At 42.7% G+C, this 57,671-nt stretch carries 47 protein-coding genes and 2 pseudogenes; 30 read left to right on the forward strand and 19 right to left on the reverse strand.

Going from position 1 to position 57,671, the window contains the following annotated elements; translation table 11 throughout:
- Positions 1–376 precede the first annotated feature (376 nt).
- The 4 genes from H6G83_RS05460 (at position 377) to H6G83_RS05475 (ending at position 3,646) form a co-directional block, all read left to right on the forward strand.
- The gene (locus tag H6G83_RS05460; protein ID WP_190468179.1) at positions 377–1,387 is read left to right on the forward strand and encodes a 30S ribosomal protein S1; all 1,011 of its coding nucleotides are present in this window, start codon (positions 377–379) and stop codon (positions 1,385–1,387) included.
- Between the two features lie 97 nt (positions 1,388–1,484).
- Positions 1,485–2,231, forward strand: a complete 747-nt coding sequence (locus tag H6G83_RS05465) for an HAD family hydrolase (RefSeq protein WP_190468182.1) — start codon at positions 1,485–1,487, stop codon at positions 2,229–2,231.
- A gap of 166 nt (positions 2,232–2,397) precedes the next feature.
- Positions 2,398–2,979 carry a Uma2 family endonuclease gene (locus H6G83_RS05470; RefSeq protein WP_190468626.1) on the forward strand — a complete coding sequence of 194 codons (582 nt, stop codon included), beginning with the start codon at positions 2,398–2,400 and terminating at the stop codon, positions 2,977–2,979.
- Positions 2,980–3,067: 88 nt separating this feature from the next.
- Positions 3,068–3,646 (forward strand): Uma2 family endonuclease, encoded by a 579-nt coding sequence (locus tag H6G83_RS05475; protein WP_190468184.1) that lies wholly within the window; start codon positions 3,068–3,070, stop codon positions 3,644–3,646.
- Positions 3,647–3,881: 235 nt separating this feature from the next.
- On the opposite strand, the gene H6G83_RS05480 is transcribed toward H6G83_RS05475, so the two are convergent.
- Positions 3,882–5,237: an alkaline phosphatase PhoX gene (locus tag H6G83_RS05480; RefSeq protein ID WP_190468189.1), complete on the reverse strand. Its 1,356-nt coding sequence runs from the start codon at positions 5,235–5,237 to the stop codon at positions 3,882–3,884.
- Between the two features lie 709 nt (positions 5,238–5,946).
- Between H6G83_RS05480 and H6G83_RS05485 the strand changes: the two genes are divergently transcribed.
- The 3 genes from H6G83_RS05485 to H6G83_RS05490 all read left to right on the forward strand — a co-directional run bounded on the left by H6G83_RS05485 (position 5,947) and on the right by H6G83_RS05490 (position 8,482).
- On the forward strand, positions 5,947–6,561 hold the full coding sequence (locus H6G83_RS05485; protein ID WP_190468191.1) for a PEP-CTERM sorting domain-containing protein: 615 nt from the start codon (positions 5,947–5,949) through the stop codon (positions 6,559–6,561).
- A 196-nt stretch (positions 6,562–6,757) separates the two neighbouring features.
- Positions 6,758–6,955 (forward strand): hypothetical protein, encoded by a 198-nt coding sequence (locus H6G83_RS34945; RefSeq protein WP_206758981.1) that lies wholly within the window; start codon positions 6,758–6,760, stop codon positions 6,953–6,955.
- 783 nt (positions 6,956–7,738) lie between these two features.
- On the forward strand, positions 7,739–8,482 hold the full coding sequence (locus H6G83_RS05490) for a response regulator transcription factor (RefSeq protein WP_010994306.1): 744 nt from the start codon (positions 7,739–7,741) through the stop codon (positions 8,480–8,482).
- Positions 8,483–8,942: 460 nt separating this feature from the next.
- On the opposite strand, the gene chlP is transcribed toward H6G83_RS05490, so the two are convergent.
- A complete protein-coding gene (gene chlP, locus H6G83_RS05495) occupies positions 8,943–10,199 on the reverse strand; it encodes a geranylgeranyl reductase (protein ID WP_190468194.1) in 1,257 nt (418 codons plus the stop codon).
- Between the two features lie 364 nt (positions 10,200–10,563).
- Here chlP and H6G83_RS05500 point away from each other — a divergent pair, with 364 nt between their 5' ends.
- Complete coding sequence (locus tag H6G83_RS05500; protein ID WP_190468196.1) at positions 10,564–11,580, forward strand: sulfate/molybdate ABC transporter ATP-binding protein; 1,017 nt, start codon at positions 10,564–10,566, stop codon at positions 11,578–11,580.
- A gap of 334 nt (positions 11,581–11,914) precedes the next feature.
- Positions 11,915–12,205: a helix-turn-helix domain-containing protein gene (locus H6G83_RS05505; protein WP_067767949.1), complete on the forward strand. Its 291-nt coding sequence runs from the start codon at positions 11,915–11,917 to the stop codon at positions 12,203–12,205.
- A gap of 806 nt (positions 12,206–13,011) precedes the next feature.
- Here the strand turns inward: H6G83_RS05505 and H6G83_RS05510 are convergent.
- On the reverse strand, positions 13,012–16,050 hold the full coding sequence (locus H6G83_RS05510; protein ID WP_190468199.1) for a DUF4912 domain-containing protein: 3,039 nt from the start codon (positions 16,048–16,050) through the stop codon (positions 13,012–13,014).
- A gap of 822 nt (positions 16,051–16,872) precedes the next feature.
- Here H6G83_RS05510 and mutL point away from each other — a divergent pair.
- Together mutL and H6G83_RS05525 are read left to right on the forward strand one after the other, a co-directional pair.
- The gene (gene mutL, locus H6G83_RS35155; protein ID WP_242044432.1) at positions 16,873–18,768 is read left to right on the forward strand and encodes a DNA mismatch repair endonuclease MutL; all 1,896 of its coding nucleotides are present in this window, start codon (positions 16,873–16,875) and stop codon (positions 18,766–18,768) included.
- 151 nt (positions 18,769–18,919) lie between these two features.
- Positions 18,920–19,114 (forward strand): annotated as a pseudogene (locus H6G83_RS05525) (zinc ribbon domain-containing protein); the annotation flags it as partial.
- A gap of 257 nt (positions 19,115–19,371) precedes the next feature.
- Here H6G83_RS05525 and H6G83_RS05530 read toward each other — a convergent pair.
- A complete protein-coding gene (locus H6G83_RS05530; protein ID WP_190468202.1) occupies positions 19,372–19,557 on the reverse strand; it encodes a hypothetical protein in 186 nt (61 codons plus the stop codon).
- A gap of 593 nt (positions 19,558–20,150) precedes the next feature.
- Positions 20,151–21,188, reverse strand: a complete 1,038-nt coding sequence (locus H6G83_RS05535) for an NADP(H)-dependent aldo-keto reductase (RefSeq protein WP_190468205.1) — start codon at positions 21,186–21,188, stop codon at positions 20,151–20,153.
- Between the two features lie 420 nt (positions 21,189–21,608).
- On the opposite strand from H6G83_RS05535, the gene H6G83_RS05540 reads away from it, so the two are divergent.
- The 5 genes and pseudogenes from H6G83_RS05540 to H6G83_RS05560 form a co-directional block, all read left to right on the forward strand.
- A complete protein-coding gene (locus H6G83_RS05540) occupies positions 21,609–21,827 on the forward strand; it encodes an RRXRR domain-containing protein (protein ID WP_190468209.1) in 219 nt (72 codons plus the stop codon).
- Positions 21,814–22,575, forward strand: coding sequence for a class II aldolase/adducin family protein (locus H6G83_RS05545; RefSeq protein WP_190468212.1), 762 nt, complete (start codon positions 21,814–21,816; stop codon positions 22,573–22,575). Before H6G83_RS05540 ends, H6G83_RS05545 begins: the two co-directional genes overlap by 14 nt.
- Positions 22,576–22,820: 245 nt before the next feature.
- Positions 22,821–23,939, forward strand: a complete 1,119-nt coding sequence (locus tag H6G83_RS05550) for a sulfonate ABC transporter substrate-binding protein (protein ID WP_190468215.1) — start codon at positions 22,821–22,823, stop codon at positions 23,937–23,939.
- A gap of 216 nt (positions 23,940–24,155) precedes the next feature.
- The gene (locus H6G83_RS05555; protein WP_190468219.1) at positions 24,156–24,314 is read left to right on the forward strand and encodes a hypothetical protein; all 159 of its coding nucleotides are present in this window, start codon (positions 24,156–24,158) and stop codon (positions 24,312–24,314) included.
- Positions 24,247–24,558: pseudogene (locus H6G83_RS05560) on the forward strand (hypothetical protein); the annotation flags it as partial. The gene H6G83_RS05555 and the pseudogene H6G83_RS05560, both read left to right, overlap by 68 nt.
- A gap of 168 nt (positions 24,559–24,726) precedes the next feature.
- On the opposite strand, the gene H6G83_RS05565 reads toward H6G83_RS05560, so the two are convergent.
- From H6G83_RS05565 to H6G83_RS05575, 3 genes are all read right to left on the reverse strand, one after another.
- Positions 24,727–25,086: a KGG domain-containing protein gene (locus H6G83_RS05565; RefSeq protein ID WP_190468222.1), complete on the reverse strand. Its 360-nt coding sequence runs from the start codon at positions 25,084–25,086 to the stop codon at positions 24,727–24,729.
- Between the two features lie 374 nt (positions 25,087–25,460).
- Positions 25,461–27,557 (reverse strand): TonB-dependent receptor plug domain-containing protein, encoded by a 2,097-nt coding sequence (locus H6G83_RS05570; protein ID WP_190468225.1) that lies wholly within the window; start codon positions 27,555–27,557, stop codon positions 25,461–25,463.
- Between the two features lie 274 nt (positions 27,558–27,831).
- A complete protein-coding gene (locus H6G83_RS05575) occupies positions 27,832–28,488 on the reverse strand; it encodes a glutathione S-transferase family protein (protein ID WP_190468227.1) in 657 nt (218 codons plus the stop codon).
- A gap of 181 nt (positions 28,489–28,669) precedes the next feature.
- On the opposite strand from H6G83_RS05575, the gene H6G83_RS05580 reads away from it, so the two are divergent.
- Positions 28,670–29,020 (forward strand): hypothetical protein, encoded by a 351-nt coding sequence (locus tag H6G83_RS05580; protein WP_190468230.1) that lies wholly within the window; start codon positions 28,670–28,672, stop codon positions 29,018–29,020.
- Between the two features lie 668 nt (positions 29,021–29,688).
- On the opposite strand, the gene H6G83_RS05585 is transcribed toward H6G83_RS05580, so the two are convergent.
- Positions 29,689–29,925, reverse strand: coding sequence for a DUF4327 family protein (locus tag H6G83_RS05585; RefSeq protein WP_067771501.1), 237 nt, complete (start codon positions 29,923–29,925; stop codon positions 29,689–29,691).
- Between the two features lie 781 nt (positions 29,926–30,706).
- On the opposite strand from H6G83_RS05585, the gene H6G83_RS05590 reads away from it, so the two are divergent.
- Complete coding sequence (locus H6G83_RS05590; RefSeq protein WP_190468233.1) at positions 30,707–30,910, forward strand: hypothetical protein; 204 nt, start codon at positions 30,707–30,709, stop codon at positions 30,908–30,910.
- 189 nt (positions 30,911–31,099) lie between these two features.
- Here the strand turns inward: H6G83_RS05590 and rbfA are convergent, their stop codons facing one another.
- Positions 31,100–31,504, reverse strand: a complete 405-nt coding sequence (gene rbfA, locus H6G83_RS05595; RefSeq protein ID WP_190468236.1) for a 30S ribosome-binding factor RbfA — start codon at positions 31,502–31,504, stop codon at positions 31,100–31,102.
- 89 nt (positions 31,505–31,593) lie between these two features.
- Entirely contained in the window at positions 31,594–31,800 is a 207-nt protein-coding gene (locus H6G83_RS05600; protein WP_067771504.1) for a DUF751 family protein, read from the reverse strand.
- A gap of 160 nt (positions 31,801–31,960) precedes the next feature.
- On the opposite strand from H6G83_RS05600, the gene H6G83_RS05605 reads away from it, so the two are divergent.
- A complete protein-coding gene (locus H6G83_RS05605) occupies positions 31,961–32,794 on the forward strand; it encodes a DNA adenine methylase (protein WP_190468239.1) in 834 nt (277 codons plus the stop codon).
- On the opposite strand, the gene H6G83_RS05610 is transcribed toward H6G83_RS05605, so the two are convergent.
- On the reverse strand, positions 32,781–33,260 hold the full coding sequence (locus H6G83_RS05610; RefSeq protein WP_190468242.1) for a PD-(D/E)XK nuclease superfamily protein: 480 nt from the start codon (positions 33,258–33,260) through the stop codon (positions 32,781–32,783). The two genes, H6G83_RS05605 and H6G83_RS05610, sit on opposite strands and share 14 nt — an antisense overlap.
- A 524-nt stretch (positions 33,261–33,784) precedes the next feature.
- Between H6G83_RS05610 and ilvB the strand changes: the two genes are divergently transcribed.
- The gene (ilvB, locus tag H6G83_RS05615; protein ID WP_190468245.1) at positions 33,785–35,683 is read left to right on the forward strand and encodes a biosynthetic-type acetolactate synthase large subunit; all 1,899 of its coding nucleotides are present in this window, start codon (positions 33,785–33,787) and stop codon (positions 35,681–35,683) included.
- A 48-nt stretch (positions 35,684–35,731) separates the two neighbouring features.
- Here ilvB and galT read toward each other — a convergent pair whose 3' ends face one another.
- Together galT and H6G83_RS05625 are read right to left on the reverse strand one after the other, a co-directional pair.
- Positions 35,732–36,832 (reverse strand): galactose-1-phosphate uridylyltransferase, encoded by a 1,101-nt coding sequence (gene galT / locus H6G83_RS05620; RefSeq protein ID WP_190468248.1) that lies wholly within the window; start codon positions 36,830–36,832, stop codon positions 35,732–35,734.
- Positions 36,811–38,670, reverse strand: a complete 1,860-nt coding sequence (locus H6G83_RS05625) for a glycoside hydrolase family 2 protein (protein WP_190468250.1) — start codon at positions 38,668–38,670, stop codon at positions 36,811–36,813. Before H6G83_RS05625 ends, galT begins: the two co-directional genes overlap by 22 nt.
- A 664-nt stretch (positions 38,671–39,334) precedes the next feature.
- Between H6G83_RS05625 and crcB (H6G83_RS05630) the strand changes: the two genes are divergently transcribed.
- Together crcB (H6G83_RS05630) and crcB (H6G83_RS05635) are read left to right on the forward strand one after the other, a co-directional pair.
- On the forward strand, positions 39,335–39,730 hold the full coding sequence (gene crcB / locus H6G83_RS05630; protein WP_190468253.1) for a fluoride efflux transporter CrcB: 396 nt from the start codon (positions 39,335–39,337) through the stop codon (positions 39,728–39,730).
- Positions 39,731–39,865: 135 nt separating this feature from the next.
- Positions 39,866–40,267, forward strand: coding sequence for a fluoride efflux transporter CrcB (crcB, locus tag H6G83_RS05635; protein WP_190468256.1), 402 nt, complete (start codon positions 39,866–39,868; stop codon positions 40,265–40,267).
- Between the two features lie 22 nt (positions 40,268–40,289).
- On the opposite strand, the gene H6G83_RS05640 is transcribed toward crcB (H6G83_RS05635), so the two are convergent.
- On the reverse strand, positions 40,290–40,694 hold the full coding sequence (locus H6G83_RS05640; RefSeq protein ID WP_190468259.1) for a response regulator: 405 nt from the start codon (positions 40,692–40,694) through the stop codon (positions 40,290–40,292).
- Positions 40,695–40,960: 266 nt separating this feature from the next.
- Here H6G83_RS05640 and H6G83_RS05645 point away from each other — a divergent pair, with 266 nt between their 5' ends.
- From H6G83_RS05645 to ligA, 3 genes are all read left to right on the forward strand, one after another.
- Positions 40,961–41,131 (forward strand): hypothetical protein, encoded by a 171-nt coding sequence (locus H6G83_RS05645; RefSeq protein ID WP_190468261.1) that lies wholly within the window; start codon positions 40,961–40,963, stop codon positions 41,129–41,131.
- 748 nt (positions 41,132–41,879) lie between these two features.
- The gene (locus H6G83_RS05650; RefSeq protein WP_190468264.1) at positions 41,880–42,017 is read left to right on the forward strand and encodes a hypothetical protein; all 138 of its coding nucleotides are present in this window, start codon (positions 41,880–41,882) and stop codon (positions 42,015–42,017) included.
- Entirely contained in the window at positions 41,992–44,028 is a 2,037-nt protein-coding gene (ligA, locus tag H6G83_RS05655; protein WP_190468267.1) for an NAD-dependent DNA ligase LigA, read from the forward strand. Before H6G83_RS05650 ends, ligA begins: the two co-directional genes overlap by 26 nt.
- A gap of 461 nt (positions 44,029–44,489) precedes the next feature.
- Here the strand turns inward: ligA and H6G83_RS05660 are convergent, their stop codons facing one another.
- Entirely contained in the window at positions 44,490–46,418 is a 1,929-nt protein-coding gene (locus H6G83_RS05660; protein WP_190468270.1) for an alpha-amylase family glycosyl hydrolase, read from the reverse strand.
- A gap of 360 nt (positions 46,419–46,778) precedes the next feature.
- Between H6G83_RS05660 and treZ the strand changes: the two genes are divergently transcribed.
- The 3 genes from treZ (at position 46,779) to H6G83_RS05675 (ending at position 53,078) form a co-directional block, all read left to right on the forward strand.
- Complete coding sequence (gene treZ, locus H6G83_RS05665) at positions 46,779–48,596, forward strand: malto-oligosyltrehalose trehalohydrolase (protein ID WP_190468273.1); 1,818 nt, start codon at positions 46,779–46,781, stop codon at positions 48,594–48,596.
- 110 nt (positions 48,597–48,706) lie between these two features.
- The gene (gene treY / locus H6G83_RS05670; RefSeq protein ID WP_190468276.1) at positions 48,707–51,463 is read left to right on the forward strand and encodes a malto-oligosyltrehalose synthase; all 2,757 of its coding nucleotides are present in this window, start codon (positions 48,707–48,709) and stop codon (positions 51,461–51,463) included.
- Positions 51,464–51,578: 115 nt separating this feature from the next.
- Positions 51,579–53,078, forward strand: coding sequence for a trehalase family glycosidase (locus H6G83_RS05675; RefSeq protein WP_190468281.1), 1,500 nt, complete (start codon positions 51,579–51,581; stop codon positions 53,076–53,078).
- A 157-nt stretch (positions 53,079–53,235) separates the two neighbouring features.
- Here H6G83_RS05675 and H6G83_RS05680 read toward each other — a convergent pair whose 3' ends face one another.
- The 3 genes from H6G83_RS05680 to H6G83_RS05690 form a co-directional block, all read right to left on the reverse strand.
- Complete coding sequence (locus H6G83_RS05680; protein ID WP_190468283.1) at positions 53,236–54,141, reverse strand: amino acid ABC transporter substrate-binding protein; 906 nt, start codon at positions 54,139–54,141, stop codon at positions 53,236–53,238.
- A 150-nt stretch (positions 54,142–54,291) separates the two neighbouring features.
- Positions 54,292–54,909, reverse strand: a complete 618-nt coding sequence (locus tag H6G83_RS05685; protein ID WP_190468286.1) for an NUDIX hydrolase — start codon at positions 54,907–54,909, stop codon at positions 54,292–54,294.
- A gap of 89 nt (positions 54,910–54,998) precedes the next feature.
- Positions 54,999–56,201 carry a phosphoglycerate kinase gene (locus H6G83_RS05690; RefSeq protein WP_190468289.1) on the reverse strand — a complete coding sequence of 401 codons (1,203 nt, stop codon included), beginning with the start codon at positions 56,199–56,201 and terminating at the stop codon, positions 54,999–55,001.
- 87 nt (positions 56,202–56,288) lie between these two features.
- On the opposite strand from H6G83_RS05690, the gene H6G83_RS05695 reads away from it, so the two are divergent.
- A complete protein-coding gene (locus tag H6G83_RS05695) occupies positions 56,289–56,696 on the forward strand; it encodes a universal stress protein (RefSeq protein WP_190468291.1) in 408 nt (135 codons plus the stop codon).
- Positions 56,697–56,885: 189 nt separating this feature from the next.
- Positions 56,886–57,500 (forward strand): class I SAM-dependent methyltransferase, encoded by a 615-nt coding sequence (locus H6G83_RS05700; RefSeq protein ID WP_190468294.1) that lies wholly within the window; start codon positions 56,886–56,888, stop codon positions 57,498–57,500.
- Positions 57,501–57,671 lie beyond the last annotated feature (171 nt).

Raw genomic sequence — 57,671 nt, forward strand, 5'->3', positions numbered from 1 at the left:
CGTCACAGCTAAACCACGGAGCGTTTAGCCAAGTACGCTAGGGGACGTTTGACTGTCCCGCAAGGTTCACTCCTTGGAAGATAACTGTTCTGAGCAACGTCTTTAGACTTGCTTGGAACAACAGTTTGAATCACTGTGACTTTAGTCCGGTGAGAGTCAAATAGGGTCACGCTCCCTACCAGAAAAATTTGCTGACAAACTTTTCACAGGTAGATGTGATATAATTATCTATCTGGAAGTTAATATGTGTGAATACTAGCTTTTCTGCGCTAGGATAAGACAAAGATATAAGTGTACACTACCCACTCAGGCAGTTGCATACACATGGCTAATATGGCATAACCACTACGGAGACTAGAACCAGGAACAAATCAGCATGGTCAATCAGAACTTAACCGCTACTGAAATTGGATTTACTCACGAAGATTTCGCTGCCCTACTTGACAAGTACGACTATCACTTTAGCCCTGGCGACATCGTACCAGGTACAGTTTTTAGTATAGAACCGCGCGGCGCTCTGATTGACATAGGTGCGAAAACAGCAGCATATATACCTATACAAGAAATGTCTATCAACCGGGTTGATGCCCCGGAAGAAGTTTTACAATCAAACGAAACAAGAGAATTTTTCATCCTCACCGATGAGAACGAAGATGGACAGTTAACACTTTCCATCCGCCGGATCGAATATATGCGTGCTTGGGAGCGTGTACGCCAACTGCAAGCAGAAGATGCTACCGTGCGTTCTGGTGTGTTTGCTACCAACCGTGGCGGTGCTTTGGTAAGAATTGAAGGACTCCGAGGCTTTATTCCCGGTTCCCACATCAGCACCCGCAAACCCAAAGAAGAATTAGTAGGCGAAGAACTACCTTTAAAATTCTTAGAAGTAGACGAAGAACGTAACCGCCTAGTATTGTCTCATCGTCGCGCATTGGTTGAGCGCAAGATGAACCGCCTAGAAGTGGGCGAAGTAGTTATCGGTACAGTTCGCGGTATCAAGCCATACGGTGCATTCATCGATATCGGTGGTGTTAGTGGCTTGCTGCACATCTCAGAAATTTCTCACGAACATATTGACACACCCCATAGCGTGTTCAACGTCAATGATGAAGTGAAAGTGATGATCATTGACTTGGATGCGGAAAGAGGCAGAATTTCCTTGTCCACCAAGCAATTAGAACCAGAACCCGGTGACATGATTAAAAACCGTGATTTGGTTTACGATAAAGCTGAGGAAATGGCAGCTAAATACAGAGAACAATTGTTGGCTAAACAACAAGGTATTACTCTACCAGTTGAAGATGCAGAAGATGTAATTGAGGAAGAAATTCCTTCTGCTACTGAAGATGTTGTGGAAGAAGAAATTCCCGCAGCTATTGAAGAGTAAGACAGTTGTAGTTTAACTCATCCAAAATATCAAATTCTTATATAGAAGAGGGACTTTCCCTCTTTTTTTATTTTCAATTTATCTGAGGTGTAATACTGTGGCAACTATTAAGTGTAGAGACGTTACATTTACTAACATTCAAGCAATTTTATTTGACAAAAATGGTACTCTAGAAGACTCAGAAATTTACTTGCGATCGCTCGGACAAAAAGTAGCCAGAATCATCGACGCTCAATTTCCTGGTACTGGTGAACCCCTGTTAATGGCTTATGGCATCAACGGCGATATCCTCGACCCAGCAGGTATAATGGCGGTAGCCAGTCGTCGTGAAACAGAGATAGCTACAGCCGCCTACATCGCCGAAACTGGAAAGGGATGGTTCGACTCACTTAGAACAGCAAGTCAAGCTTTGGATGATGCAGAAAAGTATCTTGACGTAACTCCAGCACCTTTATTTACAGGCGCATTAGAAGTTTTACAGTCACTATCAGCAGTCGGACTTAAACTTGGTATCGTTTCCGCAGCTTCAACCCAAGAAGTGAAAAACTTTGTCACCCATCACCAATTAAGTAATTACATCCAAGCGCAAATAGGCGTAGATGACGGGCCAGGTAAACCAGACCCTATATTATTTTTACAAGCCTGCGAAATATTAGGAGTAGAACCAGGTGCTACGTTAATGGTAGGTGATGCTGTTGGTGATATGCAAATGGCTCGTAACGCCAAAGCAGCAGGTTGTATTGGTATTAGTTGGATAAACAAACCCAATAACGTTTTAGGTGCGGATGTCGTGATTAATAAATTAGATGAAATTCAAATTTTAGAGGTTGGTAATTATATATAGATTTTTTTATCCTAGTGAGGTACAGACAAGAATAATTGAACGCAGATGAACGCAGATGAACGCAGATAAATTTGTCCCTCAGCAAAGTAGGAAACGTTATATATTTGCTAATCTCTATTCTCTGTTCCCCAATACCCAATTAAAGATTCATCATGGAGAATATCAGATGCTACAAGTAAAACATCGATTTCAAACTTTTGAAGAATACCTATCTTATGATGATGGTACAGATAAACTCTATGAGTTATTTAATGGAGAGTTAATTGAAATTTTTCCAGAACCAGGAACTAATGTTCAAATTGCAAATTATCTTTTACTCATTTTTGCATTAACTGTAGGAACTAATCGAGTGCGAGGTCATGGTTTAGAATTGGAAGTGAGGGGAGAACCGAGAAACCGTTATCCTGACTTAACAATTATTCGAGAAGAACATATTCAGCAGTTAGCAAAGCGTAATACTATACGCCTATCTATGCAACCACCTCTACTGGTAATGGAAGTAGTTAGTCCTGGGGAATTGCAGAGAGATAGAGATTTTATCGCCAAGCGATCGCAGTATCAAGATTGTGGTATTCCTGAATATTGGATTATTGACCCTGAAACTAAAACTATCTTAGTCTTAGAACTTATCGATAAGACATATACTGAAGTAGGAAACTTTTCCGGTGAGGATTTAGTCGTATCTCCACAATTTAGCCAACTTAATCTCAAAGTATCACAAATATTTACATCAGAAAATCAAGCTTAAAAGTCATTAGTCATTAGTCATTAGTCAACAGTCCATAGTCAAAAAAATTTCCTCTGTTTTCCTAGTCCTTAATCCCCAGTTGCTAACTATGCAAAACACAGAAACAACATTACAACTTCGTCTGTGGACAGTTGAAGAATATCACCGGATGGCTGAGGCTGGTATTTTTGGCGCAGATGAACGGGTAGAACTTTTAGAAGGAAAAATTATTTGGATGATTGCTAAAGGAACAGCGCATAGATCAGCAGTGTCTCGGACAGATAGATTACTACAAAATAGTTTAAAAAATGTAGCCCTAATATGTGTTCAAGACCCGGTAAAGTTAAACGAACGGTCTGAACCAGAACCAGATATTTCTGTTGTGAAAGTTGACCCTTTAGACTACGCAGACCACCATCCTACACCATCAGAAGTTTACCTAATTATTGAGGTGGCTGATAGCAGTTTGAAGTTAGATTGTGAGACTAAAGCTCAAGCTTATTCACAAGCAGGGATTAAAGATTACTGGGTATTAGATGTAGTTAATCGTCAATTACACGTTTTTCGAGAACCAACTCCAGAAGGTTATAAAGTCAAAGTAGTTTTAGCAGAAGATGAAACTATTACACCTTTAGAGTTTCCTGATTTGCAGATTGTGGTTTTAGAAATGTTACCACCTGTGATTTAAGATGAATGCGATCGCCTACCCTTACCATAAGTTAAAGCGATCGCTATAGCAATAGCCAAGACAGTTAGGACATCAGAAAATGAGAAAACTTATACAGTAAAAGCTTTTTAACTCTGTCACCCTCCGGGTTCGCCAGTTCCCAGGGCGCGGGAAACCCGCCTACAGGACTGGACTCACCTATCACCTGTCACCTGTCCCCTGCTATTTTTCCTAAAAAACTCCCCTAAGACGCAAATCAGCCTCTCTTACTTGTCCAAGGCCCCCAAATTGCCAGAGTAATACCCGGACTTTGAATATTCACAAACAAAGTTCTACCATCTGGGGAAAAACAAGCTCCACAAAATTCGCTATCATTCAAGGCGTTACGGGCAAAATTGTAGAGTTTCCCTTGGGGTGTTACACCTCTTAAAAAATTCTCACCACCTCCATCTTCACAGAGAATGAGGTCGCCATAAGGTGAAACAACTATATTATCCGGCATATCTAGTTCTTCCCTAGATGTAGACTCGACAAACAATTCAACGGTTTCATCAGCCGGAATGTAGCGCCAAACTTGACCACCACCACGACCCCTATCACTACCACCACTCAAATCAGGGCCTCCACTGGTAGCAACAAAGTAAAACTCACTCTTCCCATTCTTCTCGGTGTACCAAATACCCTCACCACGCACAAATCTAGCTGCGCCTTTATTACGACCTTCTACTCGCACAGTATCTTCGGCTGGGTTGGGTTCCTCAATTGTTACCCAATCTACAGAAAACTTCTCGCCTACATTAAATTTTAACGAGTTACTTCTAGCATTGGAAGTATCAACCCCAGGTCTAGAAATTATCCTTAAAGCTTGGAGAACACCACCTTGTTGTAACTTCCCTGGAACTTTGGGAATAAAACGATAGAAAAGGCTATTGGATGTATCTTCAGTTTGATAGACAATTCCAGTTTTAGGATCTACCGCCACAGCTTCGTGATTAAACCTACCCATAGCAACCAGAGGTACTGGTTCTACAGGAGAAGTAGCACTGGCTGAAACTTCAAAGTTAAACCCATGTCGCTTTAGCAGTCCATTTTCTCCATTTGGTACACTGACATTTTCTTCACAACTAATCCATGAACCCCAAGGAGTCGGCCCACCTGCACAGTTGCGAATGGTTCCACTTAAAGAAACGAAGTGTTTGATCAGCTGACGATTAGCACCAACAACTAAAGTTGTCGTACCACCATTAGCAATGGGATCATAGGGTTTTGGGCCTTGTGTTTTTGAACCAGTCGAACCAGTACCAAGTTCGTGATTACGTACTAAAATTACTGTATTTCTAGGGCCAGGGAAAGCCGCCATCCCATCATGAGCGCCAGGTACTGAACTACCATCGTTCATGAGTTCGCCAGTGCGAGAGAAAGTTACATACCCAAATCCAGCAGGTAAATCTAACAAGCCGTTGGGATCTTTGACAAGTGGCCCGTAACCTCCACCAAATACAGGTTGACCATTAGCTTTCCTTGCAATTAGACCTTCTAAAGGAGAAGCAAGTACCGTACCAGCAGCGCTTGCACCTGCTAATGTAAAAAATTTCCGTCTAGATAATTTCATGACTATTTTTTGGTTCTTTAAAATGCCCTGGTAAAGGCTAATAATCTTTGTTTAAGATTTGGTAATCCTTGATTTAAAAAATACTTTTTTTACAAAAAACATAAATATATTTTTCCTCAAAATTTCAAGAACAATATACAGCACATTTCATCTGAGTGAGGTACACAAGGGCGGGCAAGATGCCCACCCCACAAGAATTTTATAATTTATATCTGTACCTCATTTAGCTGCAACTTGCTGTATATTCATCAAGCTATTTACATCCTGATTTCAGTTAAATAATTCTATTATATAGATAAGCAAGTTAATAAACGCTTCCATACTTGCCATTATATAAATGCCAAATTTTCCACTGTCGCTGATACTAAAAAATATCTGATTAGGTAACGATATTTGGTTAAAAGAAGTTTAAAGAAAATTTAATTAAAAGAAATTATAATACTTGACTTAACAACCTATATATTTTCTATTTAATGAGCAAAATAAATTTCAATCTATAAAAACTAATTTGCATCCAATGATAAAATTCCTCTAAGATATTTCGTTAGCTATAAATGTTTAGCAAAATATGGTGTAAAGATAATTCCTCAGTACTAGTGAATGTATTTATCAGCAAATAAGCCTCATAGTACAGTCAGTTCTTACTTTTAATGTGCTGAGTCACATAGCGATCGCTCCAACAACATCATAATTTACTTCTATTACAAAAATGAAAAGCATTTGTAACCAAATCCAAACCACAGTAACCATTGCAGCCGTTGCTTCAATGGCTACTATAATTAATCTTCCCAGTGCTAACGCTGCTTCCTACCGACTCGATTGGACAGGAAATCAAGGTTATTCGGCTCAAGGTAGTTTCAGCTATGACAATGCTTTACAAGGAAGTATTGTGACAAAGGATCAATTGGATCGTTTTTCTATTTCCTTCTTTGACCCTCAAGGAAAGTTACTACAAAGCTTCAAATACAATTCTCGCAATGTGAGCAGTATTGCTAATTTTAACTTCGATACAGTTACAGCCTCTGTATTACAAACTGGCAACTTTGACACATCGAACGGCTTTGATTTAGGGAGCAACTTTAACACAGATGTAGTTGGATTTTTCTTTTATACCTATCAGAATCCTGATGTAGGATTATCTACAGCTACTATCTTTTTGAAAGATGACCTCTCACCGGAAGTATGCAACACATTTCCCAACTGTAGATTAGATAATGGTGGTCAGTTGACAGCAACTCTAATTCCTGAACCTGGAACACTTTTAGGGCTGTTGATGGTTGGGTCTTTCAGCAGACTACTTAAGAAAAAGCCAGCATCTATCTAAACAGCAAAACTGAAGAGTCTTGTGCAAGCAAAAATAAAATTAACAGGACTTACGCAACTGACACTTGGGGTAGGGTGCGTCAGATGTAGAAAATCCTTGAATGTGTACGACATTATTGGGACTGACGCACCCTACTGGCTTGTCTAGACTAAAACGTGGCAATAGGTTTGGAAAAATTGAACGCAGGTAAACGCAGATGAGTAGGGGCGCACAGCTGTGCGCCCCTACAGATAATGGATGTGTTGCATATCTTGCACCTTCTCAATCAGCAGGTGCTGATGCAATGCCCACCCTACGAAATAATAAGCTTTTGGGACTATTATTTTCGAGTGGAAGAGAGTGGTGCAAGATGTCAACCCGATTTCTGTGGTGGTGTTTTCAGGCTTTAGCCTAACCCCCCTTACTGTGCCTCTGGTAACAGTTGTCAAAAACTGCTTGCTGCATAATAAGCTTCTACAGGTGGGAAAACAAGGCGCTTAACTTGTCATGGCTTCTGGGTTGAGCGTACCTGGATAGTTGTTCCATATTTGCTATGCTAGCTCTTAGATTTTTGGCGATGCTTTGCCAGCATACCAATTCTCCAAAAGATGCCAACAGGCACAAATCACCAAACTCCTGCTGCATCATGTGTTTTTGAATTGTGTAGCCTTACCCTAGCGGCAGGCGATCGCAAATTAGCATAACTGAGCGATCGCATTGCATCTAAAATTGGGTAAATTACTTTCCCATTGCCAATGTCAATATATTTCCGCCCAAGTATTTTTTAGCTTTAGTTATCTCTGTCGCAGCTCGCTTGCATCACCATAAGTACAAACAATCGTACCTATGAGTATTTTTCACCAAAATAAATCCATAGGCCGTTAACGCATCTTGACCGCTCATCAATACTTTCGTCATCCAAAGGCTCTGAATGAATAGTTTTGTTCTACCGATAACATTTTTATTGAAAAATTGTGTAAAAAGTTGTAACAGCATGATTTTTGCCACAGTAAGCCAGATTACAGACAGGGCAACATAATCATGCTGAACGTTTCATATATTTTCATCTTGTTTTATCAATTCTCGTAGTTTTAAGGTTTATGTTAGATTTAAAATCTTTCTTATAATCAAGACAGAAATCTTTGTATCTACCAAAGGTTCTTATTTATCCTTAATAAGTAGTAATAATTTTTTAAGAATGCCAAGGATTCTTGTAATAGACGATGACCCAGCGATTTCAGAACTCGTTGCTGTCAACCTAGAGATGGCTGGCTACGATGTCAGCCAAGCTGAAGACGGTATCAAAGGACAAGCCCTAGCTCTCCAGCTACAACCAGACTTGATCATGCTTGACCTAATGCTGCCCAGAGTAGATGGATTTACCGTTTGCCAACGCCTACGTCGGGATGAGCGCACAGCTGAGATTCCCGTTTTGATGTTGACGGCTTTGAGCCAAACTCAAGATAAGGTAGAAGGCTTCAACGCGGGTGCAGATGACTATCTTACCAAACCGTTTGAAGTAGAGGAAATGCTAGCGCGGGTACGCGCTTTGTTGCGACGCACCGACCGCATTCCCCAAGCAGCCAAACACAGTGAGATTTTGAACTACGGCCCTCTCACCTTAGTTCCTGAAAGGTTTGAGGCTATATGGTTCGGTCAAACCGTGAAGCTAACTCACCTAGAATTTGAATTGCTGCACTGTTTGCTACAGCGTCACGGACAGACAGTTTCCCCTAGCGAAATTCTGCGAGAAGTTTGGGGTTACGACCCAGATGATGACATAGAAACCATTCGAGTACATATCCGTCACTTAAGAACTAAGCTAGAACCAGACCCCCGTCATCCGCGCTATATCAAAACGGTATATGGTGCAGGATATTGCTTGGAGTTACCCAGTGTTCCACAATCAGGTGAGGGAGCTACCACATCAGTTGTTGAATGAAATCTTGCTGGCTAAAGTATTTACTCTCAGTTCTTGATTTCATTAATCCGTAAGCTCAGGTGTCACACTGAGGGAAATGCAGTTGGCAAGGTAGAGTAGTCTCAGGGGAGATATGCTCTTCGATCAGCCGCTTTCTATGCGTCTACAGTCCCCTAAGCTACGTATCCTACAGCATGACACTTGTATCCCTACGAATCAACACCAAAATTAATTAGTGGTTGAGGGCAAAAGTTTTGATAGTTTGTAGTAAGCACTTTATTGCCGTGATTTTCAGGACTAAAGTCCTTACTACAAACAGATTTTCCCCTCATCATTAACCCTAAATAATAGAATGGCACTCCCTTTTAAGATTTTGGGAGTGCCATTAACATATTCAGTAAACAGTTATCAGTGAACAGTTAACACAACCTGATAACTGATAACTGATAACTGATAACTGATTGAGTCCCCAGCCCCTGATTTAAGGCGCTAAAGCATTACCACGGATGAGACTACCAATTGTCTTGGCGGTAATTTTCAACTGGGTGATGGGGTTAGCGGGGACAACTGTTTTATACAAATAGCTGTCGAAGGTGAGCTTTTGTACATCCAAGTCAGCGCACATCTCTACAAATGCTTCGCGGGTAGCGTCGGAACGATAGAAGACTGTTTGGAGGATGTCTAGCACTTTGTAGGTGAGTCCGTATTTTTTATCCCAGCGTTTGAGATAAAGCTTGAGTTCGTTTTCTGTAGGAATGCGGCTACCATTTTGGGAAACTTCGACAATGGTTTCTGCACACATCCGCCCAGATTTAGCAGCAAAGTAAATCCCTTCGCCGGAAGACTTGGTAACGTAGCCAGCTGCATCACCAACTAGGGCAATACGACCGACAACACGGCGGGGACGGGGATGTTCAGGAATGGGGTGTGCTTCTACTTTGATAATTTTACCGCCTGCGAGTTTTTCGCTAGCACGGGCGCGGATACCAGCTTGTAGCTGTTTGATGCTGGCTTTGTTGACGTGCATTGTGCCAGTACCGACGGCTACGTGGTCATATTTGGGGAATACCCAGGCATAAAAGTCTGTGGAAACGTCATTGCCTACGTACATTTCGGCAAGTTCGTTGTAATATGCCATTTTGTCTTGGGGTAAACGGATACGCTCTTGGAAGGCGATCGCATAATTATAATCCCCAGCATCCATCTCTTTGGCAATGCGGGAATTAGCCCCATCCGCCCCAATAATCAAATCTACTTTTAAAGTTTTGGTGACACCTTGCACACTGCCTTCACTATGGTCAACATAATGAATGGTGTATGGGTCTTTGTTGTTTCCAGGTATATCAACTTTATGAACGGTGGCATTAATTAAATTTGCCCCTAATTTTGCCGCCCGGTTCCGTAAGAAGCCATCTAACACTTCCCGACGGCACATTCCTATATATTCTTCTTCTTTTATTAAATTGATATCAACTTCGCGGTTGGAAGGTGAAATCATTTTCATCTTCCGCACTTGGCGATCGATAATCTCTGGTGGTAGGTCAAACTCACCCACCATACATAAGGGAATTGCCCCCCCACAGGGCTTGGCATTATCAAGCTTGCGCTCAAACAGATAGGTCTCAATCCCAGCTTTGGCTAGAGTTTCAGCAGCAGAGGAACCAGCTGGGCCTGACCCAACAACAGCAACCCGTAGTGTCAAAGGTCTTCTCCCAATCTTCACATTTACCGAAAGCATCCTACCACGGTCTTTTGGCTGATTTGGCTCTCTACCTCCCGGTTTTGTCAGAAATGCAATATTCCTTAATATTTCGATACAAATTTGTCATTAGTCATTTAGTCATTAGTTATTAGTCCATAGTCAATAGTCTATGGTAATTGGTAATTGGTAATTGGTAATTGGTCATTAGTCCAGAGTTTTTTCCTCTTCTTTCCCCAGTCCCCAATCCCCGATTCCCCAATCCCCAATCCCTACCCTCAGATAGTTGCGGTAATAAAATATTTTGGTGAGTGATACTTCCAAATAAGTTTATGTATGATATAAATAAAACACGGTAATCCTAGCAGTACGCCGTAGATAGATTTGCAGAGGTATAGCGGCAGTGGGCATAGTAGTTGAGAACGTATCCAAGCAGTTTGGCAGCTTTCAAGCTGTTGATCAGGTCAATTTAGAAATCCAAAGTGGTAAACTGGTAGCCCTGTTGGGGCCTTCTGGCTCTGGAAAGTCTACCTTGTTACGCTTAATTGCTGGTCTAGAAACGCCAGATAGTGGCAGAATCATACTGACAGGCAAGGATGCTACCAACCAAAGTGTTCAGGAACGGAATATTGGGTTTGTGTTTCAGCACTATGCCCTATTTAAGCATTTAACAGTCCGGCAAAACATTGCTTTTGGGTTAGAGATTCGCAAGGCTCCGGCTAATAGAATTAAAGGGCGAGTTGAGCAGTTATTAGAATTGGTGCAATTGAGTGGGTTAGGCGATCGCTATCCTTCACAACTTTCCGGTGGTCAAAGACAGAGGGTTGCTTTAGCCAGGGCGCTAGCAGTAGAACCAACTGTACTGCTTCTAGATGAACCTTTTGGCGCTTTAGATGCCAAAGTCCGTAAAGACTTGAGGGCATGGTTACGCCGCCTCCATGATGAAGTTCATGTTACCACAGTTTTCGTGACTCACGACCAAGAAGAAGCAATGGAAGTATCTGATGAAGTCGTGGTGATGAATCAAGGGCGTGTAGAACAGGTAGGTACACCCGCACAAATTTATGACAACCCAGCTACCTCTTTTGTGATGAGCTTTATTGGCCCAGTCAATGTTTTACCGAGCAGTTCGAGAATATTCCAAAGCAGCCAGTTAGAAATAGAACATCCAAATGTATTTTTACGTCCCCAAGATGTGCTAATAGAGAAATTTGCTAACGGTGCAACTGCACCTGCTACGGTGAGCAGATTGATACATTTGGGTTGGGAAATCAAAGTAGAATTAACTTTAGACGATGGACAAGTCGTCAATGCCCATTTAACTCGCGATCGCTACGACGAGCTACAGTTAGAACCACAACAAAAGGTATATGTCAAACCCAAGGATGCAAAATCCTTTCCTCTGTACTATTCCATTTAACTGAAATTTGGCAGAAATTTATACCTACTATTAATAGTAATATCTGATGAAAGGGTGAGGTAAAATACTTTACCTTTTTTTTACACATGAAAGGATAATTATAAAATCCTCACATCTAGAGGCTTCTTCGCCTGTTCCCTTTTATCTATCACCTGCTCCCTGCCATAGAGCAAAGTTAACTTAATCGCGAAAAATTACCTCGTTTGTTAGAGTGTCAAGCGATCGCTTATAGCTTATAAAGAAAATAGTTAATAAATTTTTGATTTTAATGATTGATATTTAATGTCAATCAAATTAGAAAAAGACTTAATTTTTTTGCAAGGGAGCATGAGATATGGATATGCAAGTCCTGAGAGAGCGTGCGGGTCTCAGCCGTGCAGAAGTTGCCTTCAGGCTTGCCATAAGTGAAACTAGCGTCCGCAATTGGGAAGCAGGACGTACTGAGCCAACAATGACACCAAAAAAATATTTAGATGCTATACGTTTGTTTAAATGTACACCTGAAGAACTAGCCGCCGCCAGCGAAAAGTCCATTAATCAGCGTCATAAACGTAAGCCTGGAAGACCCAGACGTTTTCCCGAAAATCAGGTAGTTCAAGTCACTGATACTCCAGTTTGTAGTTAAATCAGTTATCAGTTATCAGTTATCAGTTATCAGGGTGATGGTGGGGGATGAAGAAGTCGTCACCAACGCCTTGTTCCAATTGCTGTGGTGTTTCTTCAACGTATTTATGTTCACTGAGCTACTCACGCCAGTAGGAAACAAAAGACTTCTTGCATAAATCTTTTTTTGTCTCACGCATTCGCGTAGCGTCTCGTAGAGAAGGCGCAAAAACGCAAAGAAAAGAACGCTAAGAACGACTTTTGCAAGAGGTCTAAAGAATAAGGGTGCGTTCGTCTGCTACGTAACACACCCTACTGGCGTGGCAAGCCTAAACTTGTGCATTAGCGAAAAATCTATCATCTTGTTCATCTGCGTTCATCTGCGTTCATCTGCGTTCAAATTTATCCAAACCTATTGCCACATTTTAGCCTTGCCAGTCCACTACTGGCGTGGCAAGGCTAAAATAGTGCAATAAGTTTCCTCTCTAACCTCTGTGTCTCTGTGCCTCTGTGGTTAATTAATGCAACATTTTAGTCGTGTCAGTCCACTACTAGCGTGGCAAGGCTAAAGTAGTGCATTAGGTAAAGTCTTGAGCATCAGCATTTATCGGCGTTTATCGGCGTTTATCGGCGGTTAATTTTTTCTCAATCTATCGCCACATTTTAGCCTTGCCACGCCACTACTAGCTATCTCTGTGTCTCCCTCCGGGTTCACCAGTCGCCTACGGAGGGAGACCCTCCTACAGCGCTGGTTCACTGTGGCTCTGTGGTTAATTAATGCAACATTCTCAAGCGTGAGAATCAACCTCTAAGTAGGGAATTAATTTTCTAGCTTTCCGAAGTTTCTTGAGAGAACTTCTTATGGATGGTTTTTCTTTGTTCTCCACTAGCCGCCGTGATGAGATAATCTAGTAATTCTCCTGAGAAGGGAACACGCAAGTGAAATGTGCCATCAGGCTTGAGAGCGATCGCTTTACCTGCGATAGTTACGGTAGCATCAGGATTTGTAGCTCCGTGGATAATTAACTCAGTATCAGCGATCAACCAGAAATCCTCCTGGGGGTCATTGACAACACGAACGGTATCGGAACGGGCTATAGTTACCCAATCCCCTGATGTGGTAACATAACCTAATTCTGTGACATAATCACGATCGCTATGAGGAATTGACAAGTAGCGATCGCGGGTAATTTCATCAATTTCGTACTGCTGTACTAACTGGGGATGTTGGTAACTTAGGTCAAAATTAGTGGCATCATACAGTCTCAGTGCTAGTTGAGTAATTCCATGCTCTGGGAGTGATTGCTGATGATCTGGGGAAATATGCCAACTTACATAAGCCCACTTGGAAGAGCGAGGGCTGAAGACAACGCTACTAGCTGCATCTAGTCCAGGCAAATAAGCCAACATGGGATCTATATACGGACGACTGAAGACACGGACGGTAGCTGAACTGACAATACTCTCCCAGTTATCCCCTGTAAAATAGCCCAGGTCTATGATATAATCGCGCTCGCTTTCTGGAATTGGGACATAGCGATCGCTTGTTCCTGGCGCACATTCATACTGCTGTACCTGCTGGGGTTCCTCATAACTCAAATCAATGTCGGTGACATCATACAGTCTTAGTGTTAATTCTGAGATCCCTTGATGGTGCAACTTTTGCTGATCGTCAGGCGAAACGTACCAAGAAACATAAGCCCACTCAGGATTTCGGGGTCTGAGGACTATGCTACTTGGTTCTTCCTCATCTTCTAACTCAGCCGTTATTGCTGATGCTGTGGGTAGATTTGCTTGGGGAGGGTTAGCCGTGGCTAACACCTGTGATGTTGCAGGTTCCTCAATGTCATCGTTACCAACCCAAACTGGCGTTCCTACTCCTGCTAAGACTGCGCCATTTGCTAAATTTCCTAAACTAGATGGAGTGAGATATTCTGTATCCTCCAATATTTCACTCTCATGGATTTCGGCTGCATCGGCTACTAAATTAAGTGCATCTTCAGGAATATCAGCAAATGTTGGCAATGAGGCGGTTACTTGTGGCTTTTGCCATTTTTCATCTGCGGTAGTTAGTTGTGTAGTTTCATCAGGCGCTTCCTGCACAGTCGTCTGTTGTGTGATATTCGCATCTGCTGCATCAGCGAAAATGTTGTCGAAATCTGGCAAATCAGGCAGAGAATCTACTATATCGCTATCTTCGTTAGCTACGGGTGCTAATTCTGTTTCTTGGGTATTTAAATCTGCTGGCGTTTGGCTGAATTCTGCCACCAATTGCTGATGATTTTCTGCAACAGATGCAGTTTCCTGAATTTGGCGGGCGACATCTGCTGTTTGGTCTTCTAACTGAGTGGAAGCTTTAGGTAGTTCCATCATTTGCGGATAGGAAGTATTGACAACAGCAGCTGGTGCTTCCATATCCCAAGGTGATTGTTCTAGCTCAGGCGGAATTGTGACTTGATAACTACCTGAATTAGTTTCCAACTCTTGAGCAGTTACAGCCTTGCTATTGGGTTGCAGTACATTTGGGTTGTTTTCCAACTCTTGAGCCGCAACAGCCTTGTTATTTGTGGGTTGCAGTACAGTGGAGTTAGTATTTTGGATTGTGGTAGGGTTAGTATTATTACGTATTTCTACTGGCGGAGATGCTTCATTACTAGCAGTTTCCCCCTCGCTGGGAGCAGGGTCTGGACTGCTGTTTGATGCTGTATTTGTGGATGGACGTTTGATAAACCACAACAATAAGCCAGCGATCGCACCCACAGGTAACAGTAACCACCATAACAAGGAGCGATCCAATTGACGTGCTTCTTGTGGCGCTACCTGTGTCGGCTGTGTCAGGGTATTACCTGTAGTTGTCGCATCGGGAAATACAGTTGTGGCTGGTGTAGTTGCTGTGATGGGGGAAGAATTGAACTGTGCGGTTCCCGGTGCGGGATTAGTGGCTGTAAGCAATGCTGGGGTTTCACCTTTGGCGATCGCTAGAGCTTCCGCTACTCTTGCTGTTTCTATCGCCTTTTGTCCAGGTGATGCTAAGGCAAAACCCAGAAATGCGGCTACAGATGGCTTAGGATTTTTTTTGTAAACATATACTAGCGGTTGGGCAAAGGGTTGCGGGTCTTCTGGCGTAGTCTCGCTTACCTCAATCACCCGCACGCCAGGCAATTTGGATATCTGATTGGCTCTAGCATAGCTAATCCCGTCCTTCCCTAATTGTTTGACAATTTCGGCGGTATTGTCCTCACTTACCTGAGTAGCATTAGAGCCTGTGGCAAATGTAGCAGCTTTAAACACCTTATAGCTACTTAGTGTTTGGCGAGTATCGCTACTTTCCGGTCGGTCTATGAAACGAATCTTCCCGGCTGGCGCTCCTAGTTCCGACCAATTGGTAATGCGTCCCCGGAAAATTCTGGCAAATTCCCTCTCGGTTAAGCTACGTTTGAAAGGGTTTTCTTCGCCCACAATGATGGCAATGTTTTCGCGGTGCAACCTCACCTGTTCCAAACCCTGGGCTTTTTCTTCTGGAGTCAGTCCACGAGCCAGAGCTGCTATATCAATACTACCATCTAACACAGCTTTGAGTGCATTTTCAGTACCGTTAGCGGCGAAATCCACTCTAGTACCAGCAAACTGCTGCTCAAAACTCTGTTTCAAGCTTTGATTCACAGCTACCAAGCTACTTGAGCCATCAATTCGCAATGTAGTGCCATTTTCCACAGTTTGCGGTAACTCAAAAGCGGGTTTTTCACTCGCCGACTGTGCCAACATTGGTGCTGACAATAACAGATTTGTTGCGATCGGGGTGGTCGTTAAGGTCAGGAATAATGCCAGATTTGCTATGCCACTGTCTTTTTTTTCTTTTTGCCACATATGCTGATATTCAGGTGGGGAACGGAAAACCGATAAGTTGTAAATTTATCTTGTTATATAGGACAATCCGCGCTAATTATACATCTGGTGTCAATATTTATTAAATCAGTTATCAGTTATCAGTTATCAGTTATCAGTCCTGACAGCCTATGGTCGGGGATAAATCAGCGCCGCCCTAAGTCTTCCACCAATTGCTTCAGTTATCAGTTATCAGTTATCAGTCCTGACAGTCTATGGTCGGGGATAAATCAGCGCCGCCCTACTTCTTCCACCAATTGCTTCAGTTATCAGTTATCAGTTATCAGTCCTGACAGTCTATGGTCGGGGATAAATCAGCGCCGCCCTAAGTCTTCCACCAATTGCTTCAGTTATCAGTTATCAGTCCTGACAGCCTATGGTCGGGGATAAATCAGCGCCGCCCTAAGTCTTCCACCAATTGCTGTGGTGTTTCACTAACTTATTTAAGTACGGGCGGGTTTAGCGGACATATCTGTTTTCCCCATGATTTTCTCAATCAACTCGCCCCTACTTACTGTTGACTGTTAAAACTGATATTTTAATTTGAGATTATCTCAGGACTTACTCATGAAAACTAAAAATCAAGGGTGTAGGGGTATAGGGGTCTAGGGGTGTAAGAGTAGATGAAACAACATCTTATCGTTAGTTTTAGAGTCTTTACTCACTGCTATATTAAAAACCTACACTTGTGAGATAGGGGTGTAAATCTTTAAAACCTTTACACCCTTACACCCAGCCTCAACAAACAATTTTGCTGCGTAAGCCCTGATCTGTTCCCACTCCCCAATTCCCAGTTTCTGACTTATGGCATCTACTATTCAATCTCTACCTCAAGAAGTCGTATATCTCATCACCGCAGGCGAGGTCATCGACTCCTTTGCATCTGTGGTACGGGAATTAGTAGAAAATTCCTTAGATGCAGGAGCGACAAGGATTGTAGTTTACTTATGGCCGCAGCAGTGGCGCATCCGTGTAGCAGATAATGGTTGCGGTATGAATTTAGAGGATTTGCAACAAGCCGCCTCAGCTCATAGCACCAGTAAAATTCGCTCTAGTGCAGACTTATGGAAAATTAACAGTCTGGGATTTCGTGGGGAAGCGTTACATAGTTTAACAACTTTAGCCGATTTAGAAATTATCAGTCGCGCCCCCGAAAGTGTGGGCTGGCGCGTGGTTTATGGTGAAGATGGGAAAGCTATGCAAGTAGAAGCAACTGCGATCGCACCTGGTACAGTAGTCACAGTCTCGAATTTATTTGCCAATTGTGCAGCCCGTCGTCATGGCTTACCCGCCACAACACAGCAAATGAAAGCTGTACAAGCCACAATTCAACAAATCGCCCTATGTCATCCCCAAACCACCTGGCAAGTTTGGCAAAATGACCGCATTTGGTTCACCATCTCCCCCGCCTCCACTGTAGGGCAATTAATACCCCAATTCCTCACCCAAACACGCCCAGGCGACCTACAAGAAGTCAAATTAGAAATACCCAACCCAGTCAATAGTCCACAGTCAATAGTCAATAGTCCACAGTCAATAGTCAATAGTCCACAGTCAATAGTCAATAGTCCACAGTCAATAGTCAATAGTCCACAGTCAATAGTCAATAGTCCACAGTCAATAGTCAATAGTCCACAGTCAACAGTCAATAGTCCACAGTCAATAGTCAATAGTCCACAGTCAACAGTCAATAGTCCACAGTCAATAGTCAATAGTCCACAGTCAATAGTCAATAGTCCACAGTCATCACTCTCCCTAGTCGTAGGACTACCCGACCGTTGCCACCGCCATCGTCCAGACTGGGTGCGGGTAGCAATTAACGGTAGAATGGTCAAGTCGCCGGAAATAGAACAGACGATTTTAGCAGCGTTTCACAGAACATTACCACGCGATCGCTATCCTGTGTGTTTTCTGCATCTGACCATTTCCCCCGACCAAATCAACTGGAACCGCAACCCAGCAAAAACAGAAATTTATCTCAACGATTTAGGTTATTGGCAAGAACAAATTACTCAAGCCATTAACCAAGCATTGCGTATCAGTTCCCCCAACATGAAAGAATCTTTGCATACAACCAGAGTTAGTCAATTACTCAAAGCTGCTGAAGAGAAAGGTAATTATAACTTCAATCCGCAATCAAATACAGCAGATAACAATCAACACTATTTAAAAGCCGTCGCCCAAGTTAGTAACACTTATATAGTTGCTGAACATCCAGGGGGAATGTGGTTAGTAGAACAGCACATTGCCCATGAGCGAGTATTATACGAACAATTATCAGATAATTGGCAACTCATAGCCGTTGAACCGCCAATTATTCTCTATCAATTGTCCCCAGCGCAAGTTTGCCAATTACAACGCATAGGTTTAGATATCGAACCTTTTGGGGAACAACTTTGGGCAGTTCGTAGCCTCCCAGCCATGTTACAGCAACGTGAAGACTGTGCCGAAGCCATTTTAGAACTCAGTTGGGGGGGAGATTTACAAACAGCCCAAGTTGCTGTTGCCTGTCGTAGCGCCATTCGCAACGGTACACCCATGAGTTTACCCCAAATGCAAAAGTTGCTCGATGATTGGCAACGCACTCGTAACCCGCGTACTTGCCCACATGGTCGTCCGATTTATTTATCCTTGGATGAGTCTGCTTTGTCCCGCTTTTTCCGCCGTCACTGGGTAATAGGCAAGAGTCACGGTATTTGATGAGGACGCAGGAGGCAGAAGGCACTTAGAGGCCATTTATAAAGTATAGCAGGGGATAGGTGATAGGGGACAGGTGACAGGTTCAAAACCTGCTTACTATAAAGATTTTGTGATTTTTCAATGTCCTAACCTATGTGGCTACTGCTATAAAAGTCAAAATTGTTCTAACTGTGGCAAAAAAGTGCAGAAGGCTCTATCAACTAGAACCCATATTTGTCCTCATTGTGGATTTACTGAAGATAGAGATATTAATGCCGCGATTAACATCTTGCAGAAAGGGCTAAGTACCATTAGGCAAACGGGAGCTTATAAGCTTCTGACTTTTCACGTCATGTGGAAAAGATAACGACAGACCTAACCCCCCAGCCCCCTTCCCTTGTAGGGAAGGGGGAGCAATTAAAGCCTCTCTCCTTGTAGGAGAGGGGTTTTCCAGATCCCGTGAAAAGTCAGATAAGCTTGGGGAGTTTGATCCTCTAGCTTTGTTGGAGAAAGGAAAGCGGGGTTACGATTGAACTGTGAACCAAGAATCCTCGCACCCTCTACGGCGATGGAGTGTCAATCCAGCATAATCACGCTATTTCCGTTGTTACCGCCATCTCGGCTCTATGCCATCAGTTGCCGATCAAGGTCATCAATCACTCGATAAATAAACTGCTTCTTCACCTCACCAAAGTTAAAGTGTTCCCGGTTGCCGATGGTTCTATCTGCCCATTGCCGCGCGCTACTCCTATTGTTTCCAAGTTCTTGAGCGATCGCAGTCCAATCACAAAGGGTTAGCAAATCTAGCATATTGCTCAATATAGAACTCTTTGGGATGTGCGATCGCCTTCACTGAATCCAGTTCTTTGAATGCGTGCTTCCATTGGCGCAGGCGAGTAAATTCCGCAGGAATGCCAAAACCACGATACTGTTTCAGCGCCGGCCAGTGTTCAAACCAAGGATAGAAAGTAAAATCAACTAAATTGTTAGTGTTAGGGGTGTAGGGATGTAGAGAAATAACACTCTTAAAATTTCTAACACTAACGAAATTGAGTTGAAAGTGAGGAGTAAAAATTGGATAAAACCACTGAGTTCGTAGTAAGGACTTTAGTCTGAGGAAAAGGACTAAAGTCCTTACTACAAACTTGATTTATCGTAATTCCGAGGGTTAAAGACCCCTACGTCTGTACGTAGCAAATTTTCAGTTGGGGATTTAAACCCCAACTGTTCGCGTAGCGTGCCGTAGGCAAAATGTCTTTAATGCGCGAATGCGTGAATGCGCGAATTTTGAATTGTTAATTAGTCCGTTCTACTTAGGTAATTGGTGAAAATTCCTATTCAGTTATTAGTTACCTCTTACCAATTACCTAGTTTGCTAAATGACTACTCGAAACTCATCACTACTAAGGTGCAGGATTGGGGAATTGTAAATTTACTGCATCTATTTCTTTTAAAATTTCTTTACTGAGAACTAAATTTACACTATCTATGTTCTCTTTGAGTTGTTCTAAGGTTGTCGCACCGATAATTGTGCTGGTGACAAACCAACGACTCCGCACAAAGGCGATCGCTAGTTGTGCAGGGCTGATATTATGGCGTTTAGCAATGTCTACATAGGCCGCAACCGCCTCACTTACCTTTGGTTTAAGGTAGCGTTGACCAAAGTTTTGAAATAGACTAACTCTAGCCTTCTCTGGTTTGCCATACAAATATTTACCAGTCAAGAAACCAAAACCCAAAGGACTATAAGCCAGTAAACCAATATTTTCGTAATAAACTGCTTCTGCTAAAGCACCGTCAAATACTCGATTGAGTAAGTTGTAAGCGTTCTGAATGGAAATAACTTTGGGTAAACCTAACTGTTTGGCAGTATTACTAAACTGAGTTACTCCCCAAGGTGTCTCATTGCTTAAACCAATGTAGCGAATTTTACCCGCTTTAATGATATCGGCAAAGGCTTCTAGTTGTTCCACTATGGGTACTGATGGTTTAACCTGGGTGGGATCAAATACTGTCGCGCCGAAACGGGGAACGTAGCGATCGGGCCAATGTATTTGATATAGGTCGATGTAATCAGTTTGCAATCTTCTGAGGCTGTCGTCTACAGCTTGTTTAATATTAGCATGGTCAATGGCTTTTGCTCCACCACGTACCCATTCAAAGCCTCTACCAGGGCCAGCAATTTTTGTGGCAATAATTAATTTATCTCGTTGTTGATGCTTGAGCCATTCACCAATATATGCTTCTGTTTTGCCATAGGTTTCCGCACTGGTAGGCACAGGATACATTTCCGCCGCATCAATAAAATTAATTCCTTGAGCGACAGCATAATCTAGCTGTTGATGAGCTTCTTCAATAGTATTTTGCTTACCATAAGTCATGGTTCCCAAGCAAATATCTGAAACCTTTAAATCACTCTCACCAAGTTGGTTATATATCATAATCTCCGGTTGGTTATTCAGTTTAATATAATGAAATTTTGACTTGAATTGGCTAATTTGTGAAGTAAGAATTCAAGAAAATTAAGCTTATTTACAGCAAATAAGATAATATATTGCTCAAGATAATTACTTTCCCTTTGAGCGAAGTCATTAAAATTAGTATTCATCCAAACATTAAGCTACAAAGTATTTATTACAAGAGGATTTTATGACTAGCAATAAGCCAAGTTATATGTACAACAAACTCCTTATAACCATATAATACTCTAACTCTATCGAATAACCGTATTTAGCTGTTGTTCATTATTGCATAAATCAAAGGGACTGGGAACTGAGGGTTAGGAAATTTAGATTAGCTAATTTTATTGACCAATACCCAATCCCCAGTACCCAATCTCCAATACCCACTCCCCTCATCCCATGCCTAAAGTATTAATTCTTGATGCCGATCGCCAGCCTTTATACCCAATTCGCATTAGTCACGCTAGGATTTTGTTGTCACAGGGTAAAGCGGCGGTATTTCAACGTTATCCATTTACAATCATTCTCAAAGAAACTTTTTCGCAGCCGAGTCTAGAAAAGCTGGGAATCAAAACCACATATATAAAAGAGGAAAATAAAGAAAATGTCCGTATTTAGTAGACCCCAACCCCCCATATTTAACAGCATCGAAGAAGAACGCCTGCACCGCCAACAACGTCTAGCAGCAGCCTTCCGCCTGTTTGGAAGGTTTGGTTTTAGCGAAGGAATTGCAGGTCATATTACAGCTCGCGATCCCGAATTTACAGACCATTTTTGGGTAAACCCTTTAGGAAAATATTTTGGACATATCCGAGTTTCTGACTTGGTATTAGTAAATCGAGAGGGTGATGTAGTTAAAGGCGAGGCATCGATAAATCAAGCCGCTTTTGCTATCCACTCGCAAATTCATGAAGCTAGACCTGATATAGTCGCGGCTGCTCACGCTCATTCAATTTATGGTAAAGCTTGGTCTAGCTTGGGTCGTCTGCTTGACCCCCTGACACAAGATGCTTGCGCTTTTTATGAAGACCATGCCTTGTTTGATGATTATACAGGTGTGGTATTAGATACTTCTGAAGGTAAGCGACTGGCAGAAACTTTAGGTAATAACAAAGCAATTATTTTGCGTAATCATGGCATTCTCACCGTGGGACAAACAGTAGATGAAGCCGCTTTTTGGTACATTACCCTAGAACGCACTTGCCAAGCTCAACTATTAGCTGAAGCGGCTGGTAAACCAAAACCTATTAGCCACGAAACCGCTAGATTAACTCATGGTCAAGTAGGCACATCTAAAGCCGGTTGGTTTAGTTTTCAGCCGCTTTACGATAGGATTGTGCGCGAAGAGCCGGATTTGTTTGATTAGGGGTTGGGGATTGGGGAGATGAGGGAGTAACCCACCCCTAACCCCCCCTCTCACAGATGTAGGTTTTTAATATAGCAGTGAGTAAGGACTGTAAAACTAACGAGAAAATCATTGTTTTATCCACAAGCCAGTTCGCTCAAGTTACTCAGCACTCCCCACTCAGCACTCTTAAAAGTTGCTGTAAATATATACTCCTGTAAACCTATTGGTTTATAGTATTTATAGAGTTGAGAGAAATCATTCTGATGCTTGACCTCATGATTCGCCGCTTGATGGCGAAGTGGAGATCATTAATAAATTTTGGTTTTCCCTGGAAAAACCTTTTACCTCTTCGCCTAGATTCTCCCCTACCAATCACTGGGGCTTTTGTTACTGGTATTTGTTTAAGCTTGTTATTTGCTGCTTGCTCATCGACACCGACGGCTAATTCACCTAGTCCTAGTGCAACAGACGTTAGTAATTCTGCGCCTACCGCCGCTAAAGTATTACGCTTTGGCTATCAGAAATCTCATGTTTTATTGAAAACAAAAGGTGTATTAGAAAAGCGGTTGTCACCAGAGGGTGTATCTGTTCAATGGATTGAATTTCCGGCTGGGCCGCAATTACTAGAAGCGATGAATGTGGGGAGCATTGATGTGGGACACGTAGGCGAATCACCACCAATCTTTGCTCAAGCCGCAGGTGCATCATTAACATATATTGCTGGGATTGCGGCTAGTCCTGCGGGTTCGGCAATTCTTGTACCACAAAATTCTCCGATAAAACAACTGTCAGACCTCAAGGGAAAAAAAGTTGCTTTTCAAAAAGGCTCTAGCGCTCATTTATTATTAGTCCAAGCTCTACAAAAAGCGGGATTACAATATACTGATATTGAACCTAAATATTTGCCGCCTGCTGATGCTCGTGCTGCATTTGTTAAGGGTAGCATTGATGCTTGGGTAATTTGGGATCCCTTCTATGCAGCAGCACAAGAAGCAACAAAAGCCCGTGTCCTAGTTGATGGTACAGGAATTAACAAACAGGGGGGTTATTATTTAGCTAGTCGTAAGTTTGTGACTGAAAACCCTCAAATCATCAAAGCTACATTAGAAGAAATTCAAAAGTTAGAGTCATGGTCTAAAAACCACCGAGAGGAAGTAGCACAAACTCTATCACCTGTGTTAGGAATTGATATTGAAACGATGAGGAAGGCAACTAATAGGCGGACTTTTGGCATTGTACCAATTGATGATAATCTGATAAATTTACAGCAATCAGTTGCAGACACATATTATCAGTTAAAGCTGATTCCTAAGCAGGTAAATGTTAGAGAAGCGATGCTCACAAAAGAACAATACGCTGCTTTTGCTCCATCAGTGAATTAACTAGAACTTACGCAAGTGTCATAATCAAACTAATTGTAGGGTGCGTCAGCCCCAATAATTTCGTACAAATTCAAGGATTTTCCACATCTGACGCACCCTACCCCATGTGCCAGTTGCGTGAGTCCTGACTCTGTGTCTCCGTGTCTCTGTGGTTAATAAATCTCCCCACAAAGACACAAGAAAATCTAAAAGTTATTTTTCTATCTGGAACAATTTATGAGCAACCCAACAGAATTATTGAAATCCCGCTATGGTGAGATTCCTTTTAATCCTGAAATTGTCTGGAATGAGTCTCTGACTACATTATCCCGAAGTAAGCGCAGCCGTGAAGCCGAGATTACCCCAGGCGGCGGTGTTGCATCGGGAAACTTATAAATTGGCGGAACAAGAAGATGCGTTGACGCGAAGCGGCTTGTCGTCAGACATCGCTCACTACAACGACATCATCAAAGAGTTCTATACTGAGCAAAAGATGAATATCCCTGGCGATTGGTCGGAACATTCTTCTAAGCGCGTAGCTACGGTAGAATCATTGAATGGACGCGTAGACGCAAAGCGGCTTGTCGCCAGACATCGCTTGCGTGAAGTATTGCATAGCCTTGGTTTCCAGTTGCGTTAGAGGTGATGCTTCCAGTAGATGGCGCTTTGAATGCTGGAACGTTTTAAGTCAGTATTAACACTTAACAATATACTGAGGGTGGTAATCGGTAATTGGTAATCGCTAATGGTAAAAACCAATTACCTATGACCTATTACCACCCAGATCAACCATTAGATTCCACAAGAACTATTTTTTCTTGCTGGTATTCTTATGGCTTTGCTTTCCGGCTTGGGAATGTTGTTCTTTTGTCCCGCCTTGAGTGTGTTCTTCTTCACCGCTATTTTCTATTTCTTCGGTGTCTTCGTTCTCTTGTTTTTTGCGTCCACCACCATGAGAATGTTTACCACCCTCACGACCGATTTCAGCCATATGTTCTCTATCTTGGCTAACGGTTTCGCCACCTTTGCGTCCGGCTTCACGCGCTTCTTCTGAGGTAAACTCGTGAGCAGTACCCTTGGCGTGTGCGGCTTGTCCACCTTTGCTGGCGATTTCGCGTTGCTTATCTTCATCCATAGAAGCGAAGCCACGTTTACTTGTATCTGACATAATCTTGCTCCTTATTTCTAAGCAGATTTGTTGACTTTATCAGCCAGTAAAAATCTTGTTTTTATTCGTTCTCAATTTAGCTAAGGAATTTAGTTAGGTTCATGACCCATTGGTGGGAAAGATTTTCACTGAGCCTGAACTTTTGACGTATATAGCAGGGGACAGGTGACAGGTGACAGGTAACAGTCTTTATATCTGTCGCATTCTTTTTTCAAATTGGTATTAGGTAAGAAACAGCCCTGGTTTGGAGAGGGGTTTTCCAGATATAGCAGTAGCCACAGAGGTGAGGACATTGATAAATCGTAAAATCTTTATCTACAGGAGCTTTTAAACCTGTCACCTATCACCTGCTATACCGTTAAAACTCAGGTTCCCTATATACTCGAACTTAAACCCAAACGGAAAGTAAACCCAGGACTATAAATTCGATTAACTCGCTCATATTGTTCACCTAGTAAGTTTTCTAAGTAAACTGTCAACCCTAAAGTCTGAGTTAAGGGAATACGACCGCTTAAATCTAGATTCACATAAGATGAGACGAAATCTGTGGTTGTTTCACCAGGGCGGGTGAAAAAAGCTCTCCGCGCACCGCTATTGTAGGTAACATATAGGTTTGCCTGCCATCCTGAGTTTTGATAACCTATACCTGTTTGCAATACAGAATAAGGAATCATCCCCAACTGTAAACCTCTTTCTGCACCTGTTTTAATTTTGGCATCTGTATAAGTGTAGTTGAGAAAAGTTGACCAATTATTAGCAAAATTTAATCGCAAGGCTGCTTCTAAACCATTGGTATCTACTAAACCAATATTTGCCCATCTTCCGCCTACAACTCCTAGACGATTACTCAAACTACTACCAAAATAAGTAAACTGTCCTGCTAAATTCTCTGCTAACTTAATATCTATCCCCGCAGTCCAAGAGGAACCGGTTTCTGGTTTTAAATTGGGGTTTGGTTCCCAACCATGAACTGTATCATAAAAATATAATTGATCTAACCCAGGATTACGTTGTCCGCCCGCCCAACTACCACGCACAGCAACTAATGGGCTAACAGCGTAACGTAAACCCACACTGGGGTTAAGATAATTGCCAAACTGAGTATCAAAACTTTGTCTCAGTCCTAAATCTAGGCGGAAACTATTAGTAATATCCCATGAATTGACGGCAAATAAAGCTGTATTTAATACATCTCTATTTTCAGCTTCGTTAAAAGCGCTTCTATTAGGACTAGAGCTTAAGGCATTACCGTTTAAGTTAGTATTTTTTAAATCCCATCCCCAACGTAAATTGTTGTTGGCAGCAATTTTCCAATCATGGTCAATTCTAGCTGTGAATTGTTGTGTATCTAAATCACCTGTACGATAAAATTCTCTACCATTAAAAACTGTGGGGCCATAGGTACTGAAATAATTCCGGTTATAGCCTAATGTAGTTGTCAGGTTAGAGGTATTGCCATTACCAAGGCGCGTTTTCCAAGATAAACCAAAATTTAAACCATCATGGTCTAGGCGGTCTCTTTGTAGAGGAAAACCAAAATAAACTAAGCCTCTACGACTGCTAAGTGCGGTGATATCTAAATTTAGTGAGTTTCTTGGATTTAAATCTATGCCAATATTGCCAAAGTAAGTGCTAGTTGCTGTATCTGCATTTGATAAGAAACCTTGAGAATCCCGGTTTGCTGCACCTACAGGCACACGATAACGGTTATCTATAAAGAATCTTTCAAAGCTAAAGTTATATTTGGCTGCACCAAGTGAACCGCTAAAACTAAACTGTTGATTATTTAAATTTAAGGAGCCAAATTCTAAACTACTGGATAATTTAGGTTTACCGAAACCTTCTTTAGTGATGATATTAACTACTCCACCAAAGGCTGAGGAACCATACAAAGCAGAGGTGACACCGCTAGATAATTCAACTCGTTCAATGGATTCTACAGGGATGCTATTGAGGTCAGTTGTACCATGATATGTGTTGACATTGTTGTTAATTGGTCTACCATTGATGAGGAATACAGATTGATTGATTGAGGCTCCCCGATAATAAGTACCTGTGTGAATATCTGCACCATGACCAACATCATTGACGGCAAAACCGGGCATTCTTTTTAAGACATCTGCGACGCTGCTAGCACCTTGTTTTTTAATTTCTTCTTGATCTATAACGTAGGTAGGTGTAGATTCTGGGATTGTCTCTGGTTCGGCGATCGCCTCTATAGTAATATCTACATCATCATCAGTATTTTCTTCCTTTGCTGGCTGTACGTTTGGCTGATTTTCTGGAGTTGACCCGCTTGGCGTAGCTTGAGTTAATAATTCAGCACTAGTTATGGGTAACTGAATTTCACTTAAATACGGAATATTTGTATTATCACTTTGTTGAGTAATTTCCGTATCACTACCCAAGGCAGGCAATGCTAAAAATAAACTCGGAAACGCAGCAGACAGCCAAAATAAGCTCTTTTTCACTTGCTTGCTCACACACACAGTAGTAACAATTACTAAGTGTTACTGTTACTATATTTGTGCTAATTGCGTCAAAAGACAGGCTGTCATACTTCCCGGCGATCGCAATTAAGAGAAAGGGGAAAGGAATAAGTCTTTACCCCCTCTTGGTCAATTCTATGGACTGTAGACTATAGCAGTAGCCACATAGGTTAGGACATTGATGAATCACAAAATCTTTATAGTAAGCAGGTTTTGAACCTATCACCTGTCCCCTGTCCCCTGCTATAATGACTAATTAAAGTCTTCGTTCCAAAATTGCTTTGATGTTGGGGATAGCAGCTGCAATAGCGGTGAAGTCTGGAGTCGTTTTTTGCCAGCTTTCTCGTTCCTCTAGTCGTTCCGCCCAAGCCAACAAACGTGGATAATCATCCAAAGAGAATCCAAACAGAGTTAAAGAGGGAATTAATGTACCTGCAACTACTTCGGCTAGTGTAAAGTTTTCGCCAGCAAAATAAGTCTGCGCTCCTAAAAGGGTTTCATAAAACCGTAAAATTTTTGTTACAGTTTCCTGGGCTGATTCTAGCTTTTTGGGATCAGTGTCTAGTTCCACTAATGGTCTAGTTAAGATCACAGTAGCAGGCTGAAGCTCGGTTACTGTGATCATTTCTACCATACGAACGGTAGCGATCGCCGCCGCTTCGCTAGGAATTAGGGATGGATGAGGATACTTTGCTTCCAGATAATCTAAAATCGCCAACGATTCCACCACAGGTAAGCCATCATCTACTATCGCAGGTACGCGCTGGAGGGGATTAATAGCAGTGAATTGGTCTTGAAATTGATCCCCATCAAGATTCAATAACAATGGTTCAAATGGAATTTGTTTTTCTAGTAGGGCTACCCAAACTCGACGGGCGTTAATAGAGATGGGATTGTAGTAAAACTCTAGCATCGCAACCTTAAGTTACAAACTACGCTCTTCACTATAAGGCTCATAGTTAAAATTTTTGCTACTTTATCTCATATCATTTGTAACGCTTATAATAAGCATTTTTCATGAAATAAAGAGGTACATTACTCTAGGCTCTAGTCCCCAATCTCTAACCTCTCTCCTTGGTAATCGGTAAAAGCTTATGTCCAATACTCTTCTCACACTGAACCTAGTTGAAGGTTCCGTCTCTTTCAGTTTTTCCCCCCAAGCGGCGCGGGAATTAAAGGCGGAGATTGACCAACTAATGGAACGCCTCAAGGCTGTTAGTACTAAACCAGCTTCAGGTGCTAAGGTAACTCCCCAACCACCCTTAGAATATCGTTACACGGGCGAGGTTTTCTTGGAAATTTTCTGTAATCCCAATATCTGGCCTAGCCCTTTTGCAGCCAAGGTATTACTTACCGTTCGTGATGTCAGCATTCGCTTAACTACAGAAGCTGAACTTACAAGAGTGATTGAAGATATTAATCAGTATTTAGACCAGGTTGGTTGACACTCGCCGCAATAACTGATATGTTTCGCCTTCTCAATAAGCTGACGTGAGTTCGATGAACCTCTCCCTCCCAACCTCCCCTAAAAGGCGTTCGCGTAGCGTCTCCGTCAGGAGAGGGAGGAGAAACGAAAACCTCACCCTCTTACTCCCCTCTCCTCGAAGGAGAGGGGTTGGGGGTGAGGTCAAAACAACGCTTGTCGAACTCACGTTAAGCTGGTGGCTCCCTGCACTCCCCACCCTACGAAATAACTGTTAGGACTTACGCATAAAAACGAAAAATCAAGGGTTTGGGCAAGGGTGTAGGGGTATAGGGGTGTAAATCTTTAAAACCCTTACACCCTTACACCCTTACCCCCCTACACCCTGTCTCAACAGATAACCTTGGTGCGTAAGTCCTGACTGTGTAGATGCGGTTAGAAACCGCCCATTTTCTCAAAAAAACTACCGGAGCAGTTTCACATGGAAAACCGCCCCGGTGAGAGAATCTGGATAAATTAATCAAGTTAATAGAGGTAATCTACACAAAAGCTTTTTTTAGGCACTCGTTAAATTGCAGAACTTGTAGAAAATGGAAAATAGGGGACTTTGGATCGGGATGGAATTGGTCAAATCTAGTTATGGAGGCGTAAACTCCCAATCCAAAATCACAATTATTGAGGAATTTTGAATTAGTCGTTGTCCCATTGTTCTCGACCGATGAGGTCGCCAATGCGATCGCGTAATAAGAAGTCACATTTCTCTAACTCACACTCTACACAAACCCACTCTCTCGCAGGAATGTATTGGCAGAGTGTATAGATAGGCTGTTGTCTGCTAACCATTCCTTTTTCTACTAATCGGCGTGCTTCGTCCTGAATTACGTCCAAAGAGTAGTAATTGATAGAGGACACCGTATTCACACTCATGATTTTTACTCGCAAATTTACACTTAACGTTCTGTTCGCTCTCAATTATGGCAACAAATATGACCGGGATTGGTCTAGGGCGGATTTTTTTGTATTTTACTATACGGAACTATTTTCATTTTGACGCTAGACACCCTCAAAATATTTAAAGAAATATTAAGAATGTCAAAATTTCCTGACATTAGTTCCCAAAGCTGCACACAACAAGATACCGAGGTTGCTAAATTAATTGCTGCAATTGATGATTCATCGGGGTCAACAAGATCAAGAATGTCGGCTAAATCTACCTTGAGAGTAGATTCTTTAAAAGAAAAAAGTTCATTAAGTTAGATGACATAGACCGGAAATTATGGATATGAAAGCATTTCTATAACCCTTAAATTCAGCAAACCCAACAGTCATAATGCAAAGTCGCGGTATAAACTGTTGCCAGAATAAGGCTAAATTACACTAGGAAGACAGGAAATGTGCCATAAGTTAATAATTTCTTAAAGCGACCTGTAATTTATTAGCGATGGATATTATCAGGACTAGCTGATTCTTTGAGAGAGATATCTGTCAAAGCTTTAAATCACATCCCTCTAGGGTAACAGTAGCTAGATAGAGACATATCCCGCTTACGGCGTAACTCAAAAGCTGCAATTGTTACAATCACTACTCAAGTCATAATTCCATAACATATATTTACGTTAAGTAAAATTAAGGAATTATAAACTTACGTTTAACATGAAAATTTGTCTCTCAGTGAACCTTTCCAGACCAGAAATAGCAAGGTGGTCAAATGGTAACATCACTGACAACACAAGTCTTAGGGGTTCTCACCCCTGATTTTACAGTTATCAGTTATCAGTTATCAGTTATCAGTTATCAGTTATCAGTTATCAGTTATCAGTTATCAGTTATCAGTTATCAGTTATCAAGTCTCAACAGACAACCTTGGGGTGTAAGTCCTGAAAGTGCTGAATTGCATATTCAATACCCATAAATTTAAACAGACGCGATTGAGTCATACCATTTCACGAAAAGTATGATACAGATGTAAACTTGGAAAGTCTTGCTGCATCTAAGTTTTTTAATGGCGAATTGTAAATGGGTGTCACGTCTGTTAAATTTTGGCTGATTATTCAGCGCTGGCTAAAAATACTAATCTGTTGAATTACCCTAGCCTGTATGATCACTCGTCATCTTCTAACGATTCATCTGCTGCTGGTATATTGTCAAGCGATCGCTCATTTTCTAATCTGTTTAACAGCGATAATACTTTTGTGCCTCGTTCGATGGAACGGTCTTCGATGAAGATAACTTCTGGAGTGCGACGTAGCCTAACTCTTGCACCTAGTTCGCTGCGGACAAAACCTGTAGCGGATTTTAAGCCAGCCATTGTTTCGGCTTTGGCTTCTTCTGTACCATAGATGCTGACGTAGATTTTGGCGTGTTGTAAATCTCCAGAAACATCTACATCTGTAACGCTGACCATACCTGTACCCACACGATCATCTTTGATACCGTTAATTAGCATTTGGCTAACTTCCCGTTTAATTAATTCAGCAACACGGGAGACGCGGCGATTTGTAGCCATAAAAACTTCCCTCCTCACAGAGGTTGGACAACAACATCAATTTCAGTCAAAAAGGACAACACCAACACTTAGCATCAGGATGTCCTAGCCTAGATTGTACCTAAGCCTAGCATGGCGCGTAAGGTAAAGGTAATGAAAGCCAGCCCGCCTACAAGTAAACCGAGAACGGCAATTAAGGTAACTGGACGTTTCAATAATGGGAATAGGGGGGCAAAAGTGTTGAGGAAAATACCCAATACAATAGAAATTAAATAGCGGGGGTAGCGAAAAACGTTATCCCAAAATCCGTCAAACATTTTAATTGAGGCTGCCTTGTTATATACTTAATGTTCGTTTTGATTTACTTTATCAACATAATTGTAATCCAACTTGGCAGAAAAATCCGCAATTAATATAAAATTTGCTTCGTTAGTTAGATTTGCTATATTTAGTAGCCTGTAGCTTAGTCTGAGTGTGATGGTGAGCCAAATCCCCAAACAAACTTGCCCACGTCCATTTTTAAAGTGGGCTGGGGGTAAAACCAGGTTAATTCCACAATATGAGCCATATTTACCTAAGAATTACCAAACTTACTATGAGCCGTTCTTAGGTGGTGGTGCTTTATTCTTTTATCTGCGACCCAAGAAGGCTGTTTTAACTGATATTAATTTTGATCTGATTACGACTTATTGCTGTGTGCGCGATCGCGTTGAGGAATTGATTGCACTCTTACAGGAGCATAAGAGTAAACACAATCGAGATTATTATTATACTGTACGCGGCAAAACCGTTGATGATGAATTAGAACAGGCGGCAAGATTTATTTATCTTAATAAAACTTGTTATAACGGTCTTTATCGAGTCAATTCTCAAGGGAAGTTTAACGTTCCTTTAGGGAAATATATTAATCCTAATATTTGTCAAGAAGACTTACTTAGAGCCGCTTCAGCCGTACTTTCCACTGCCAAAATTCAGCAGGCAGATTTTACCGAAGTGCTGAATTATGCTACCAGCAGTGACGATTTTGTTTTTTTCGATCCGCCTTATTATCCTATTAGTAGCACTAGCTATTTTACAGGTTATAGTCAAAATTCTTTCGGGGAAAAAGACCAAGAACGTTTAAGAAATACTTGTGCAGAATTGGCTAGCAATGGTGTTAAAGTTGCGGTGTGTAATTCTGACAGTGAATTTATTAAAAAAATATATCAAGAAATAGGTTTTAATATTTATTCCATCGAAGCTGCACGTTCAATCAACTCTAATACAAAAAAAAGAGGGGCAATTCAAGAATTACTCATTACATCTTACTAAAAGTTTTATTAGCCCAAGCGATAAACCTGTCGAGGGTATGCACTGCCAGGAGATTATGATTAAAATTAACTTGTCGTCTTAACCAATTAATTGCCCCTTCTCTCATCCCTTCACCGCCGATGACAACAATAGTTGGTGCTGGATAATATTCTTGGATATTCAAGTTCAAATAAGGAAACTTTTCATCAACCGAACCACCACTTTCTTGCCATTTACATTCAATGATTAATTCTGGGGTATTTGTTGGTAATCCCACAACATAAAAATCAACTTTTAGCGATGTTTGATAAACTCCATTCCCGATATAAACTTGTTTAGCGTAGCGTTTTTTTAATAAACTGGCGTTAAGTAAATATTCTCTTGTGACATGATTTCCGATTTGAAAATATTCATAAGCAGTTAGTATGGCTTCTACATTAGTTTCCAGAATCCTACCTGACTGATTTGCTTTTGCACCCGGAGTCATGTTTCTCTCCAATCATTCTGCACCAACCCTAGTTATATCAATTTTCAATTGAGATTTGATCAGGCTATTTTTTAGTACAATTGCACTAAATAAGTCTGGAAATGTTGACAAAAAAATCTGGGTTAAGGGACTAAATGCAAAATGTCGGGTGCGTCAGTAGGAAAACCCCTAGCTACACCAAAAAAATATTTAACTGACGCACCCTACAAACTAGGAATGTTGACAAAAAAATCTGGGTTAAAAGTAATATCCAATTTGAATAAACACCTATAATTAAGGTATGTGGTTGGCGATCGCCATTCAATCACAAGGCTCAGACCGTTCCAAAGAATGCCTGATACATAAACATGGGTGTGGACGCACAGCAGCCAGTCCCTACGGGTAAAAGCCTCAATACCAGATAACTAGCCCCCAGTCGCCAACCTCAAGAAAGAAATCTCAATAATAAATGAACTTTTCTATTAATATTGAATTACTGACTACAGAAATTCAGCATTAACTTAGCTATCATCTGAGGTTTGACCGTGACTGTGAGCCTGCCTTCCCCGACTAGTCTCTCACAAACAGAGATACAGACTCAATCTCCCAGTTCAGCACCACCAGTTGTGGAACCCAAGCGGGTGACTGGTGGCTTTGCGCTACTTGATAGCCTGCTACGCCACGGCGTTGAGTATATTTTTGGTTATCCCGGCGGAGCAATTCTGCCCATTTATGATGATCTGTATAAGGTGGAAGCAACTGGCAGTATTAAGCACATCCTAGTGCGGCACGAACAAGGGGCGGCTCATGCTGCCGATGGTTATGCGCGTGCTACTGGGAAAGTAGGAGTATGCTTTGGTACTTCTGGGCCTGGGGCTACTAATTTGGTGACAGGTATCGCTACAGCCTTTATGGATTCGATTCCTATGGTAATTGTCACTGGACAAGTACCCCGGAAAGTGATCGGTACAGATGCGTTTCAAGAAACCGATATCTACGGCATCACCCTACCCATAGTCAAGCACTCTTACATAGTACGTGACCCCCAAGACATGGCGCGAATTGTGGCAGAGGCGTTTCACATCGCCAGCACAGGTCGTCCTGGCCCGGTTTTGATTGATGTACCAAAAGATGTGGCTTTTGAAGAATTTGACTATGTACCAGTAGAACCTGGTTCAGTGAAGTTACGCGGCTATCGTCCCACGGTGAAGGGCAACCCCAGACAAATCAATGCCGCCATTGAGTTAATTCGCGAAAGCCGTCGTCCTTTATTATATGTAGGTGGTGGGGCGATCGCATCTGGCGCTCATGCAGAAATTAAGGAACTGGCTGAGTTATTCAACATTCCTGTAACTACAACCTTAATGGGTATCGGTGCTTTTGACGAACACCATCCCCTATCCTTGGGAATGTTGGGAATGCACGGTACAGCCTACGCTAACTTTGCTGTCAGTGATTGTGATTTGTTGATTTGCGTGGGTGCAAGATTTGATGACCGCGTAACAGGCAAATTAGATGAGTTCGCCTCTCACGCGAAAGTAATTCACATCGACATCGACCCCGCCGAAGTTGGCAAAAACCGCGTTCCTGAAGTACCTATCGTTGGTGATGTGCGGAAAGTCTTAATTGACTTGTTGCGTCGCTGTAAGCAAACCGGGACAAAAGCTACACCCAACCAAAACCAAGAATGGCTCAACTTAATTAACCGTTGGCGAGAAGACTATCCCCTAGTCGTTCCCCAACATCCAGACAGCATTCCTCCCCAAGAAGTAATTGTCGAAGTTGGTCGCCAAGCACCCCACGCTTTCTACACTACCGATGTCGGTCAACATCAAATGTGGGCGGCACAATTCCTCAAGAATGGCCCCCGCCGTTGGATTTCTAGCGCCGGTTTGGGGACAATGGGTTTTGGTCTACCTGCGGCGATTGGTGCTAAAGTGGCATTTCCCGATGAGCAAGTAATTTGTATTAGCGGTGATGCTAGTTTCCAAATGTGCTTGCAAGAATTGGGTACAGCAGCACAATATGGTATTAATGTCAAGACCGTAATTTTAAATAACGGTTGGCAAGGAATGGTGCGTCAATGGCAACAAGCCTTCCACGGGGAAAGGTACTCTTGTTCCAATATGGAAGTAGGGATGCCAGATATTGAGTTATTGGCAAAAGCTTACGGTATTAAGGGGATTGTAGTGACTGAGCGGGAACAGTTACAAGATGCGATCGCCGAAATGCTAGCCAGCGACTGTCCGGTAATCATGGATGTTCGTGTTACCAAAGATGAAAACTGCTATCCTATGGTAGCTCCTGGTAAGAGTAATGCTCAGATGGTTGGTTTGCCGAAGCCAGCACCAAAGGCTAGCACTGAACCAGTGTATTGCAGTCATTGTGGTACATCAAATGCACCCAATCACAATTTCTGTTCTGAGTGTGGGACTAAGCTGTAATTAATTAAGGGATGCTTGTAAGAGCAAGCATCCCAAACAGGTACAATTTTACACAGAAACTGGTGTTTGCAGATTGACGCTCACTGCTTGCAACTCTTTCGCCTTCTCCTCCGGTAAAGCATCATTAGCAAACATCCCGGCTGCGAGTTCAGTTCCCGCCAAATACTTCAGCCTGTCGCTGGTGCGATATGGGGGGTAAAACTGGGCGTGTAGATGTGCTTCTGGATGGGGTAAACCATCTGTGGGTGCTTGGAACCAAGCCATGAGGTAAGGGAAGGGACGGTTCCACAAGCCGTCATATTTGAGGGTGACGGTTTTTAAGGCTTTAGCTAGTCCTTGGCGTTGTTCGGGGGTAAGTTCGGCAAAACTACTCACTGGTTGAATAGGTGCAAGCCAGACTTCGTAAGGATATCGCGCACAGACGGGGACGAAGGCGATCGCCACTTCATCTCGATATATAATCCGTTTGTTATCAGCTATTTCTTCTTGAATTAAATCTTCTAACAGCCCGTGCCGATGTGCTTGATAATACTGTCGCTGCATCTCCAACATCCGCGCCGGCACAGGGGGAACAAAGGGGTAGGCGTAAATCTGCCCGTGGGGATGGTGCAATGTTACACCAACCTCAACACCTTTATTTTCAAAGGGGAGGACGTATTGGATCTGCGGATTTGCCCCGATTTCGCGGGTGCGATCGCCCCACACTTCTATCAGCAAATCCAGGTGTGACAATTCCAAGGAACTGAGGGAAGCACGGGCATCTTGGGTAAAAACTACTACCTCACAAGCTCCATTGGCTGGTAAGGTTTCCACAATCGTCTGCGGTGGATTATTTGCCGTGGTAATTAGGGAGGGGAAGCGGTTATCAAACACCGCCACATCATACTTACCTTGGGGTAGTTCCGTGGGAAACTCAGGGTTGGTGGTAGGCGCGAGGGGATTATATTCTGGGGGCGGCATGAATGTCCGCCCTTGACGGTGGCTGGCGTAAGCTACCCATTCCCCCCGCAAGGGATGCCAGCGCAAGTGAGGGTTAGCTTGCACCGGCTCGTTGCTAGGGCTGGGGGCTTGTAGCTGATCACAGATGGGATAGCGACTATATAAAGTCAACTTGCGTCCATCGGGCTTTAACAGCTTGTGGGAGTACATAATCCTTTTCCTGAGAGGGTGGCTGCGCGGATGGCTTCTATGGGGAATTTGGGAGTGCGATCGCCGTACAATAAACCGTTAGCCTCTTGGAATGTATCTGTGAATTGGGTGTAACAGAAGCCGCTAAACATCTCGATATTATTGACCGTTTCCAGCAGCGTAGAGTATTTGATTTCCAACTCAGAAATATTTGAGCAGCTTTCATAACCCCAAGCCTTATCTGCATCGGGAGTATCCGATGGGACATAGGCTATACCACCAAACTCGGTCAACATGATGGGTTGTCCTTGATGGGGATAGTTATCCAAGGTGAGGATACGTCCCCCTGGACGGCTGCGCTCAAATAAATCTGACATCTGAATATCTGGTCTGTAGCGATGGGCTAATCGCTCAGGCTTCTTGTCATAATCGTGGATAGCGAGGATATCTGTATCTGTACTTTCCCAACCATCGTTACCAATGACTGGACGAGTCGGATCAAGAGTCTTGGTGAGGTGATACATCGCCAATACGTAGTTACGATGAGCAGCAGTTTCCACTAAGTTTGGTACACCCCAAGATTCGTTAAACGGAACCCAAGCCACAATACAAGGATGGCTCACATCTCGTTTGATAATTTCCGTCCATTCACGGGTCATACGTTCCACAGCTTTTGGTGTAAAGCGGTAGGCACTGGGCATCTCTTCCCATACTAACAAGCCCAACACATCTGCCCAATATAAAAAGCGGGGGTCTTCAATTTTTTGGTGTTTACGGACTCCGTTGAAACCCATAGCTTTAACGAGTTCTACATCACGCCGTAAAGCTTCATCATTGGGTGCGGTCATCAATGAATCTGGCCAGTAGCCTTGGTCAAGAACTAGACGCAGATAGTAGGGGCGACCGTTGAGCATGAAGCGATCGCGCTGAATTGTCACCGTCCGCAACGCTGTATAAGATTGCACCTCATCTATGAGTTGGTCTTGATACCATAGCTGAATTTCCGCATCAATCAACGTCGGTCTTTCTGGACTCCACAGCAAATCATTCCGACAGTCATCAATTCCAGGGTCGCCTAAAGCTATCCGACGGCTAATTTCCCCATTGAATACTTCATAACTATCGCTAGCTATCACCAGACCATCAACGCTGAGTTTGACTTTAACTTGGACACCAGAACTAGGTACATCACCAGCCAAACCAATATCAAAGCCAATTTCCCAGCGTTCACAGTCGGGTATCCAACGCAAATGGCCGAGATAAGTGTTACTGACACGTTCTAACCAAACAGTCTGCCAAATCCCAGTTGTGCGAGGATACCAAATACTATGGGGTTTCAACTGCCAATCTTGCTTCCCGCGAGGTTTGGCTAGGTCGTGGGGGTCATCATGCGCCCACACTGTCACCTTTGTTGTCCCACTGTCATTTAAGGCATGGGTAATATCAAGACTGAACGAGGTGTGTCCGCCTTCATGTTCACCTATATATTGGTCGTTGACCCACACACGCGCGTGATAGTCCACAGCGCCAAAATGTAGTATTAATCTACCATCTCCTGCTGGGGTGGCAAATTCCCGCTCATACCAGCAATTAGGATGAAAACCTTCATCACCAATACCACTTTTGGTAGATTCGGGAGCAAAGGGAACTTCTATATGATGAGACCAATTGCTAAGATCGGTAGGCCGAGAAAATTTCCCTTTGTCATCAAATGCAAATTTCCACTGTCCATCCAAGCTCTGCCAGTGAGAACGCTTTAACAGGGGTCTTGGATGCACTATTGTTTTTCCACCCCAAAAATTACTATCAGTTTTAGCAGGCAATTCAAATTCACGATTTTTCAAATCTAACAATCTCATCAGAAGTTCTCCTAAATACATATAAGGCAATCAACCCTTGCTATATGTTAGATACAGCCCCAATCTTGGGGTTGTCGGATATAGCATGAGTTTTTGTCCGATTATTATATTGCTCAGTTATAGCTAGTAGTTTTAATTTTTTCAGCAAGTACTATTACCTTCAGCACCGATTTGTTGAAGGTGGAAATAGTTTATATACTCCTAGCTCGTGACATTATGGCACATACATTACCAATAATTGCCAGGCAATCTCAAAAAAAACCATTAAATTTAGGTAACTAATAAATAACACAAACTAGCTATGAAATAAACAGGTTGTCAGACATTTTTTTCTGATTTTTATGTCAATTAATTTACAAAATTAACTGTTAAATAATAAACATTGCCAAATTCTAGCAAAATCGCCAATAAATACCAGCTTTACCGCTTAGACAAGGTTTATAAAGTAAATCACGTCTGATGTGAATTAGGAAAAACTTTTATATCCAAAAAATAGCCTATGCTTGGAGCCTATGAGACTCGGTAGGGGCGGGTTAATCAAATATCATCAACAACGGACGTTTCGATGCTTCAAAATACAAATATGGTGGGCAGTGCAGCGCCTTACAAATTTTGAATTTTGAACTGGTATGATGCGGATGTGATGAGCTGAGGAGTCTGTGAATTGGTGCAAGATGCTGCTTTGTTACCTGTAATTGCGATCGCTATCGGTGCAGTTCCTGGGGCGTTGAGTCGCTATTATTTGACTGAATTATGTAAAACAGCTATGGGAACAAACTTTCCTTATGGCACTTTGATCATCAATTTCACAGGCTGTTTACTCATGGGCTTTTTCTTCACCTTATTTCAGGGAATTAAAGGATTTCCACCGGAAATAGATTTGCTCGTCAGAACTGGCTTTTTGGGTTCTTATACAACCTTTTCTACTTATGGATACGATACCTTGACTCTGTGGCGGAATGATAAGCGGGTAGCCACGATTTTTTATTGGGCTGGTAGTGCAACTTTAGCAGTGGTTGGTACTATATTAGGTTGTTATTTAGCAGAGCTAATTGTTTGATTGTAGGGGACAGGTGACAGGGGACAGGTGAGTCCAGTCCTGTAGGCGGGTTTCCCGCGCCCTGGGAACTGGCGAACCCGGAGGGTGACAGGAGGGGAAATTGCTGGCTGTGACTTAATGATTAGGGAAACTATCATGCAAAATATTTTTATTCGCACTGTTATGGCGATCGCTTTGGGTGCGATTCCCGGTGCTTTAGGGCGTTATTATATCACAGAATTTACCAAAACGATGATTGGGAAAGAGTTTTCCTACTATGGAACGTTTTTTATTAATGTCACTGGCTGTTTTATTATTGCTTTGTTCTACACCTTAAACGAGCAAAAGTTCAGGAGTCTTTCCCCGGAAATTCGGTTAGCGATCGCCACTGGTTTCTGTGGTGCATATACAACTTTTTCTACTTACGCATTGGAGACTTTTACTCAAATAGATCAGGGGCATATTACAGGCGGTTTAATTTATTGGTTAGCTAGTATGATATTTGGGATGTTGGCTGTGCAGTTGGGGGTGACTTTGGGTAAGTTTGGCGGACAATAGAAACAATTTAGCCAAGCCTCTACTACCAATTACAACCAGCAACCAAATTAGCGACAATTTCCACTAGTTCTTCTGGATCAACTGGTTTAGATACGTGAGTCTGAAAACCCGATTCTAGCGCGTGAAGGCAACTTTCGCGATCGCCGAAGGCTGTTAAGGCGATCGCTAAAACTCTTCCGCCATGATCTGGTGTGAGCGCCCGGACTTTACGAATCAAGGTGTAGCCATCTTCCCCAGGCATACCTATATCACTAATTAAAACATCGGGTTGCAATTGAGGCAATACTTTTAAGGCTGCTGCTGCTGATGAAACGGGTACAACAGTAGCTCCATCTGCTTCCAACACTGTAGTAAAATATATGCGGCAATCTTCATCATCCTCAACTAAGAGAATACTTAAGCCAGCAAGTGCGAGAGGAGACTGCATAACAAATAGTCTTTCATTTGTGTTTGAGGAATATCCATGTAGAATATGCAATTTTGCTTTAACTGTGATGACGCTCTTACTCTCAAGGAGTGGCATAACATCTAAAAATTAATTCAAAATCTTTCCCTGTTTAAAAGAGTTAAAAGTTATAAACTTACAACTAATCTACTTACTTTTAATATACCTTTTTTAGTAGACCAGTAGCTAGATGTAATTTCTGAGAGTTGGAGCGAACTTAGTAATAATGAGTTTCAACTAGAAGAATTATGAAAACTGAAAATCCTCCTACTCAAAATACTGAATCCACCACTCAACATAAAAGTAAAGACGAGCTAAATCAAGAAACTGCTGTAGAATTTAGTCTAGGTATTGCCTTGGGAGTTATTACAATTATCCTGGCTGCGGCAACTGCTTACTTTGGACTTATCCGTTTTTAACAGTTATCAGTTAGTAGGGGCGGGTTGATTGAGAAACAGGACTTACGCAAGTGTCACAATTGGTGGTTGGTGCGTGACGCTACAACTCTCATTACTACGTTCAAATATTATCGCTCCTCACACACCCTACAGAAAAAATATGCCAGTTGCGTAAGTCCTAAGAAATTCAAAAAATTTAGGTTTTTTAACCTGCGGAGGTGGTCACTGAAGCTCAATAAGTGCAGGTTTTGTCTGTGTAGATGCTGTTTCTAACCGCCCATTTCACGTTAAATTAATTCATCTGCGTTCATCTGCGTTTATCTGCGTTCAATTTTTGCAAATCTATTGCCACATTTTAACGTGAGTTCGACAAGCATTGTTTTGACCTCACCCCCAACCCCTCTCCTACGAGGAGAGGGGAGTAAGACGGTGATTTTTTTGTTTCTCCTCCCTCTCCTGACGGAGACGCTACGCGAACGCCTTTTAGGAGAGGGAGGTTGGGAGGGAGAGGTTCATCGAACTCACGTCATTTTAGCCTAGACAAGCAACTGCGTATTTTTCAACAATTAAGTATGAATCCTATATATTACTTGGAATTTTGAGATTAAACTAAGTAACCTAGAAATGTAGATGTTTCTAATTTACAGGACTTACGCACCAAGATTGTTGGTTCAGACAGGGTGTAGGGGAACTATTCGCTTGGGCGGTGAGTGCAGTCACAGGTGCGGCTCTCCCACAGTTGATTTTTCGTTTTCATGCGTAAGTTGTAATGGAAAAACTGCACCCAGTGACTATTAGTCTAGGGTTGGCGATCAAAAGCTGGCTATTAGCAGCTATTATCGTCTGGCAATTCTATACACTAGGTATTTGGCAAAAGTCTCATGGTACAAATTCAGCCGGAAATTAAACGTGCAGAGGAACTGCGTCAGTTGTTGCAACAAGCTAGCTATGCTTATTATGTCTTGGATGCTCCGATGATGGAGGATGCAGTCTATGACCAATTGTATCGGGAACTGCAACAACTGGAAACTGAGTACCCAGAATTAATTACGCCTGATAGTCCAACGCAGCGTGTGGGGGAAAGGCCAGCTACACAGTTTCATTCTGTGCGCCACAACATCCCCCTGTATAGCTTGGAGAATGCGTTTAATGTGGAGGAGTTGCAAAATTGGGATCAGCGTTGGCGGCGACAAGTTGCTAAGACTGAGGCTGAGTATGTGGCGGAACTGAAAATTGATGGTTCAGCGATCGCACTCACTTATCAAGATGGTATTTTAGTTAGGGGTGCGACTAGGGGCGATGGGGTGATGGGTGAAGATATCACTCAAAATGTGCGGACAATTCGTTCTATTCCCTTACGCTTGAATTTTGATGGTATCGAAACCATCGAGAAGGTGGAAGTTAGGGGTGAGGCTTTCTTACCTCTGGATGTATTTAAACAAATTAACGAAGAAAGACAAAAGGCTGGGGAACAGTTATTTGCTAATCCCCGGAATGCGGCGGCTGGTACACTGAGGCAGTTAGACTCGCGCATTGTCGCCAAGCGGCGGTTAGACTTTTTCGCCTACACGCTGCATATTCCCGGTATGGATGACGCAAGTATTGCTAACACCCAATGGGAAGCTTTGGAATTATTGCAGAAAATGGGTTTTCGGGTCAACCCTAACCATAAGCTATGTGCATCTTTAGCAGATGTTGCCGATTATTATAAATATTGGGATACGGAAAGATTAAATTTACCCTACATGACCGATGGTGTAGTGGTCAAGCTCAATTCCTTTAAGCTACAAGAACAGTTAGGTTTTACCCAGAAGTTCCCCCGGTGGGCGGTGGCGTTGAAGTATCCCGCCGAGGAAGCACCCACCCGTGTGGAAAATATTGCGGTGAATGTGGGAAGGACGGGGGCTTTAACTCCGTTGGCGGAAATGCGTCCGGTGCAGTTGGCGGGGACGACTGTATCTAGGGCTACCTTACATAATAGCGATCGCATCGCCCAATTAGACATCCGCATCGGTGACACCGTCATTGTCCGCAAGGCTGGGGAAATTATTCCCGAAGTTGTCAGGGTACTTAAGGAACTCCGCCCGGCTGATACTCAACCTTTTATTATGCCTAGTCATTGTCCCGTGTGCGGACAGCCTGTGGTGCGGGAAACGGGGGAAGCTGTAACTCGCTGTGTGAATGCTTCCTGTCAAGCTATTCTCAAAGGTTCCATCGAACATTGGGTGAGTCGTGATGCTTTGGATGTCAAGGGTGTGGGCGAAAAATTGGTGCATCAACTCGTAGATAAAGGCTTGGTGCATTCCGTCGCTGATTTATACGACTTGACAACAGAGCAATTATTTGCATTGGAAAGGATGGGGAAAAAATCGGCCGAGAAATTAATTGAAGCGATCGCTCAATCAAAAAACCAGCCTTGGTCAAGGGTATTATATGGTTTAGGCATCCGTCATATAGGCAGCGTTAACGCCCAATTATTAACCGAGAAATATCGCACAGTCGAGCAATTATCCACCGCCAAACAGTCAGAAATTGCCGGAATTTATGGCATCGGGGCAGAAATTGCTCAGTCTGTTTATCAATGGTTTCAAATTGATGCCAATCAAACTTTAATTAAACGCTTGCAAGGCGCAGGGTTAAAATTTGCCAACACCGCAGAAATAACAGACGTTAATCATGCTAACCTCAAGTTGGTAGGTAAAACATTTGTGATCACAGGTACTTTACCCACATTAAAACGCGATGAAGCTAAAGCTTTAATTCAAAAAGCTGGCGGGAAAGTAACTGATTCAGTTAGTAAGAAAACAGATTATTTAGTTGTTGGTGAAGATGCGGGTTCTAAATTAGAAAAGGCGCAAGCATTAGGAGTTGCCCAGTTAACCGAAGCGCAGTTATTAGACCTTTTACAGGGAGAGTAGGGACTGTTTTCCAATTATTGGTTGAGCAACTTAACTAGGACTTACGCATAAAAACGAAAAATCAAGGGTTTGGGCAAGGGTGTAGGGGTATAGGGGTATAGGGGAATGGCACGCTTGTTAAGCGCAAACCCTTAATATGGCTGGCTTTTAGGGTGTAAGGGTGTAAGGGTGTAGGGGTTCTGCACACTCAAGAATTAATAATTAAACCAAAATGCTTGATAGATACTGTTTTTCTTCTAACCCCTACACCCCTACCCCCCTACACCCAGACGAGCGCGAGAGTTTCACCTTTTCTTAGTGCCATTCGGGTATAGGGGTGTAAATCTTTAAAACCCTTACACCCTTACACCCTTACCCCCCTACACCCTGTCTCAACAGATAACCTTGGTGCGTAAGTCATCGTAGTATTAAACAATACCCAATTTCTAAAAAAATTGGGTATCTAGTGTATCATGAGGACTTTAAGATTCTCTACCCGAAGCCCAGGTATCACGCCACTTAACTGTACCTTCTTTCGCCACTACCCAACGACGATTCATCACATTTTCTCGCAAGGGAGATTGTCCTTCCCGCCATAGGGCATACTTATAACTAATCAGTTTGCCGGCGCTTTCGTTGAAAGGAATCTCGCCAAACCAAGTATTAGAATTGATGTACTCCAGGGGATAGGCTTTGCTAATATCCCAGTTACCCAACTCTGGACAGTTACCAACAACGACGATGGTTTCACCTGGTTGAGTATGCACACCATTAAGTTGGGCGCGGATAATGGTTTGCGCTTTTACCCGTTCACCTACATGGCTGATCACAACTACGCCCCGTTCTGGAAGTTGCAAGTTATGAATCTTCCCATCTACTACCTCGAATTTGTTGCGAGTTAGCGCACAAGTATGTTCACCGTCTGGTAAGTCTGTTTGTACTTCGGGAATGGTGACATCTCCACCCCGGTTGAGGGCGACAAAGCACACAGAGGAACGATAGCGCCGGACGTAGCAGTAAACATCAGGTGTGAGGTATTTTTGCCATTGGCTACCCATCGATACAGAGGGATTTAACCGTCGCACACCAGATAGTAATCTGATATAACGGTAAACCTCACTATCTTTATCCCAATTCTTCATCATGGGACGATTATAGGGGTCATTACCGCCGTTGGTATCGTCGTGCAGATATTGTTCTGTGCCGTAGTAGATGCAGGGGATGCCCCGTGATGTCATAATGAGGGCGATCGCTACTTTCAACATCGCTGGATCAGGGTTCAGCGATTGGAAGCGGGGCATATCATGGTTATCTATAAAGGTGATTAACTCCGTAGCCCCGTTGTAGCGATTATCTTGGTCGAATATCTCTTGGATGAGATGGAATCCTCCTTCTGCACCTTGGGCAAGGGCGGCGCGAATGGCGACACACAGACCAAAATCCAACATTGTCATACCGGAATTGTTGGCAAATTCTACCGAGCGATCGTCACTGGGATGACTGTAAATCCACTCACCAAATATAAACACATCTGGTTTGTGATTATACATATCACCAGTAAACTCTTGCCAGAACCAAATCGGCATATGTTTGACTGTATCTACCCGCAGTGCATCTACACCCCGGTCTAGCCATTGCTTCATTGCAGACTTGATATATTCCCGGTATTCACTATTATTTTCGTTAAAAGTTGCCAAGCCGCAAAGTTCACAGTTCTGCACTTGCCAGTCATCTTCCCAATCTTGCACTTCACCATAATGATGATACCAATGATTGACATCATCATTGAAGTCGGCAATTTTTACACCATCATCATACAACTCGCCTTTGCTACCACTGGTGTCAGGGCTGCTATGGTTACAAACAATATCTAGAATTAACTTCATTTTCCGCTTATGTAACTCTTCAATTAAGCGGTCAAATGTTGTATTTCTTGTTTCTTGAGTGTTGTTTAATGAAGGGTCTTCATCCTTCCCAATATAGCGAGGATTTAGGCGTTTAAAATCCTTTGTCCAATAGCCGTGCATGGCGGCGTTACCAACAAATAATTCCTCGACTTGTTCAAATAAAGGAGTTAACCAAATTGCGGTAACTCCCATATCTTTTAAATAGTCTAATTTCTCGATGACACCTTGTAAATCTCCGCCCCAATACTTACCCCAATCTTCTCCATTGGGGTCATATAGTTCGGGATTATAGCCTTCGCTATTTTCAGGGTCGCCATCAAAAAAGCGGTCTACGACAAGAAAGTAAATTGTTTCTTGGCGAAATTCGATGTCTCTGGTATAGAGAAATTCTAAGTCAATTTCTGTTTCTGTTGAGGGCGTTTCTATTAACGCTTGTACCTCGGCATTAGCATTGTCAACTTTATATTGTTCTTCGGAAAAAAGTGATGGCGGTGTTTGTACCATAATCAAATGCAATTTTTATGCGATATCAAGTATGTATAGACGGAGGAACAAATTTTGTTCTGCCGTATTTCTGTAAACAATAGGCATTATCTGTTTAATTTTTTTTTCTGAACATCTATCTTGAGGTTAGTTATGTGTAAACGTTGCTGCAAAACCGTTTTGCAGCTAGATGTGTCATTTTGCCAATAGATGAGGAGTATCAATTCATTATGAATACTACTTTTAGTTATTAATAAATATGCCTTTTGGCGCTAGTAAATTATCTAGGATAAACACCATGATTCTATCTGGAGGTTTTGATAAATGTGTGTAATTGATGACATTCATTAGAGGAAAAATTATTTAATGGGAGGATAGTACGTGAGAATTGGCGCTCATTATTTGGGTAACGGAGAATGTGAGTTTACTGTTTGGTCTCCCACATTAGAAAGCTTGGCGGTGCAAATTCTCAAGCCAGAGAAACAGATAATTCCCCTTAAACCTCTGACAGAGGGATATTGGCAAGTTAAGGTAAATGATGTATATCCAGGGACGCTTTATAAATATCAAGTAAATGACCATGAAGCCTTTGCTGACCCGGCTTCCCAGTTTCAACCGGAAGGTGTGCATGGGGCTTCGCAAGTTGTGGATCATCAATTCGCCTGGACGGATACCGAGTGGACTGGTATTCCTTTGGAGTCGATGATTTTTTACGAACTCCATGTCGGGACGTTCACACCTGAAGGAACTTTTACAGCTATCATTCCCCGTTTACCTGAATTGCGGGAGTTAGGAATTAACGCGATTGAAATTATGCCGATCGCACAATTTCCCGGCGATGATCATATCCAGCCAGATTTAGCATATCGCAATTGGGGATATGATGGCGTTTATCCTTATGCAGTGCAAAATTCTTACGGTACACCAGCAGATTTAAAGCAATTTGTCAATGCTTGCCATGACAATGGTATTGCTGTGGTGTTGGATGTGGTTTATAACCACTTCGGCCCGGAAGGGAATTATATGGGTCAGTTTGCGCCCTATTTTACTAAAAGATATAAGACACCTTGGGGCAATGCGATGAATTTCGATGATGCCTATAGTCAAGGGGTGAGGAATTATTTTATTGAAAATGCGCTTTATTGGTTGGGAGAGTTTCATATAGATGCGTTGCGTTTGGATGCGGTGCAAGCAATTTATGATTTAGGTGCAAAGCATTTTTTATGGGAATTGGCGGAAAATGTGCATAACTTCTCGCAAGGGGGGACATGGAAACGCCATTTAATTGCGGAAAGTGACATGAATAACCCGCAAGTTGTGCGTCCACCGGAATTGGGTGGTTATGGAATTGATGCACAGTGGAGTGATGATTTTCACCACGCATTGCACGCACTGTTAACAGGCGATCGCTTGGGTTATTATCAAGATTTCGGTAACTGTGCAGATTTAGCGAAAGCTTACCAAGATACCTTTGTCTACGATTGGCGGTATGCTCCCCATCGTAACCGATTTCATGGCATATCTTGCCGCGATCGCCCCTTGTCGCAGTTTTCGGTATGTATCCAAAATCACGACCAAATCGGTAATCAAATGAAGGGGGAACGCTTAGGTGAGCGAATTTCTTTTGCTGGGTTGAAATTAGCGGCTGGTGCGGTTTTGTTATCGCCTTATTTACCGTTGTTGTTTATGGGTGAAGAATACGGTGAAACTGCACCTTTTATCTATTTTGTCAGTCATTCAGACCCCGATTTAATTCAGGCGGTACGTGCTGGACGGAAGGAAGAGTTTAAGCCGTTTCACTATGCGGAAGATCCACCAGATCCCGAAGCTGCGGAAACCTTTCTCAAGTGTAAGCTGAATTGGGAATTACGTCACCAAGGACAGCATCAGGAATTGTGGAATTGGTATCGTCAGTTAATTGCTTTACGCAAGACTCATCCGGCGTTGTTGAATTTTGAACGTGACAGTATTGAGGCTAGTAGTGATGAGGAGAAGAAGGTTGTGGTAGTGCGGCGTTGGTGTGAGTCGAGTCAGGTGATATTGGCGATGAGTTTTAATTCTGCGCCTGTGGCGGTGAGTTTACCTATTCAGCAGGAAGCGCGGAAGTTGTTGGACTCTGGTTGTGATGCTGCGGAGTTGTTATCTGCGGGTGACGAGGTTGTTTTGCAGCCTTTGAGTTTAGTTTTGTATGAGGTTTGAGAAGATGTTTTTAAACGCAGAGGAACGCAGAGGTTCGCGGAGAGTTTTTTGAGGAGGGAGAGATTTCTTCCCTTACACCCCTACACCCTTACACCCCTACACCCCTAATTATGCGGATACCAAAAGCAACTTATAGGATTCAGTTTACACCCCAGTTTGGGTTTGATGATGCTAGAGCGATCGCATCTTATTTAGCAGATTTAGGTATTTCTGATTTATACGCTTCGCCGATTTTTAAAGCGAGAACTGGGAGTACACATGGTTATGATGTGGTGGATGCTTCACAGTTAAATCCACAGTTAGGTACTCGTGAGAATTTTCAGGCTTTGGTGGCTGAGGTACAATCTCTTGGTTTAGGTTGGTTACAAGATATTGTGCCGAATCACATGGCTTATAGTAGTGAGAATCTCTATTTAATGGATGTGTTGGAACACGGACCTGATTCTAGCTATACCGACTATTTTGATTTATGTTGGAACTCGCCTTTTGCTAATAGTCAAGAGCGGATTCTTGCGCCTTTGTTGGGTGATTTTTATGGTGAGGCTTTGGAGAAGGGTGATATTCAACTACAATATGAGCAAAATGGGTTGACTGTGAATTATTACAGTCTCAAATTGCCGTTGCGGTTGGAGTCTTATACTAAGTTTATCTCTTATAATTTAGGGAAACTTACGCGCACGTTGGGAAGGAATCATCCTGATTTTATTAAACTCTTAGGTATTCTCTACATTCTCAAAAGTGTGCCTTCGGAAGTGACTGGTAAACAGCGTCAAGACCAAATCGCTTTTATTAAGGGTTTGATTTGGGAACTCTACAATAATAATGAGCATATCCATGATTTTATTGAGGAGAATCTGAAAACCTTTAATGGCGAGTCTGGTAATTCTGAAAGTTTTAACCTTTTAGATGACTTACTCAACGACCAATTCTATCGCCTCGCTTTTTGGAAGGTTGGGGCGGAAGAGATGAACTATCGCCGCTTCTTTACGGTTAATGAATTGATTTCTGTTAAGGTTGAGGAGTTGCGCGTATTTAACAACACCCATAGTTTAATTCACGAGTTAGTAGAAGCGGGAGTTTTCACAGGTTTAAGAATTGACCACATTGATGGACTTTATCACCCAACACAGTATTTAGAAAGACTGCAAGAAAAAATGGGTGATGTTTACATTACTGTGGAGAAAATTCTCGAATTAACAGAATATTTGCCAGATTGGCATATACAAGGTACGTCTGGATATGATTTCTTGAATTATGTCAATGGTGTATTTTGTCAAACTAAAAATCAAGCAGCGTTTGATAAGATATACCATTCATTTATCGGTGCGCGTGTTGATTATGCCTCGCTGGTAAGAGAGAAAAAACGCCTAATCATAGAAAAGAACTTAGCAGGCGATGTGGATAATTTAGCAAACTTGCTGAAGAATATTTCCAGCAAATACCGCTATGCTAACGACTTTACACTGAATGGATTAAAGAGAGCGATCGCCGAAGTTATCACCCTCTTCCCCATCTACCGGACTTACATCACACCCGATGGTATTTCCGACACTGATAAAACCTGCATTCAAACAGTAATTAATACGGCGAAAAAACAAGTACCTTTGTTACAGTATGAGATGAAATTCTTAGAAAAAGTTCTGCTGTTAGAATTTGATGATTCTCTCACCCAAACTGAACGGGAACAATGGATATATTTTGTCTTAAGGATGCAGCAATACACAGGCCCTCTCATGGCTAAAGGTGTAGAAGACACTACCTTATACGTCTACAACCGCCTCATATCACTCAATGAAGTCGGCGGAAATCCTAGTCATTTTGGCATTACTATTGATCAATTCCATCACTTCAACCAACAACACCAAACCAAATGGCCTCACACCATGAACGCCACAGCTACCCATGATACCAAGCGTGGCGAAGATGTGAGAGCTAGGTTAAATGTGTTGTCAGAAATTCCCCAGGAGTGGGAACAGCAGGTAAATAACTGGAGTGAACTTAATCAAGCACATCGTGGCTTAGTTGACCGCAACGATGAATATTTCCTCTATCAAACCTTAGTCGGTGCATTTCCCTTTGCGGAACATGAACAAGCCGCTTTCGTCCAGAGAGTGCAAGAATACTTAATTAAATCCATTCGCGAAGCAAAAGTGCATACAGCATGGCTGCGTCCTGATAACGAATATGAAGAAGCTTGTACTTCCTTCATTCAAAAAGTGCTTGACCCCAACATCTCCAAGCAATTCTTAGAAACCTTCCGCCCCTTCCAACAAAAAATCGCCGAATACGGGATATATAACTCCCTTTCCCAAACTTTACTCAAAATTGCTGCACCAGGTGTCCCCGACTTCTACCAAGGAACCGAACTTTGGGAATTAAGCTTAGTTGACCCCGATAACCGCCGTCCTGTAGATTTTGAATCCCGCCGTGGATACCTCAGCAGCATCCAAGAACAAATCAAAACAGATATCCTCAGCTTAATTCAAGAACTCCTCACCAACAAAACCGACGGGAGAATCAAACTCTTCTTAACCTACCAAACCCTCAAAGCCAGAAACCAACACCTCTCACTATTCCAAGACGGCGAATACAAACCCATCCCAGTCCACGGAACCCAAGCCAACCATATCATAGCCTTCGCCAGACAACAAGGAGAGAAAATAGCGATCGCGATCGCCCCCCGCTTCCTCACCACCCTAGTCCCACCCGGACAACCCCCAATAGGCGAGGTATGGCAAGATACACACCTCCAACTCCCCGCCAAAACCTGGTACAATCCCCTCACCCAGCAAACCTTAACAACTGACAACTTACCCATATCTCAAGCCCTGTCACATTTCCCAGTAGCCTTACTAATTTCTGAGTAACTAATACAACAGGGGCGGGCAAGATGCCCACCCCACAATCAGAAAAACAGCTTAAAAAAACCCTTTTAAACCTTCCTTCCTTAGCGCCTTCGCGCCTTTGCGTGAGGTAAAAAATATGACCCAGCAACTAAGCAGCCCCCCAATAACCGCCGTCCGCACCTACATCAAAAAGACCTGGAAAACCCTCACCCGTTCCCACGAACACCTACTAGAGTCCGCCCAAGACACCAAACTAGAACACCCACCCAACACCCCTTGGCTTGTCTACATCTCCCCCCAAGAAGACTGTAATACAGTCAAGTCAGTATTAGAGCGATCGCTATCTGCAAAAGAAATGCAGCAGATAGAAATTCGCACCCTCCCCAGCGAAGCCGAAGCCATCCACCAACAAGGACTCTTATACCTCCCTGGCCCTTACGTCGTCCCCGGTGGACGTTTTAACGAAATGTACGGTTGGGACAGCTACTTCATCTTACTAGGACTGTTGCGAGATGAAGAATGGGAACTAGCCCAAAGCCAAGTTGATCAACTACTTTACCAAGTACAGCATTACGGTACTATCCTCAATGCCAATCGTACCTATATGCTGTCGCGATCGCAACCCCCCGTTCTCAGTTTGATGGTGCTGGCGTTATTCCAACACACCCAGGATGAAGCATGGCTCAAATCTACCTTGCCATTGCTGGAACAATTTTACTACTACTGGGTAGTACCGCCCCATCTCAACCCCGCCACAGGCTTATCCCGCTACTTTGCGTTAGGGGAAGGCCCAGCACCAGAAGTTCTATTTTCCGAACTTGATGAAGCTGGACGCAGCCATTACGAACGAGTCAAGGAGTATTACAAAACCCATGAAATTGATGATTATGATGTCAGCCTGTATTATGACCGAGAAAAAGACGAACTAACAGACTTATTTTATAAAGGCGATCGCACCATGCGCGAGTCTGGTTTTGATATCACCAACCGCTTCGGTCCCTTCAGCATCGATATCATCCATTATGCGCCTGTTTGCTTAAACAGCTTGCTTTATCAAATGGAACAAGACCTGGCGCAAATTTACGAGATTTTAGGGAATGCAGAACTAGGACAACAATGGAGCGATCGCGCCAGTCTTCGACGCGACCGTATCAACCAATACCTGTGGGATGAAGAAAAAGGGCTTTACTTAGACTATCACTTTTACAGTAACAAGCGCCGTAATTATGAATTTGCCACCACCTTCTACCCTCTGTGGACAGGTATAGCTTCCCCAGAACAAGCCCAAAAAGTTGTAGAAAATCTTACCCTATTTGCCGCACCCGGTGGTATCCTCACCAGTACCCACATTACCGGAAATCAATGGGATGCGCCTTTTGGCTGGGCCCCACTCACCTTAATTGCTGTCCAAGGACTCCACCGCTATGGATATCATACCCAAGCAGATGACATCGCCCAAAGATTCCTCAACATGGCTATCAAAGAATTTACCAAATATGGTTTCTTCGTAGAAAAATACGATGTAGAACGTTGTTCGGCGCAAGTTTCCGACGAAATCAGCTTTGGCTACAGTTCCAACGAAATCGGCTTTGGCTGGACAAATGGAGTCATCCTAGAACTATTAGCCTTACAGTAGGGGACAGGCTCAAAATTAGCTGGCAGTAAATATTTTCTGATTCATCTATCATACAGCATATTTTGGGTAAATGAGGTACAAGCTTAAAACCCAAAATACTGTAGAGACGTTACATGTCAATCTCTACAGTATTTTACGAATAGCGAAACTGCTGTATCTAAAGCTCACGCTGAGGAATTTCTTCCCGAAATTCGATAAACAACTGCATAGTTTCCTTCATCAAATCACGTAAATCTTGATTAAGAAACACAGCACCTTTAGCACCAAACCAACGATCAAAAATCGTCACATATCGCTGATCATTATTCACAAATCCCTGCATGAACTTCACCAGAGAATAATTTACAGAATCAAGAAATTTCGAGTTATTCTCAGGAACCATGCAGGCGATACCCTCCCGTGAATAGGGACGCGCAGGTACAATTGCAAAATCATCAGGATTCTTCGCCCTTTGCAACCAACCCTCTAACAGAATACTATCAGATGAAAAAGCATCAATTTTCCCCTCTTGCAAAGCCTTATACCCTTCCGCGCGACTTTTCAAATACACTAACTTAGCTTGAGGTTGTACCCGCTTAATTGCCAGTTCATTAGTAGTTTGTGGCAAAACTCCTATACGTTTACCGATGAGAGATTCAGGCGAATCTAGATTACTACCAGCTTTAACTAATAATTGAGTACCAGTAGCACCATAACTCACAGAAAAATCAACCTTTTTATCCCGTTCCCAAGTAAAACTACTAGCGTCACAAACAATATCAACCTTTCCATTAACTATATTAGGAATCCTTTGGTCGGGAGATAGTGGCACTAATTTTAACTGTATTTTTTTACCTAAATCTTTTTCTAACTGTTGCTTAATTACAGACAACATATCAACAGAATAACCAATCAACTGTCCTTGCTCATTGCTATAAGCAAAAGGCATAGCATCTCTACTAGTCCCCGCAGTTAACACCCCTGTTCGCGCCACCTTTTGCATCACAGTTTCCGCAAATGCAGCATTAGGTAGAACCGTTGTCAAAGTCAAACCGAAAATAGCGATCGCCAAATTTTTATACATAGTCAGTTATCAGTTATCAGTTATCAGTTATCAGTTGTCAGTTATCAGTTATCAGTTATCAGTTGTCAGTTATCAGTTGTTCTCCTCATCTCCTTCCACTCTCTGTTCCCCTCCAGGGAGGGGTTAGGGGTGGGTTACTCCCTCATCTCTTTAATCAAAATCCGTGGGTAAATCTGGCTGGCGATAATGTTGAAAAATTCGCTGGATTTGTTTTGGTGTCACACGTCCTAAAGAGAGTTCGGGTAAAGCATCTTCAGTAAAGAAACCAACTTCTTCAGTTTCCATACTTGCTGATGGAGAACCACCCACAAGTTCGCATTGAAAAAATATTTTATAAATATAAAAAGGAAATGGTGGGTGTCCTTGTCTATCTCTGTCATAGACTGCTAGCACCTTAGTTGCGCTTGTCTGATAACCAGATTCTTCAAAAACTTCCTTGACAACTACCTCACTGGGTGACTCACCAACATCAGCCCATCCCCCCGGTAAAGTCCAAAGACCATCAGACCGTTCTTTGACTAATAAGATAGTGTTGTCCCGAAAAACTGCACCGCGCACATCAACCTTGGGCGTAGCGTAGCCGAGTTCACGAGTGAATAAATCTAGAACTTGACTATGTTCAACATTTGTGTATGTCGCCATAATTTCTGCGGCGATCGCCCGTACCTGTTTAAAGCGTTCGATATCAAATGGATTTTCAGAATAGGTGAGTCCATTTTGGGCAATTGCTTGTAACTTTTGCGTCCACTCCAGCCATTTTGGTTGCATATATTTTTGCGATACAGGGATTGTGGAAAGAGGCTAAGGGTTGGGAAAACAACCCAGTCCCTAATCCCCAGTCCCTAATCCCCTGTTACCTACGCCTCATCTAAAGCAGCGATACCGGGTAATACCTTACCTTCGAGTAACTCTAAGCTAGCGCCGCCACCTGTAGAAATGTGGCTCATTTGATCAGCCAAACCAACCTTTTCTACAGCCGCTACCGAGTCACCACCGCCGATGATGGTAGTTGTGCCTGTTTTGCTCAAATCTGCTAGAGTACGAGCGATCGCTTCAGTACCCACAGCAAACTTATCAAACTCAAACACACCCATAGGCCCGTTCCAAATCACGGTTTTGGTATCTGCCAAAGCTTCTTGAAAGACCTTAACAGAATCAGGGCCGATATCCAAACCCATCCAACCATCAGGGATATTTTCGATGCTCACAGTTTGAGAATTAGCATCAGGCGCAAAGTTATCAGCCACTACCACATCAGTGGGTAACAGCAAGCTAACGCCCCGTTCCTTAGCCTTAGCTTCCAAAGACTTCGCCAATTCCAGCTTGTCTTCTTCCACCAGAGACTTACCCACACTCAAACCACGCGCCTTGTAGAAAGTGAAAATCATCCCCCCACCAATGATCAGCTTGTCGCACTTCTCCAGTAGGGTTTCAATCACACCGATTTTGCTGGAAACCTTGGAACCACCGATGATAGCAGCCAAAGGACGTTGGGGATTTTCAATTGCACTTTGCAAGTATTGCAATTCCTTTTCCACCAAGTAGCCAGCTACAGAAGGGCTGAGGAACTTAGTTACACCCTCAGTAGAAGCGTGAGCGCGGTGAGCAGTACCGAAAGCATCATTTACGTAAAAATCAGCATTAGCCGCCAATTTTTGGGCAAATTCAGGATCGTTTTTCTCTTCTTCTTTATAAAAACGGACATTTTCCAGTAACAGAACTTGACCATTTTCTAACGCCGCCACCTTAGCCGCAACTTCATCACCAATTGAGTCATCGGTTTTGATCACTTCTTGCCCCAACAACTCAGAAAGCCGCTTGGCTACTGGTGTGAGACGCAATTTTTCATCTACACCCTTGGGACGACCAAAATGGCTGGTTAAAATTACCTTAGCGCCCTTTTGCGTTAAATCTTGGATGGTGGGTAGAGCCGCACGAATGCGAGTATCGTCTGTGATGTTGCCTTGCTCGTCTAAAGGCACGTTGAAGTCAACACGTACTAAAGCGCGTTTACCAGAGATATCAGCAGCAGATAAACTTGCTACAGTTTTTTTAGACACAGCCACCCTCCTGATTGCCTTTTTGTTATTGTTTTGAAAGTAGAACCATCCAGATTTTACCGGAGACGGGGGTACGGAGGCGCAGCGATGTTTAAGACAGTTCTATTTCCCATCGATCAAAGCCGAGAAGCAAGGGAAGCGGCCGATGTTGTCACCAACGTCGTGCAGAAATACGGTAGTCGCTTAATACTGCTGTCTGTGGTAGAAGAATCTACCCCAGACGAGCCGAAGACTGATCCAATGGTTTCTCCAGAAGCCGTTGCCAAACTGCTCAAGGATGCCCAAGCCTTATTTTCGCAGCAAGGTATTCCATCGGAAATTCTGGAAAAACAAGGTAAACCAGCCTTTACCATTTGCGATGTTGCCGATGAAGTAGGCGCAGATTTAATCATCATGGGTTGCAGAGGATTGGGTTTAACCGAGGAAGGCGCAACCGATAGCGTCACCACTCGCGTAATTAATCTCTCCCCTTGCCCAGTGTTGATAGTGCCTTAAATTATGATTCAGGTGCGTTAAATCCCGTTGACGCACCATTTTAACTAAAGAAAATTTTTATGATTCAGGACTTACGCCACTGGCACAATAGTAGGGTGCGTCAGATGAGGAAAATCCTTTAATGTGTACGAAATTATTGGGACTGACGCACCTTACAGTTAGTTTGATGATGACACTTGCGTAAGTCCTATGATGAATAATTTTTTACGCAACAAAAAGCTAATTTTTGACAGTTGGGCCTCCAGTTATGACTGGCTGTTTCCCTCGGTTTTTTACCAAGCTATTCATAAACGGTTGCTAGAATATGTTGATTTACCACAGCCAGCCAACGTACTTGATTTAGGCTGTGGAACTGGCCGCTTATTACAACGCCTTGCTGCTGAGTTTCCCCAATTGCGGGGTACAGGATTAGATTTATCTTCCAATATGGTGCGTCAAGCAAGACTTAATAATCGCCATCATCCACGTTTAATTTTTCTTGAAGGTAAAGCCGAGTCTCTTCCTTTTGGCAATGGTCAGTTTGACGCAGTTTTTAACACCATCAGTTTTTTACATTATGGTGAACCGCAGCAGGTGTTAAATGAAGTGTCACGGGTACTTGCTCCTGGGGGACGCTTCTATTTGGTTGATTTTATTTTTAGCCGAGAAGTAGAATCACCAATATTATCAATTTCTTCTCAGACAGTTAAATTCTATAGTCCCAACCAACGGGAAGTTCTGGGTGCATCTGCTGGACTATTATCTGTGAATCATTATTATTTATTAGGTACTGTTTTGCTGACCATTTTTGCTAAACCAAGCTAAAAATTCCTATATAGGACTTACGCCAGCGTCATAATCAAACTAACTGTAGGGTGCGTCAGTCCCAATAATTTCGTACACATTAAAGGATTTTCCTCATCTGACGCACCCTACCCCAAGTGTCAATTGCGTAAGTCCTGCTATAAACTGACATCTTGCACCTTCTCAATAAGC

Source organism: Anabaena azotica FACHB-119 (genome assembly GCF_014697625.1).
Classification (GTDB): Bacteria; Cyanobacteriota; Cyanobacteriia; order Cyanobacteriales; family Nostocaceae; genus Trichormus; species Trichormus azoticus_A.

Bases quoted from the DNA above. Each gene is read 5' to 3' on its own strand.
- H6G83_RS05460 (WP_190468179.1), top strand. From the start codon at position 377: ATGGTCAATCAGAACTTAACCGCTACTGAAATTGGATTTACTCACGAA.
- H6G83_RS05470 (WP_190468626.1), top strand. From the start codon at position 2,398: ATGCTACAAGTAAAACATCGATTTCAAACTTTTGAAGAATACCTATCT.
- H6G83_RS05475 (WP_190468184.1), top strand. From the start codon at position 3,068: ATGCAAAACACAGAAACAACATTACAACTTCGTCTGTGGACAGTTGAA.
- H6G83_RS05480 (WP_190468189.1), bottom strand. From the start codon at position 5,237: ATGAAATTATCTAGACGGAAATTTTTTACATTAGCAGGTGCAAGCGCT.
- H6G83_RS05485 (WP_190468191.1), top strand. From the start codon at position 5,947: ATGAAAAGCATTTGTAACCAAATCCAAACCACAGTAACCATTGCAGCC.
- H6G83_RS34945 (WP_206758981.1), top strand. From the start codon at position 6,758: ATGAGTAGGGGCGCACAGCTGTGCGCCCCTACAGATAATGGATGTGTT.
- H6G83_RS05490 (WP_010994306.1), top strand. From the start codon at position 7,739: ATGCCAAGGATTCTTGTAATAGACGATGACCCAGCGATTTCAGAACTC.
- chlP (WP_190468194.1), bottom strand. From the start codon at position 10,199: ATGCTTTCGGTAAATGTGAAGATTGGGAGAAGACCTTTGACACTACGG.
- H6G83_RS05505 (WP_067767949.1), top strand. From the start codon at position 11,915: ATGGATATGCAAGTCCTGAGAGAGCGTGCGGGTCTCAGCCGTGCAGAA.
- H6G83_RS05510 (WP_190468199.1), bottom strand. From the start codon at position 16,050: ATGTGGCAAAAAGAAAAAAAAGACAGTGGCATAGCAAATCTGGCATTA.
- mutL (WP_242044432.1), top strand. From the start codon at position 16,873: ATGGCATCTACTATTCAATCTCTACCTCAAGAAGTCGTATATCTCATC.
- H6G83_RS05530 (WP_190468202.1), bottom strand. From the start codon at position 19,557: ATGCTAGATTTGCTAACCCTTTGTGATTGGACTGCGATCGCTCAAGAA.
- H6G83_RS05535 (WP_190468205.1), bottom strand. From the start codon at position 21,188: ATGATATATAACCAACTTGGTGAGAGTGATTTAAAGGTTTCAGATATT.
- H6G83_RS05540 (WP_190468209.1), top strand. From the start codon at position 21,609: ATGCCTAAAGTATTAATTCTTGATGCCGATCGCCAGCCTTTATACCCA.
- H6G83_RS05545 (WP_190468212.1), top strand. From the start codon at position 21,814: ATGTCCGTATTTAGTAGACCCCAACCCCCCATATTTAACAGCATCGAA.
- H6G83_RS05550 (WP_190468215.1), top strand. From the start codon at position 22,821: ATGCTTGACCTCATGATTCGCCGCTTGATGGCGAAGTGGAGATCATTA.
- H6G83_RS05555 (WP_190468219.1), top strand. From the start codon at position 24,156: ATGAGCAACCCAACAGAATTATTGAAATCCCGCTATGGTGAGATTCCT.
- H6G83_RS05565 (WP_190468222.1), bottom strand. From the start codon at position 25,086: ATGTCAGATACAAGTAAACGTGGCTTCGCTTCTATGGATGAAGATAAG.
- H6G83_RS05575 (WP_190468227.1), bottom strand. From the start codon at position 28,488: ATGCTAGAGTTTTACTACAATCCCATCTCTATTAACGCCCGTCGAGTT.
- H6G83_RS05580 (WP_190468230.1), top strand. From the start codon at position 28,670: ATGTCCAATACTCTTCTCACACTGAACCTAGTTGAAGGTTCCGTCTCT.
- H6G83_RS05585 (WP_067771501.1), bottom strand. From the start codon at position 29,925: ATGAGTGTGAATACGGTGTCCTCTATCAATTACTACTCTTTGGACGTA.
- H6G83_RS05590 (WP_190468233.1), top strand. From the start codon at position 30,707: ATGGTAACATCACTGACAACACAAGTCTTAGGGGTTCTCACCCCTGAT.
- rbfA (WP_190468236.1), bottom strand. From the start codon at position 31,504: ATGGCTACAAATCGCCGCGTCTCCCGTGTTGCTGAATTAATTAAACGG.
- H6G83_RS05600 (WP_067771504.1), bottom strand. From the start codon at position 31,800: ATGTTTGACGGATTTTGGGATAACGTTTTTCGCTACCCCCGCTATTTA.
- H6G83_RS05605 (WP_190468239.1), top strand. From the start codon at position 31,961: ATGGTGAGCCAAATCCCCAAACAAACTTGCCCACGTCCATTTTTAAAG.
- H6G83_RS05610 (WP_190468242.1), bottom strand. From the start codon at position 33,260: ATGACTCCGGGTGCAAAAGCAAATCAGTCAGGTAGGATTCTGGAAACT.
- galT (WP_190468248.1), bottom strand. From the start codon at position 36,832: ATGTACTCCCACAAGCTGTTAAAGCCCGATGGACGCAAGTTGACTTTA.
- H6G83_RS05625 (WP_190468250.1), bottom strand. From the start codon at position 38,670: ATGAGATTGTTAGATTTGAAAAATCGTGAATTTGAATTGCCTGCTAAA.
- crcB (WP_190468256.1), top strand. From the start codon at position 39,866: ATGCAAAATATTTTTATTCGCACTGTTATGGCGATCGCTTTGGGTGCG.
- H6G83_RS05640 (WP_190468259.1), bottom strand. From the start codon at position 40,694: ATGCAGTCTCCTCTCGCACTTGCTGGCTTAAGTATTCTCTTAGTTGAG.
- H6G83_RS05645 (WP_190468261.1), top strand. From the start codon at position 40,961: ATGAAAACTGAAAATCCTCCTACTCAAAATACTGAATCCACCACTCAA.
- H6G83_RS05650 (WP_190468264.1), top strand. From the start codon at position 41,880: ATGGAAAAACTGCACCCAGTGACTATTAGTCTAGGGTTGGCGATCAAA.
- ligA (WP_190468267.1), top strand. From the start codon at position 41,992: ATGGTACAAATTCAGCCGGAAATTAAACGTGCAGAGGAACTGCGTCAG.
- H6G83_RS05660 (WP_190468270.1), bottom strand. From the start codon at position 46,418: ATGGTACAAACACCGCCATCACTTTTTTCCGAAGAACAATATAAAGTT.
- treY (WP_190468276.1), top strand. From the start codon at position 48,707: ATGCGGATACCAAAAGCAACTTATAGGATTCAGTTTACACCCCAGTTT.
- H6G83_RS05675 (WP_190468281.1), top strand. From the start codon at position 51,579: ATGACCCAGCAACTAAGCAGCCCCCCAATAACCGCCGTCCGCACCTAC.
- H6G83_RS05680 (WP_190468283.1), bottom strand. From the start codon at position 54,141: ATGTATAAAAATTTGGCGATCGCTATTTTCGGTTTGACTTTGACAACG.
- H6G83_RS05685 (WP_190468286.1), bottom strand. From the start codon at position 54,909: ATGCAACCAAAATGGCTGGAGTGGACGCAAAAGTTACAAGCAATTGCC.
- H6G83_RS05695 (WP_190468291.1), top strand. From the start codon at position 56,289: ATGTTTAAGACAGTTCTATTTCCCATCGATCAAAGCCGAGAAGCAAGG.
- H6G83_RS05700 (WP_190468294.1), top strand. From the start codon at position 56,886: ATGATGAATAATTTTTTACGCAACAAAAAGCTAATTTTTGACAGTTGG.